Below are 50,486 nucleotides of genomic sequence, written 5' to 3'. Positions count from 1 at the left end.
CCACATAGCTGGATCTATAGTTCTATGATGGAATCTCAACTCTTCTTTGGAATCTATTCCTTCTAGAAATAATCTATCAAACCCACTAAAGTTCTTCCCTGCTGCTAGGAAAGGAAACTCCATACCTAGTCCATAAGCAAACTCATTAAGAGCAGGTATTACTTCATTAGGAGTCATATATAAATAGCCAGGTTCTCTATCAGCTATCCTTTGGAAAGCTTTACTATTCATAGCTAGGGCTTTAGCTTCACCTATATATCTTTCTCTAACTACATAACATTGGAACTTAGGTAGACTAACTATGTAATCTTCTAACTCTTCTGGAGGTACTAGAACTTGTAAGTTATCAGCTATAAAAGCTACTTCTATTAAAGAATCTCTATAAGAGATAAGTCCACCCGTTTCTGTATCACCTGCAAGAAAGTTATATGTCTGCATTTTCTTCCCTAAAATATATACCTAATCTCTGCATAAGGAAGATACTTATTAAGTAGTTCCTTAAATTTAACTATCGCCGCCTTCTTAATAGTTAGGGCTTTATACCTAACTACTTGACTATCTCCTCTTTCGTTAGTCTTAGTCTCTTGAATAGGCGGCACCCATAATAACGCTTCGGCTTCTTGTTTATATTCCATATTCATTTCATGCATCTTAGGATGATGTGTTAGGAATATACACTCTAGTTTTAATTGCTCCTTAACTTCTTTATCTAGTTCTTTATTCACTAAGGAGAATAGTTCTATATAGTCTTCTACCCAATTAGGATATAGAACTATAGGGCTAAAGTTAATGTGACACTCGTAGCCCAACTGATAAGATAGATTCAATCCTCTTAATCTATCTATTACTCTACTAGTACCTACTTCTAACTTGTCTATTAGAGATTGAGGAGATAAAGAAGCCCTTATCCTAACTCTTCTCTCTTTAGAAGTTCCTACTATATTAGATAGTAGTTTTACTCTACTAGGACAAGTAACTTTACTAGCAAATGAAACTTTTACATTCTCTAATCTAGTTAACCTATCTATTACTATCTGAGTACGATCTATTAAACTGGGCCCTAAGCAATCATATGCTTCACCTATATCTATAGTCCAATATTTGCGATCGCATTGGTTAGGTATCTTCTTTTCTCCTAGTTCTCCTAGATACCTAATGGCTTCAGTAGTAATTGCATCTAGATTAGTATAGATAGTAATAGGATTACCAAGAGATCTATGCCTACTAGTTGCACAATAACTACAGTAATAATCACAGCCTCCTGCTATATTACTGAGAATGAAGTCAGCAGATCTACCATTAGGTTTAACAGATACATCCTGCTTCTTCCTAAAGGATTTACCTTCTCTCTTTAGAAGAAAGTATTCTCTATCTGTTAGTGTCATTTAACTTCTCATTGAGTGCCTCTATTAAATCTTTATCTTCTATATAGAAGATGTCATTAGATATGTATCCCTTTTGAAGATGGTAGGTAAGGTTATATAGAAGCTGACAGAATCTCTGATCTGGATTAGCTTCTATTAATTCTGCTAGTAGTTGAAGTATCTTTTGCTTATCTTCTTTCATTTATTTAACTGCTCTTTCAACTTATCAACCTTCTTATCTAACCATTCTTCTCCTTCCCATATACCTATATAAGCAGAAAAGAGTCTATCTATAACTATCTTTACATCAGCAGCTTCTTCAGCCACCTGTTCTATAGTTACTCCCTTATTATTTCTCTTAAGATGCTGTAACTTTACTGTTAACTCAGCCATCTCTTCTATTACTTGATCTATTAGAGAAACTATTCCCCATTTCTCTAAACCCTTTCTATATAATTCCTGTACTTCTTCAGGGATATCTACCTTGTAGTTATATGTCATTCTCTTAATCCCTTAATTAATTTGCTTACACTAGCGTAGTAACTTTCATAGACCTGTTCTCTAGAAGTAAAGCTACATAAGCCTCTATCTATAGCTACTCTCAAGTCAGCTAACTCTTCTATAACTAAGTCCATATCTGAACCTTTATCAGTTCTTTGGTATACCTTTACTGCTTTTATAACTTCTGCACATTCTTCTACTATTTGCTCTAGAGTACTATCTAATCCCCATTTCTCTAAAGCTTCTAAAGATAATGCTTCTATTTCATCTGATACTATATATCCCATTTACCTCTGACTAAATTGACTGTATTGTGTCCAGTAAAAGGTAATAGGTTCACCTTCTATTCTGTTAGTAGCAAAGTTACCGCCATAATTTAATAGAACATTAACTAATTCCTCATCAGTTAGTTCTATAGGTAAAGACCAGGGATTATCGCCATCATAACCCCCAGTTAAATCTAATAATTCTTTGCTAAGACGATTATGATATGCCTGAAATCTATATAGGCGCTTCACAAGTCTCCTATCATTACTTTTAAAGCAATAGGAAATTCTTCTTCCTGAGTTCTCTTACCTAAACTCTCCATAATCATCCTATCTTTATTCTCCCATTTGAAAGTTAGGTTGTAACATCCTATCTCAATTTCAATAGCAGCTCTATAGTAAGGAATCTTACTTTCCTTTACTAACTTTCTCATGTAAACAATACTAGATAGATTACCTGATAGACAAATAAAATCCCCTCTTTCTACTAGAACTTTATACAGATTATCTTCTACAAGACACTCTTTTATTGGCTCTATAGTATCTTTAAAGATTAACTTCTTAGTAAGAGGTTTCTGTAGATTGTTATGTAAATCCTCTTTCTTTATCCAATAGAATTCAGAAGGGCTATCCCAACTAATAATATAAGGACTTCCTCCTAGATCAGTTAATTTAACTATCTCTCCGTCTTTATAGATAACTCTTCTAAAGACTCCACTATTAGGTCTACTAAGATAGTCACCTACTTCTAACTGGTTCTTTATTTCTGATAGAAGAAAACTATTATCCATAATTTAAGCCATCCAAACTGTTCCATGATTTAGTATTAGGTTCAATAGATTATCCTTAGCTAATACACCTTTACCATTGTTATAAGCAATATCTTTATTAAACGAAATAGTATTCTTAGCTTTCCATCTAACTACTATAGTAGGACTACTAACTATTTCTAATTGCGCTCTTTCATAAGGAACTAACCCATCACTTACCATCTCTTTAAAGTATTCGATAGCTGATAGATTACCTGTTCTATATTTAACTTGTGGAGAAGTACTGAAGTGGTCTAGTAATGTAGACTTAACATTAACCTCTTTTATTGGTAGTACTGCACTGTCATAAATAAGTGTCCATACATCAGGAATCTTAAGAGAACATTCCATTGCTCTCTTAACTACCCAATGGAATTGAACATCAGTAATATTCCAACTATAGGTTATATTACCGTGGTCGCCACACTTCAGTTTAATTTGACTATCATACTTACCTATTACTTTTCTAAAGATGCCGCTATCAGCCTTACTTAAGTAGTCTCCTTCTTGAATATAAGACTTTAGCTCTTTCAAGTAAAATAACTTATCTCCATTCATATTTCATATCTCCTATTCAACATACATACCTTCTATTAGTATTTGATTCAGTAGAGGATTCTTAGCTAAGATACCGTTATGAGAATCATAAGCAAGACACTTACTGAAACTAATCTTATTCTTGGCTATCCATTTAACTAGGAATCCAAAGCTGCCTGTTATCTCTAACTCAGCTCTTTCATATGGAATAACTCCTTCAAGAATCATTTTCTTAAAGTAATATATAGCTGATAGATTACCTGTCAGATATCTTTGAAATCTATTTCTACTAAAGTGCATATTCATTTGTTCTTGAATATTCATTTCAGCTACAGGAATAACGTTTGCATTATATACAAGGGTTATATTTCTAGGTAGTTCAATATTATCTTCTATGTACCTACCTTTTATCCATAAGAAATAATGAATACTATTCCATCCATAGGCTACATAGTCTTCATCATAATCCTTTACTCTTATTGCATCACTTTGCTTCTCTATTACTTTTCTAAAGGTGCCGCTTCCTTGTTTACAAACGTAATCACCTACTTCTATTAGGTCTTTAATCTCTGATAGAAATACATATTTATTAGTCATAGTCTAGCTTTATTACAAGAATTTCCTGTTTAATAAAAAAGACTGGAAGCTATACACCTCCAGTCTTATTAACGAACGTCTAACTAATCTATCCTATCTCTTGTAGAGTTAATCCTTCATAAGCAGCAATATAATCTATGAACTTAGGACTCCATCCATTTATCTCAGCAGTCCACACCCCTTCATAGTTAATCCCATTCTTATGACTCTCTACATCTACTATGTAATTATTCTTACCGAATGGTTCAGGAAGAATATTCTTGTCATATCTATAGTCCACATCCTGACTATCACAGAAGACCATGATTCTATCTGGAGTAGATTGTTCTTTCTTTCTAATATAGTCTAGACACTGTTTAGTAAAGATGCCGCCACCTCCCATCATATCTATACTAGAAACTATAGTTTCTAATAGACAAAAGCCTCTCATACTAATAGCCTGGATACCATCTTCTACCTTAGTATCTAGAACTATCTTTCTAGTCTTATGCTTTCTATTACCATCATTACCAGCAGTTACATAGATATCTACTTTCTCACATCTTTCTACTGCAAACATAGCCATAGTAGCAGCTACATCTAGTCTCCTCATATCACTTTTATCAGAGATCTTAGCGTAAGACATAGAACCAGATACATCTACTATGAAGATAGAATGTCCTTTTAACTTAGCTATATCTTTATAACATCTATACATCATGTCTTCTATCTCTCTAGAGAATTGAGGACATACTTTATAGGCTCGTACAAAGTCAATAGGCAGTAGCATACTAGACTTAATAGTCTCGAATCCTTTCCTAATAACTGAGTAATCTACCCCACTCTGTACCATATTCCTTAAGTTTCTAAGGAATGCCATAGCCCCTAACTTATTCTCTTCTATTAACCTAGTAAAGGTTTCTTTCTTATCTTTACCTGCTGATAGTTGAGTCTCCCATGTATCAGGAATAGCTAAAGTTCTACTAAGAATCTTATTATGTAACTCCTGTCTACCTTGTTCTGCTTTAGGTCTTACAAGATGCATTACATCTCTAAATTTAATAGCGCCTCTACTACTATCATACTTACCGAAAGAGTATTCATTAAACTTAGGATTCTTAAGACACGCTTTTAATCCTATAGCTACCTGTTTAGAGATAGTTTTTCTAATAGACTGACCCTTCTTATATCTAACTTCACCTTTCTTATATCTAATATCACCTTTCTTATGAATTACTTGTTGGGTCTTTCTATTTATTACATCCTTCCTCCATAAGACATCTTTATCCCATAGAACTTCTTTAGGAGAATAATTATCAGCCCAATAAAGAGCTAGGAAATCTAGAATCATGTCAGCTCTAGTAATAATTCTAGGTAATAGTTTACCTACTAGATGCTTATGAGTATTTAATCTAGCCATTTCTCTAGCTATCAGAAGGGGTACATGTCTAAGCCCTTGTTTTTCTCTAGCTTCTACAGCAATATCAAATACCTTCTGAGGTGCAACTTTAGGAATGAGATCTTTAATGTTATTTGTATTATCTTCTGCTGACTCATAGGCTAAATCCCATAATACACATGTTAATACAGCTCTTCTTAAGAGGGCTTCACTATCTTGAATAGCAGCAGGCGCACCATGTCCACCAGCTAATCTAGTCTGTTTATCTACTACAGAAGTCGTGGCTTTACTCTTAGCTTTCTTATTAAATCTACTCATAAGTCACCTTTAACTATTACTATATAAAGTATTAATCTCCCCTAGTAAATACTAGAGGAGATATATTAGGGCAGTATGTAATCTAGTATGGTACATATTATGTTAGCTGTATGAAGTAACTAGATTAGTCAGCACCTACTAAAAGGACAGTAGATGATAGAGAGGGTTTGTTTACCATGTTTCCATTTGCGGTAGAAGTATCTCTATCTATTCAGTACCTTTCATATCTAGAAGGCAGTAGTCAGTAGAGAAATGGTATGTGATGTCTCTACTCTTTAAGAATAGATGCTTTTAGCCACTCAGCCATATTACTAGTTACCTAATAATAGTAGGATTTGAACCTACGGACATCTAATTTATTGATGTATCTCTACTTATCAGCACTTCTATTCTAACTAACCCTTATAAGCTAAAGAGAAGTAATCTACATGATTACATCACTTTAGTACTAGTTAGTTAAATCCAGTCTACTGGAATTGAACCAGTTACCCGACCTTCCCAAAAGGCCTATTCTACCGATGAACTAAGACTGGATTAAATGGGACGGTAAGCGTTAAGGTATTGTCTCTGTTTGTTGGCTTTAATAGAAGTAACCTTAACTAGCAGTACCCATTTCCTAAGAGGGCAGTGGGTTAGATAGTTTTATCTTTTCATTTGCTCTACCATTGAGCTATATTACCCTTGGGTAATAGTTAGACTTGAACTAACAACCGAACGATTTTACTGAAGTAACTATCTAGAGCAGCACCTCTAATTTATTTAGATCTTAAAAGGTAATCTAAATCCTAATTCAAATACAGGTCTTGAATCAGTTTTACCTAATACTCCTTGATACTTAGGATCTACATCATAGATTTCTTTTATTGAAAAGTAAAACCATTCACCTTTCTCTATTGATATCTCTATCCATTTATCAAAGAGTAAATCTATCTCCTTATTCCATTCCATATTGAGAAGATTAAAAATGGGGCAGTGAGCATTAGAGTCTTACTGTGTCTTTACCCTAAAAGAAGTAACTCTTAATTAGCAGCACCCATCTATATTTAAATGCTTATTTATATAAGGACGGTGGACTAGATAGTACATACTCTCAATGAGAGTTTAAGGAGTTGAACCTTGATTTAACCGAAGTAACTATCTATGGCTTCTATCTCATTCTTCGACAGAAGAGGGAGCAGTACCTTATATAAATCACAGTAGGGTATTAGTTGATATTTGTCAACTAATTTATCCTAATTGATCCTTAAGGGTAGGAGGATTATCCAGCCCCCATTGATGTTTTAATAGCTCTTGATAGGTGGCTTCTCTAACTATCATTTGTCTATATAAGTCCACTAAGAAATCCTTAGCTTGTTCATGTGACATTCCTTCTACTTGAGTAGCAAAGGAACGAATACTAAACTGTTGCTCTAGAGATAATTCTATAGGTGCCATATTATTTCTCATAGTTTTATCTAACTAATATAGTACCCATTAAAGAAATTAGTACTCAGTTTCATTAGGAGGAAGAAAAGAAATTCCTTTTAGATAATTATTAATAGCCACCTCAATAGTCTCCCAAGTAATAGGCTTATACCCATCATGATCTTCACCTATATCTAGAATAATCTTAGCTGCTTCCTCTTTAGTTAAACTTACACCCATGCTATTAGCCCTAGTCAATACATCATTACCTGTCCAATAGCAACAGAAGCCATGTGTAATTACATATCTATGTAGGGCGGCTTCTGCTTTTAATTGATTGACTTCTGATATTACACCTTCATCTATTAGAAATCTAATTAAATTTTCCACTATACTACCTCTCTTACTTTCTTAGATTCTTCTGCATACATCTTATAAGTCTTGTCTATTAATTTCCTATCCTGCATATTCAATTTCTCAGCTATATTCCAAGCTGTTTCTATATAAGGCGCTTTAATCTCTAGAAACCATGCACTACTTAATAGACACACTATACCTATCTCACATCCTAGATAGAAATCAGATTGATATACTTCAGTAAACTTAATTACTTCTACATCTAGTCGCCAACCTATATTCTCAAATATCTTTCTAGCTGTAGCTACATGATCAATAGAGATACTATTCTCTTCAAACTCATAATTCTCTGGTAGAGATTGTTGTATTAACCTACCTTGATTATTGTCCTCTCTAATAATCAGTCGAGTATCTATACTATCTGTATAAGTAGGTAGATAATAATATTCTCTATTGTCTCTAACAAATCTACCTGAGAAACCCATTTTACTAATATGGCTTCTTAAATCTCCTACTTCTGTATTCTCTAGTTCAAATGTTATCTGTGATTTCTTTACCATGTTTATATTCCCCCTAAATAAAATAGGCGGCTTAACTAGCCGCCTAAGTATTTACACTGTTATCATTAGCACTCGATTTAGGTTATCAAAGAATCAAGTAGTTTCTTATTGATTGCTATGTCTTCACCTTCTGGAGAGAAGCTGCCTCTTTGGCTGACTTTATTTTTTATTCTTGTTATCTGGGTTGTGGGTATTATTATTGTGGATTCTGTAGGAGATAATGTCCCCTTAAGAAGAGCAATAGGAGCTAGTCTGGTTGGTCTTACTCTGGGTTTGCTTAATGCATCAGGTTCTTAATCTTCATCTAAGGCAATCAGAACTGAATCTTTTATATGGCAATCCTCTACTACTATCTTGCCAACAATATTACCGTGATGAGTTTCTCTTAATTTATGAAACACATATTTAATAGTAGGTAAGCATCCATAAGCACTTATTAAATCTGAAGGAGTTAAGTAACTACATTCTTCAATACTAACTATCTCTCCTACACAAGGTAATCTAGATACTTCTAATAGACCTATTCGATTACCTTGTAGATCATATACTTCTACTAGTACATTATTATTCTCTTCCATCTCTTTTCATGAATTGTTTGTAAGAAGTTAACGCGCTATCACCATTAGATACTAATAAATCCTTTACTAAATCTAAATGAAAATAGTCTTCTAATTTATTTGAGTACAAGTTTCCATAGATAACTAGAAACCAGCCCGCATCTTTTACATTATCTAGATATAAATTCTCTATGTTAATGTAGCTTGGATGCTCGTATATATCTCTATTCTCTATTACTACTTCTCCCCTACTCTCACACCCTAACGCTTCTAAAAACTTCTTTCCATCCTCAAAACTTTCTAGATATATAACTTCTTTTCTCTTATCTAAATTCTCATCATAAGAAAGAAGGATATAAGTATGATGACCATAGTAATTAGCTAGTACTATCTTCTTATTTTCTAAAGAATAATATATCTTTCTTACAGATATACCTTCAGTTAGAACAAAGCCCAACTTATTTATTCTTTTTCTTATCTCTTGAGAATTTATTACAGGGAATATAAGTTCTTCCATCTACACTTCCATTACTAAGAATGAATTTTTCTCTTCTAATCTAGGTTTAGTACCTTTCAATTGATGCCGCACCATTCCATTCTCTATTAGAGTTAGATGATATTTCTCTTTGCTATTCATAAATAACTTAGCAGGAAACATTGTTTCTTCTAATAGAGATACATACACCTTACTATCTCTATAGTCCCATTTAGATATAGGAACTATAGGAATACCATCTACCAGTAACTCAAACTTCTCTTCTTCATCGGCTTTAGTTAATTCTCTATAAATATCTACCAACTCATCTTTCTTATCACTACGTAGAATATCTATTAGCTTGATAGTGTTCTCTAAAGTACCACTTTGTTTAAGTACACTAATCATCATCTCTCTTTTAGCAGAAGGATAACTAAATACTTTATACTGAGGATCTCTAATAGACTTAATTGCATCTATATATAGATCTCTTAGAACAGTATTGTTATCAGTAGTAAATGTTTCTATTAGGAGAAAGGTATCTTCAATCCCTACTGATTTAATTAGGTCTAAATACTCTTGGTTCATTCAGCAATATCCTCTCTCTTAACGTAGATTTCTTCATCATTCATCTCATCATAGACTCGGTAATAACCAGTCTCACTTATCTCTGACTTGATAGTAATAGGTAAGCCATTCTTTAGAGCAGTTCTTTTCTCATTGGGAATTGCATTAATTCTTCTAGAAGAACTTTTACCGCTCATTAATATACCAAAGTATATTCCTATTAAACACGCGGCTATTAATTCCAACATTTATCTACTCCTTACATAAAATTAAAATCATCACCAATTCTAATATTACTAACACTACCTAAATTAATATTGTATTTACTTGATTGGCTAGTACTCTTTATCTCTATTGCTTTAGAGAACATAATCCTCTCTTTATCAACATAACTATATTTGTTGTAGAAATAGTTATGAGCATGTGATAAAGCTTCTTCTGAATTAGCGGCTAGGAATTCCTTATAGGGAGTTAATACTAATCTCCCATTAGTATCTTCATAGCAAATATTAATCTCGTAAGTCTTTAGTTCTGACATAATCTGCTATTACCTAAATAATACAATCATTTACTTTAGTACCAGATCTAGTATCTAATTGACTCTCTAGATAGAATACTAAATCTAGTAGTGCCGCCGCCTTAGTCTCTAATGTATCTAAAGCATAGTCCTCACTCCTAGCTTTAATAAACTTCTCATCATCATAGACTTTCCATACCCATTCATCTTTCTCTTGTTGAATAGATATATGAGATGATAGTTTATTAATGCTGTCTACTAATTCGTCTATTGTTTCTATTTGCAGCATAGTTTATTTGTATTTAGAATTAGAAGGGCGGCTAGTTAGGCCGCCTAAATCAAGTTACTTTTATATTTAAGTAATATACTATGTAAATTTTTACTCTTTACCCATTTTTTATCTCCTTTAACTCTCCATTTATTTGTGGTTAGTGCATAGTAAATAATTAAATTATTAGGAAAACTTAAAGTAGCTATTAAATTACTTTCTGATACTTCTAAACCTACAGAGTATTTATTACATAGTTCTTCTGTCCTAGCTAATAATCTTTCTTTGTCTATATTTATGATTTCTCTAGGAAGGAAGGGATTTCTTCTAAAAGAAGGATAGTCACTACTTTCATTACTGTCACTCCAAGTCTTAACCTTCTGAGCAAACTCAGGATCACTATTTAACTTAGCGTGAAACTCTTCCATTTCTTGGTCATATCTTTTCTTATCTTCCTCTAGAGATTTCTCTGCTAATTTAAGTTTCTCTATATAGTTCATGCTATTTCTTCTATTTAATAGATTAAGCGGCTTAACTAACTGCCTCAACTATCTTTACTCTAAACTTACCTATCTTTTCATTCTCTTCTGCTCTATCAGTTGATATCACTTTACATATCAAACTTATAGCTTTTCCTTTAGAGTTAGTTAAGTCTAGTTTTACTTCCATACCTAACCTTAACTCTAAGATAAGAGGTTTATAGTATATAACTGTTATCTCTTTATTTCTATTAGAGTAAGAGAAGCTATAGTAACTAAACTCCCCCTCATTTATTCTCCCTTTACCTTCTTTGCCGCCTATCTTTCTTCTATAAAAGATACTATCTATCAAACGATATAATAATGACTTCCTCTTTTCTATTTCAGATAAAGAGGAAATTAATCTATTCTTTTCTTCTGGAGGAAGTAAAGGGTCTTGTAACTTCCTATGCAATAGCTGTTTATATTTCTCTACTGAAGGCGACTTACCTATACTTAAAGGAACTTGTTCTGGGTAATCTTTATTCATTATTTTTCTTCCTCTTCATAGATTTCTTTCCATTCTTCATAAGACATATGAATATATTCTTGATGACATATATCATCTTTATTATCATATTCTCTATATTCATACATCTTAGATACTCTATTATATTTGCCTTTATCTAACCACTCCTGAGCAGCATCAATACATTCATCAGGATAATCAAATAGCTCGCTTCTTTCTCCTTCTTTATCTTTAGTAGGATGATTCCAAAAGAAGAATATATATCTTACTGGATTAAGATAGCTAGCTAATAGAAATAGATTTCTTAAACCTCTCATTTAAATACCTCTTTTAATAAGTAAGGCGGCTAGTTAGGCCGCCTTATTCTACTTATTTAACTGGACATCCTTGTAGACAATCACTATCTAACTCGTAGTCTTCATAATCAGTCTCATACTTGGTAAGTAAATCTAACAACTCTAACTCATCTAACTCTGGTGTCTTACTCTTAAGCTCTAAATATTCTTCTTCAGTACAAGGTTCATTAGGCATGTTAGGATAAGCTGCTTGACCCCCTTCTCTAGGATCAAATCTACTGAGGAAAGCTATACCAATTACATCATCCCAATTATCATATAACCATTGAGCTACTTCATCATATTCTCTAGGTTCAATGGTTACTGTAATAGAAATGTTATGTCCCCGATCAGCATAATACTTCTGAGCTACTTTATATCTCTCTAATTGTGCGATCGCACTTTCATCAATAGCTCTAATAGAAGCATTAGTCTTCATAGGGAATGTAAATATCCAAGTATTACATTCTTCTGCATAGAGATCATCACCCTGTCCATTCTCTGGAACTGGTACCATTCCTACATCTAGGAGTACTTTAGTTAATGGGTCAGTCTTACTAAATCTAACTCTTCTATAGAAATAAGGTGCATATGCTCTATGAATACCACTACTTACTGTAGGTAATAGAGATAAGGTTCCTTCTGGTTTAAGTAATGTTACTCTAGTACTTCTATTAATACCTAGATAATCGTGATATCTATTAGCTTCTTCAATAGATACTTTCTTAGCCCACTTGAAGAATTCCTCAAGCTCCTTAAGACCCCAACCTAATATATCAGCCGCATCCATAATCCCAGTCATGGATACACCTAATAATCTATCTCTTTTCTGAGTCTTATCCCATTCAGGATGCCATTGATTAGCTAGAGTTTGTCTACAACCAATACGAGTAATTAACTCTATAGTTCTCTCGCTAGCTTCGTAGTCATACTGATAACTATCTATTAGCCAATCATGATACACATGATTCACTACAACTTGAGTTGTCAAGTTACAAGACTGTTTATCATCTAGTGCTGCTTCCGCACATGGATTTGTTCCAGCTACAGGACTCTCAGCCAGCTTTAAACTATTACCTATAATCCAAACACCAGGATCTCCATTCTGGGTATAGTCTAGGTTTCTTCTAATCTCTTCTACTCCTGGATTCTCATAATAAAGAATAGAATTATTAGACATAGTCCTAATAACTTTCCATTCTTCTTTCTTAGGATCAGACCATAGATTCTCTTTAGCAGTAATAAAAGCTTTATCTAATCTACTACCTAGACCTATCTCTGCTGTTCTTCTAGTACCTCCACTCTTAACATTTAACCCTACTGCATTCAATATATCTAATACACCTACTGAATCTAGAACAAACTCTAGTAACTCACTACCTTCAGTAAACCTGTTAAATATCTTTAATATATTATCTATAAGTTCTTTTAAAGCACGAGGCCCACTACTTCTACCACCAAAGGTTCTAATTCTAGTACCTTCTGGTCTAATTAAATCATAGTTAAATGTAATCCTTCTAATAGACTCAATAGTAAATATAGTTAGTAGAGTTCTAAGAGTTAAACACCACGCTTCTTTAGAATCTCCAATATCTATATGAACTACACTACCTAAACCAGATAACTTATCTCTAAACTCTTCGTCGTTTAGATAGAGATATTCTTTACCTAGTCTTATTTCTTTATCAGCACTAATAATAGATAAATCATCTGACTTCACATAAGGATATAGACAATTATATTCCTCATGGTCTATTTGCTTATTGTTATAGAACTTAGGTAGTTTAGTAATGTATTTCTCTTCTACTGAAAATCCAGTGCCCGCCCCAATTAATAACCAATAATAAATTTCACTAAAAGATGATAGAGAATCCATTACCCTAAAGGTACAGTTCCAATTAGAACTAGAATCTCTTCTACTTTGTGCAGAGCCAGCAGTCCATAAAGATCTACCTGAAGGTAATCCCTTAAGATAGAACATCATCTCGAATAGTTCTTTAGCCTCTTCTTGCTTCTCTTCAAAAGGTGTTACTGTATCTAAGCTTAGAGAATATTCTATTACTCTACTGATGGTCTCAATCCATCTCTCTCTTCTACGTAACTCTTCAATAAACCTACTATAAGTTCTGATATATATAACTGCACCTAATTGACCAAAGGGTGGCTTCTTATTCTCATAACTCTTAATGAATTCTCTACTAAGATACTGAGGCTGTAATAGATCCAAGTACTGATCTAATTTAGACATAGAATTAACAATAATAATAGGGTTGACAATTAAAACCTAGTCTAGAAACAGACTAGGTTATTAGGTAATTAAATATAATAATTAAATTAAGCAATCAATAATTCTGGCGGCGAGACTAACTTACTAATACTAACTACTTTACTATCTTCTTCTACTGGTGGATTCCATTCTTCCATAGAAGCCTGCCAATACTTTTCTACTAGAGGAATACCTTTATCTCTCATAATAGCTGCTTCTTTTCTAGTTGCTTCAAATAGATAAGCACTTAATCTATTTAATATAGCAGCATATATTCTTACTCCTTTAATTAAATCTTCTCTCTCCATTAGAAATCTACTAATCTTACTACTATACCACCAAGCTACATAATCTCTTTCTAACGCCCTAACCTCAATTCTAATAGCATCTAGATATGCTAATGTCACATGAGTCTGATAAATAAAGTCAGGTACACTTCCTAACTCTTTCTTTAATTTTTCTATCTCTTTATCCATGAAATAGATAATGTCAGTACTCATTAGATGTCTACTACTATCCCCTTTCATATAACAGAAAGAAGCTAGAGAGAATATATTTCTGTTTAGATATCCTAATAAGTAATTTAATTCTGGTTGTAGTAATTCACTAGTGCTTAATAATTTCTCTATTGAATTACGTACTCTTTCAATAGACCCTTGTATCTCACATGCTGGGTCACTCTTAAGAATAGGCGGCAATCCATATAGGATTTTACTATGCCCCAGATCTCCATTGCCTGGAACATAATTGTCAGTTAGACGATCCATAGTAGTAATAGTAATTAGTCATTAAATCACTATAGTAATCTAATTCATCAAAATATATGCACTAGTATCTTCATTTCTTTCCTATAAAAACTTCTATAAGATTGCTTATATAAACCTTACTATCTAAATACTCATCTATGATAATAGATTAGGCGGCTAGTTATGCCGCCTATCTTGTTTAGATATTCTTTACAAAACTACAACTTTCTTGTAGGTCTGGATGCGCTTCTAGAATATTGCTGCCTGTCTTAGATACAGCGTTAGAAATAGCACTAAAGCCACCTATTAATATTAAGACAGCTACGAAATGTAATAGATATCTTCTTACCTTAATAGCTTTTCCATTAGGTAGATATATAATATCCATCTTCATCCATTCACCAGAATGACAAGACCATCCATCATTTCTACGTCTACAAGACATTATTAAACTCCTATCGATTACTTACAACTTTTCTACAGGGATAATAGATTAGATGTAGTAATCAATAGGATGATTTGATATGACTTATGAATCTATTGGCTTTGATCATTTGTTATCTCCCTTCCTCTAGGATATCCTTGCTCTAAATGAAGAGCCTTCACTAGTTTTTACCTTCCAATTCATTCCTACTGTTATCACTACTAGAAATATATAACTAAATTTCATCTCCTTCTTCTGTCTCTCCTAAATCTAGGATAATCTCATCTTCATCATTAAGATAATTTTCTATCTCTAAAGGAAATACCCTAAAGCTATCCTTCTTTATAATTTGATAGTCTGTTTCTTTGTATCCTACTGTTTCATACCATATTTCTTCTCCATACTTCTCTATAGTTTCCTTCTTCTCTTGTTCATTATTCTTTATAAACTTCTCTTCTGCTTTTCTTTTTGCCTCATCATATATCCAATCATCTACTGTACATTCTTCTTCTGATTCAACCTTTACTAAGTAAGCTCTTTTAAACTTTGCCTTTCTTTTATCTGACTCATCTTTTACTTTCCATATAGCTACTATAGTTAGTACTATTAGATATACATGGATATATTTCATTTCTCATCCTCTTTCTTTTCTTCAACCTTTTTCTCTGTAGGCTTATTAACTTTGCCTGTTACATAATTTATTAAAGCGCTACATAAATCCCAATTGTCCTTTAATCTGTTCTCAGTTTTCTTACTCTCTTTCAACGCTTTCTTAAGATCATCCCACTTCTTATTTCGCTTTTCCTTGAGTTCCTTTTCTGTAAACTCTTTCTGTCTTCTACCTGTATATAGCTCATCCTCCTCAAAGTCACCTCTTAGATATCTCTCACGAGCTATCTTTAAACTATAATCCCAGAATTCCTTTTGAATAGAAAAGCTCCTATCTTTTCCTTTGATACATAAAGTAGACAACATCCTAAGATTTATCTTTCTATCACAGTTGCCTTCTCTTACACAGTTATTAGCTATTGATCTAATCTGATTGATGTCACTAGTACCAATAAAGAAGTCAGCACTCTCTTCTACTGTCTCTCTTATCTTAGTTACAGTACCCACTGTAACTAAACCTACCAGAAGAATAGCTAACCATTTAAATCTTCCTTTATAAAAGAAACCGTTGAAAACCCTTAGCCTTTAGGCAAGGGATGAAAACGATTTAAGGCGTTTACGCCTCAGTATTCCTTTGTTTCCTTGGTATGTTTATGTGTTTTATGGTAACATAAAGATGTGGTTAATTGGTCGATACCCATGATTGTTTACGAGTTTAAAGTCAAGGGGAAAGATAAGCAATATCAAGCAATAGATGAGGCTATCCGCACATCACAATTCATCCAAAACAAATGCTTGCGCTATTGGATGGATAACAAAGATGTTGGTAGGTACGACCTTAATAAATACTGCGCGGTATTAGCTGCTGAGTTTCCCTTTGCCGATGAACTCAACTCAATGGCTAGACAATCTGCGGCTGAACGTTCTTGGAGCGCAATAGCTCGGTTTTACGATAACTGCAAGAAAAAAGTCAAGGGTAAAAAGGGTTTTCCAAAGTTTAAGAAAAACTGCCGTTCGGTTGAGTACAAATCAACTGGGTGGAAGCTTTCAGAAACTAGAAAGGCGATAACTTTCTCCGATAAAAAAGGTATTGGAACCCTGAAGCTAAAAGGAACCTACGACCTCAATTACTACGGCATCAAGCAAATTAAACGAGTGCGTTTAGTGCGTCGTGCAGATGGGTATTATGCCCAATTTGCAATTGATATTGATGTCAGGATAGAAACTCAACCGACTAATCAAATAGTGGGTATTGATCTGGGATTGAAGTACTTCATCGCTGACAACAAAGGTAATGTTGAACCTTCACCCCAGTTCTACCGTAAATCGGAAAAACAGCTAAACCGAGCCAACCGCAAGAAGTCTAAGAAATTCAGTCAACAGAGGAAAAAAGCCAAGCAGCGACAATCAATCAATTACCACAAGGCTAGAAATAGATATGCCCGTAAACATTTAAAAGTAAGTAGGCAACGAAAAGAGTACTGCAAGAGACTAGCGTACTCCGTTATCCAATCTCACGATTTGGTAGCCTATGAAGATTTAAATGTCAAAGGGCTGGTACGAAATCGACATTTAGCTAAATCAATATCTGATGCTGGTTGGTACACTTTCCGTAGTTGGTTAGAGTATTTTGGTCATAAATATGGGAAAGTGACTGTTGCAGTTCCGCCCCATAACACAAGTCAAAATTGCTCTAACTGTGGCTTGAAGGTGAAAAAATCTCTGTCCAGCAGGACTCATATCTGCCCTCATTGCGGATATACCGAAGATAGGGACATCAACGCAGCAATCAACATTTTGAGATTAGGACTCAGTACCGTGGGGCACACGGGAACTTACGCTACAGGAGATTTGCCCTCTTGGGCAGTTGGCGCAAGCCTGCTGTCTAACGGCGAGTCTGTGAATGTAGAATCCCCTCGCCTTTAGGCAGGGGAGTGTCAATAGATACATTCCTTTCTAAACTATCTAGATTAATAGATCTTCTTGGAGAATCATCATTACCTTCTGTATTTGATATAGGAATAATCCTCATATCTATAGGCTGATTCAGTATCCAATCTATATCTTCTTCCTGTTCTATATCTTTATTATTCTCACTCTTATTTGATTCATTATTACTCATCTATTAATCTCCTAAATAAAATGAGCAGTTAGTTAAGCCGCCCATCTACTTAATTAAGCATCTTTACTATTAGCTGTCCTATATATCTATCTTCTTCCTGAAATTCCATCTTAGATAATACAATAGCCTTACCTACAAACCCTTCAGTATTTCTTACAAGACTTACATTTATTTCATCTGTTACTTTAATATCTTCTGAAAGTGGTTGTCTATAAGAGATTACAAATATCTTACCTACACTATTAAGGTATTCAGTAATGAAATACCATCTAGTACAATTAATTTCACTATCGTTTATATAGGCTGAATGTGTATAGCTTTCTTCTCTTCCTTTTACTTCCTTTAGAGCCTCTATTAGTTCCTCATTATCTCTTTTAATAGTAAAGATAATTGTATCTAGATAGCCTCTATCTAATAGAAGATTAGCTATAGCTTTATAGTCTCTTCTATAGCTATCCATAGGGTCAATCGCAATCTTCTTGATGTCCATCTTTATTACTTCCTAACTGTAAATCTTCTTCGTATGTTCTAAGAACATACTCTTCATAAGAGTCCTTTGAATAAGGATATAATTTAGACGCATAATGTTCATCGTCTTCTATCATATATTCTTCCCATTCTTCTTTTGTTTCATCAATTTCTTTAGGCTCGCTAGCTTGTCCTGCTGGGTCTAGATAAGACCTCCACTTGAAAAAGTACCATAACCCATTAGCTATATGAGCTATCCAATTAGCCATTCTCATCTATTAATCTCCTAATTAAATAACATAGGCGGCTAAACATGCCGCCTAACTATCTAGTAATTATTTATCTTTGGTAAAACACATTCTTGATTTCCCCAAGGATAATATGGGCACTCTAATGCTTTTATCTCCCCGTTACTACTTTTAATAGTACAGCGAACATAGTCATCACCATCACTATCTCTTCCAGAACAAGATACTACTGACCATTTATTCTCTTCTGTACTAATAGAAGAAACTAATCTCTTTGCATTATTACTAGCACTCTCACTTATCTCAGGAGCCCTACTATTTAAGTATGCTGATCCTCCTACAAAACAGACAATAACTAAACCTATCCCTATTAACTTATTACGTCTTTCATAAAATCTGTAATTTCTCATCTTAAGCTGCCTCCATTTCCTTTTCTCTATCTCTTTCTACTTCTTCTACTAAACCTTCTGTTAACTCTATTAACAGTCCCTCTTTCTCCTCAGCAATATCTATTATTAGATTTAATAGATCCTTGCTATCCATCTCCATCATTTGTTTTCTTAGGGAATAACCCCCTGCTCTATCCTTTGTCATTTATTACTCCTCCTTACAAAAGAATAGACAAGGATAAATTACTTATCCTTGTCTATTAGTTAACTTAATTAGATTTTTAGCTAGCTAGGCTACCTTTGTCTTCTATTATCTTTAGATAATGTTTGTATACTTCCTCTGATAAAGCTGAAGAATATCCCTCTTCACTAGGAGGATACTTTTCATTTAATTTATAGAGAGAGTTAATACATCCTGGTTTACTAGAATATTTACATACTCTATGAAGTAGTCTTTCTTTATTTCCAGGTTTCCCGTAAGAGAATCTAACTACAGCGTCATCTTCTATAACTACTTCACATACCGGGCATGTTTCACAAACCATTAATAATCTCCCTTATTAAATAATTGCACTATGTATGCAAGTACTAAATTAAACAACATACCAACAACTATCTCCTCTACTTTTCCATTAGGCCATCTAAATACTGCATCTAGCAAAGTAAACATTCCTAACCATAATAGATATGAATCCCAATTAAACTTCTTCATACTGCCCTCAACCCTGTCTTAATAAATAGTGAACCCTTCCTACTAATTAAATATCTCTTTTTAAGAGAGCCGCCTCTTATAAAGAGTTGGTTATTCTCATATATCATCTCTGAGTTAATGTATCCTTCTCTCTCTAGACTTTTCAGTTTACTAATCAAAGTAAATATATCTATTCCATTTAATTTATTCTGAAGCCCACTAATAGATATACCTTCTTCCTTTTCTAGCACTAAGAGAATTTCTGTACTAAGGTGTTCTTCTTTCTTCCTCTTTAAACCCTTAATAAACTCAGATGCTTTTATATATATATGATTCAGCATCATAATCCAACTCATTAACATTACTAGCTCTCTAAGATAATCAGTTAAATTAAGAATTAGCTCCTCATTAATTCTTCTGAAGGAGCCCTCCATATTATCTCTGGATATACAATATCCACCTTACCATTTCTAGCATATACTTTTGACTCCTCTCCATCTTCTCCTTTAATAGAACATGTTATAAGACAATCTTTTAAATCTATTAGACTAGATATTTTGATAAGGTCTTCTTCATGTTCATACCATTTAATAGATTCTTCTATGTAGATATACTCTGAATCTATAGGTGATTTATAAGAAAGCCAATCTATATTATCTGTAATACATTTGAGGGCTTCTAAAAGAAAAGTCGTCTTATCTTCTGGTTCTATTCTTAGAACATAATCTGAATAATATCCCATAGTTTACTATCTTAATACATTAATTATCTTTTCTATTAGTATTGTTAAAGCTACTAATAATACTACCCAATGAAAAGTAGGTAGTTGATAGGGCGGCACTTGAGCAATTAAATTAATCATTCCTCTTGAGATTTCCAGTAGTTATTATTGATGCGTTTATATTTAATAATCTCTTGTATAGAAGGGTGTACTCTAGCCTTACTCTTACCTCTTATCTCTAAGTAGGCTAGCCAGAATTTATTATCAGTTCCCCCTAATACCCTTTTCTCTAAACTTCTTATAGGATTTATTATTTCTATACTTCCATCAATACATTTTCTTGTAGTGTCATATTCAAGTAAATATGACTCTGGTAAAGGTTTAAAATCTTGCATATTAATACCTTTCTATAATATATAATTTATATTATATATACTTGTACCTATAATTAATGTCTTCTACTTTTATTCATAGCTATTTAATTGAAAAGATTGGGGCACCTCTTAAATTGTGGTACCTAGTTAGAGCTATGGATAAGAATGGTTCAGGTAAATCTATTTTAGACTCTAAATATATTCAAAAGACATTAGATATAAGTAAAACTACTTTATGGAGATATACCAAATCTAATTTATTCTTTAAGATAATTAGAAGAGGTGAGTTATATACTTTTTACTACAAAAGTCTAGTTAGAATTTGTCTAGAGAATGAAGTAGATAATTGGGGCGCTTCATGTGAGATAGAAATAGAAGATATTAAAGATTTAAAATATTACTCTACTTTGGCTACTCAATTATCTCTCCAAGGACAATCTAGATATTTAGCTAACAAGTCTTTAACTAAGAATTCTAATAGGAATAAACCTTTATCAGATAAAGATATAGCTTCACTTTTTAATAATGGGACTAATCCTATCTCTGACATATCCACGGGGATAATATTATTAAGAAGTGGAGTTTTATTTGTTAATGATAAATGGTCTTCTTTTGGAGGCTCCCAATTAACTGTAGCTAATAGATTGGGAGTCTCTATTAGAACAGTTAACTCTAGACTAAGAAGGGCTCAGAAAATTAGAGTAGCTCAATACTCCCCAGATAATAGATTCTTTCTTAGAGAAGCATTATTTAATGATGAGGAGAACTGGACTAATACTTCTAGTAAATTCTTCACTACTACTCTTCTATATGATTCTGCTGCTGTAGTAGTTAAGAGACCTAGTATCTATTATCCTCAACTAGCCTTATCTAGTAAGCGTTATAGACGAGCTGCCTTGAATAGAGCTTGGGCTAAGAAGGGCGTGGATATTATATAAGAAGAAAATGAAATGGCTAAGTGAATTAATCATAATGTAAATTGAATTCTCTTTTCTCCTTCAATGTCATTTCTCTTTGATCAATAACTTCCCACTCTATAGGAACATTAGTAATACCTAAATAGAAATCATACTTAGCTTGGAAGGGACATTTAACTGTTAATACTCTTCCATCTTCTAGATAATGTATTTCTACTTGCCAGTACTCATCACATTCATTAAGAAGTGGTGTTGCTTTTAAACATCTTATCTTTGTATTACTCATATATCTCCTTAATAAAATAGGCGGCTAATAATGCCGCCTATTTCTAGATTGTTAACTAGGAGGATTACTATTAAAAGCTATCCTCACTTGATTGTATGTAAAGTTCTCTAGATTAAATACTAATTGTCCTTTCTTTTGACCATACTTAGTTCCATACCACTCTAAGATGAATATATTAGAGTAGATTTTCTCAAACCATTTAGTTACTATCTTTCTACTGGTTACTAAACTCTCTTTCCTATTTAAATATGTTTCATTATATTCTTTTTTCTCCTCTAGAAAAGAATATATATTCTCCCCTTTTATTAATAAAGAATATTCTGGTCTTTTATCTAACTCTCTTTCTGATATAAGATTAGGAAGTTCTAATTTAAACAGTAACTTACTATCATTTATATAGTCACTAACTAACTTCAGAAATTCTTCTCGTTCTTTATTCTCTATAAGAGGTTTAGGAATTAACTCGCCCCATAAGTATCTAACTAATCTAGATTCTATAAATGTAGGAAGTACACCAGAAAAGTTATCTTCTTCTACTAATAAAAACTTATTAGTACCTGGTTCTACTCTTAAAATATACTCATCTATAGTAAATCTATTAGCCAATAACTTTATAATTTTCTTTCCCCCTAAAGAGATGAAATCTTCATCTACATAAGCTATCTGCTCACATTTAGGTTGACTATCATAGACTACTGAATCTAGTTGATATGATCTGATTAAATTAATCTTCTCTGTTATCTTATAGCTATCTTTATTAGAAGAAAGAAATGATTCCATATTGAATGCAATAGTATTTATTGCTTCTAATAATTCTTGTTTAGTAATCGTCATATATATCCTCCTCTTGATACTCACTAGAGTCGTAGAAATATTCTTCAGGGAAATCAGTATCCTCTATATACTCTGCAATTGATTCACCATTTAATATTTTCTCTACTAGCTCGTAAGTGTTGGGGTCATCTTCTATTTCTCCTCCATCTGAAATAATATCGTAGTAATCTAGTGCATCCCCTTCTATTGGGGAATTCTTACCAAAGGTTTGTAATGCCCAGTCCCACCACTTTCTTTTAAATATTCTATCTTTCTTCTTCTGTACTATCTCTTCTGAAGATGGTTTCTCACTTAAGGGGACATCTAGATATTCTAAACAAGCCTCTTCTCCTTCTCCGGCAGTACTATATTCATAAGTAATATTCTTATAGCTAATTCCAAACCCGAAGACATATCTAACTATTCTTATGAATAAAGAAGCACTACGTTTGTTATAATCCTCATCATTACTATAATAAGTAGTATGTTCTACTAACTTTCCATCTTTATCGTAGCTACAAGTAGTCCAGCTACTTTCATTAGGATCATATTCGTAATCATAATCAGAACTCTTTTGGCTCCATCTTCCTTTTCTATGTGGTGGTCTTATATCACTCATCTCTTCTTACATGTCCTTTAAATTAATGAGGCGGCATAAATAGCCGCCTCATTTTACTACTCTGGTTTATTCTTATCTTTCAACTCTTCTAGCTCAAGAATAATAGAACTTAGTTTCTCTATCTGTTCTGCTTCTTGCTTAGATATTATTCCTTGTTCTACTTTCTCTTCTAGATATTCCTCAGGTCTAGGTACTAAACCTTCCCATCTACAATTTATTAATCTTCTATTTTTTCCTTCCATATCACATACCCCATACTTTATTAATATCTAACACTCTCTTCATAGCCTTACTAAATTGTTCTGGACTATAGTTGGGTCTATCTATCTCTTGTATCCATTCCAGAACACCAGCTCCAGCAAACTTATATAATCCTTCTACTATATCTGCATCTATTCCATCTCTGGGAGTATCTATTCCTGTACCTTCTTTTCTAATAAATGAGAATAGATATTTAATCATTAACTTATATTTATCTATATCAGTAATAAATTTAAGCGGGCATCCATCTTCCCTCCATACTATATTCCTGATAATCATTACAGGCTGCTCATCATAGTACACACTAGCTAATACCCATTGATCTACTGACTGAGATCTCTGAAAGCTATTATGTGTTCTATTAAATAGAATGTTAACTACTACTTTATCTTGTCTCTGAAATTCTATTAGGGAGTTAACATTAACTACTGTCCAATTACCTAACTCTTCTAAATAGTTAGTAGTATTGTTTATTAACAGTAAAAGGACTTGTTCTTTAGTTATTACTTTTCTAATAGGTAGATTATAAATATCTTCTTCTGTATAATTCATTTAATAAATTCTTCTGTTCATTTAATAGTAGATCTTTTTCTCTAAGATGTCTTATCACCCTAGCTATCTTTAAACTACTATAAGTAACTTTAGTACCTCCATGTGTGACAATTAATATTCCATTATCAATCATTCTCTTAGTTATTTCTTTAGATACCTGTCCTTTTATATCTATCCAGTCTTTATAGCACTTCTCTAAAGTTTTTATGTTTATATAAATTCTACGATTCTTCTTATATATCCTCTTTAGAACATGATTATAAAACCTTAATTCACTTATAGGTAAATTCATCTTATACCTATCTGCGTGGTATATAACCATAGCTCTATGACTTTTATTACCATATTCTGAAGTGCTAGCTATATTCTCTATGTAATAACAAGATACAGCTAGTATAAAAAAATCATTTATTATAGAATTACTTATTCTATAACCGCCCTCTATTCTTTTTATAAGAAGATTCTTTCTATTCATCATAGTTTCATAAAGTATAGAATCCTCTTTATAAATAGAGAACCATTTATCTATAAAGTTTCTATAATCTTCTTTAGATAAAGTTTCACTATTAATATGGATATAATCTTTATAGTTATTATTTATATCTTTCTCTTCAATTCCTAAGCAGTCATATATTCTACTGACAAATGTTGGGTATTCCATATATCTATTAGTTAAAGGTTATTTCCTATTATCTAATAGATATATGAAAAGTTAACTATTATCAACCGCCAAATACTTATTTATATAGTTTCTATCTTGAGTAAAGATAGGTATTTCTTCGTCTACTACCCATTTACTTCTTATAGTCTCTACTCCACCTTCTGATACAAAGTTGTGGTACTTTTTAACTATGCATCTACCTCTCTTATGACTAGTAGGTAAATCATTCCAGTTATGTCCTTTATCATGACATATATCTTGAATTATAGAACAGTTCAATCCTTGTAACTGTTTGTGTGAAAAGAGACTTTGACCTAAAGAAAGAATAGAGTTTCTAGTTGCATCATTCTGTCTCCAGATAAAGTAATTACATACTTCCGCTTCTGGGATAGTAAATACTCTACTATCAAAGTATGCTTCTTTGGTTATAGGTATAGAGGAGCCGTCATCTAGTTCTTTAAATCCCCAAATGATAGGACTATTCTTAGTAAACTCTACTGAAGCTATAGCTGCACTAATACTAACCATCTTCTGAATATTATTCTTCATCCATGCTTCAGATGTTAGTTTCTTATAATCATGTAGAAGAATACTAATCTCATCACTCTGCACAAAAGCAAGCTGGGCTCCCTGTATCTCCCCCATTAATCTAATAGCAGTTAGATCCATACATCTCATGAATCCTTTATTAAACCTATCCTTCAGAGATTTACAGTAAGTATGGAAGGACTTACCATCTAGTCTTAGAATTACAGGAGTTCTTCTAGTTAAATGAATTCTATAAACATTCTCATAGAATTCCTTCATTCTATCTCCCAATGCGTCTTTCATTTCTAATTCTCCAAGAAGTTATTAAATACTTCTATTATTCTGTCCCTACTTATTAACTCATTACTATCAAAACAAGCAGAGATCCATAAGGGATCCTCTTTACTCTTTAATCTCTTATCCCAAGTAACATGATGATACTTCCAGCTATCGATTACTAATATAGTTCCTGGTAACTGAGGTGCTATATTTCTTCTATTCTGTCCATACCCCTTAGCTATTAACCTACTATTTCTTAACACTAGATGATAAGAATAATTAGGGAATTCTTTATCTGTATGATTCCCTAACATCTTAACCCCTAAGAAAGTTATATTCTCATCTTCACTTTCAGCATCCTTTACTTCATCCCAATCTAAATAAGTAAAAGGAAAAAAGTCCTCAGTATAACCTTTCAAGTAGATATACTGAGGACTATATTGAATCCATTGATCTAATAACATGTTCTATCTTAGTAGGGATATTACTAAAGTCGCACCTGCTATTAATATTACATAGCTAAGTAAATCTATCCACCATCCAACTATAGAATATCCACCCCATCTAAGACGTAGATTAAGATTCTCTGGTTCTATCAGTTCTCCTTTATTATGGAAGCTATCTTTTATTTGGAGAAGTAGATTACTTGTAGCTAATGGATCATTCTTTTCTTTTATTTCTTCAAGCAGCTCAATAGATTTTACTATTCTAGTATGATAGAACTTACTTAAATCACAATAGGGATTATCTATATAGATACATGTACTCCCTTGAGTTATATAGTTATCTTCAAACCATTTCTTTACTTGTTGAAGTCCATCTATTGTATCTTGAGGATATGTACTACCTACAGCATAACTAAGCGGCTTCTTATACTGACTATCTATCACCACATTAGTTACTAGAATAGAGCTAATATTAATAGCACTTATACTAGTTAGTCCAACTATTAATGCAACTATCCGACTACTTTTCATTATCTACTCCGTAAATACTTAAATCTAATTTCAGATCCTCTTCGTTGTAGTAACTCTTAAAGGGAATATCTAATCCCCTCATAGGATAGGCTCTTACTCCATAGTAAGAAGGATAATTACCGTTTACCTTCTGGAAATAAGAAGTAAGCTCATTGAATTTATCTTCTTCAATTCCCACTGCTATGGGAATAGGCCCATTGATTTCTAAATCTTCTATAGTCTTCTGTAGAGAGTTAACTATATCTCTAGTAGATACATTAGGATTCCAATTAGAGTACGTCATTATACCAGCCCGCTTTGTTTCTCTTAGTCATAATGTCACTAACTATTTCTTCTAGCGCCTCACTAATAGTACTTTCTAATCTTCCTCCTCTTCTATAAATCGCATCGTCCCCATCATAGTAATCAGAGTCACTATCACCAGGCATAGGAATGCCACCTGGTTCTTTTATTTCTACATCATAGGTAAGATATTCTTCCTTAAAGAGTCCCCATCTTCTATATCTAGTATTCTTTTCTACTAGAAGACGAGCATTATAGTTACTCTCAGGTAAGTTTATTGCTATAGCAGTATCAAATACCTTACTTCTCTGGAATACTAAATTTCCTAGAAGAATATCTAACCATCTAATAGTCCACATTCTTTTACCATACTGACTATCTGGATGCCATAACTTAATCCAGAATAGTTCAGAGAAGAATTGGAATCCAGTTAGATATAACTCTTCATTCTTAAAGAACTTATTTAACTCTAGAGTTAGATATATATTAACTATCCACAGATAAATACCTATACCAATAGACTCTTCCATTCCTCCTATAGATAACTCAGTACCTAATTGGAAGTTATCAAAGGTAAGTTTCTTAGGAGCCGCCATACTAATCCTAAGATGATTATCCCAGAACCATTGACTATATCTCCAATAGAAACTAAGTCCCCCTTTCTCCTTATATTCAAAAGCATGATATACCTTATCTTTATTCCATGAGTAGAATATCTTCTCACACAATAAGATGGCACTAGTCATAACTCTTAACGGGAATGAACCTATTACCTTCTGAAACTTCTCCCAATCTTCTAAGCTATACCACTCTTGATTATCTCTAATAAGATTAATAAAACTTAGATTAGGATTATCTCTACCACATACTTCTTTAGCTAGCAAATAATAGTTTGTTTCTATTGCCTTACTAGTAAATAGATATAAGTTTCTAGAGAATTCATTCTCACCATTCTCTTCTAGAATTGCTTTAAGAGCGCTCTCTTTACTAGTTTCTATCCACCAATTAATTAGTCTAATGTCTACTGCATATCTGTAGACATTACCATCTCTATCTTCCCACCATTTGATAGGATAATCATCACATCTAATGTTTGCAAATCCATTATTACAATGGATTAATTCCCAATCTCTAATTGAAAGCATTATTTATCTCCAAAGTCTTCTGGATAGTAATAATTCCATGTCCAACTTAATACATTAATCAAAAGCCATAAGCTAATAGTAATCTCAACTCCATATTCTTTAGTGAAATATAGTAGAAGCATTAAATCTATTAGCCCCATAATAGGTTTCTCTATTCTTTTAGACAGACTTCTAACTACTATTTCTAATAAACTTGCTTGTTTTCTCATTTCTTTTTCCTAAATCCAATTACTAAACCTATTGAATAACTAATTGCAAATCCTATACCTGCTGCTACTTTATCCACTGAAGTAAATGTGCCTATTAATAAAAAGCAGACAGAGATAGCAAACCAGTACAATTCATTCCTAAATATCTTCTTGATACTTTTCATTTACCTTTCCTTAAGTTTTATTACAATTACTAGACCTGTTACCTGCTCTATGTAGACTGAGTAGTACGCCGTTATTAGTCAAGGAGTACGCATGTGTCTAGGGCAGGTAGAGTTGCTGGTAAAATCTCTGGAGAGATAATACAGGTACCTATTGATTTATTTTCTTTGAGACTTATCAATGGGGATTTCATAGGCCCAAAACTTTATGTAGGTGTAGATAATAAATTACATAGAGTAGAAGGTTCTGAAGGGGCTCCACTAGCTTATACCCCAGAAGTCTTATCTTTATTAGAGAAACATTCCTGGAATGTTAGGAAAGACTATGGTATTGAATCAGGTGAATTAGAAGATCTGAAACTTAAGATAAGAGCTAGAGGAGGAGTAACTGAACCTATCAAGGCAATTCTTGATGGAAATTATTTAGCTCCTAAAGATGGACATAGAAGACATCTAAGTGTATGGCAGCTCAATCAAGAAGGCTGTAATATACTTACTATTCCTACAATCATTACTACTATTGGTCATGGAACTTCTTGGGAAACAGAAGAACTTGACATGTGGGGTGATGGTAAAAAGAATCTTAACCCAGTAGAGAAGTCTTCATTAATACAACGGTTTATTAATCGAGGTTATTCTAAAGAACAATTCATGGAAGCTGTAGGTATTACTTCTAATGAATATGACACCTTAATGATGGTTGCAGGTCAACCATCAAATGTTCAAAACCTTTTGATTAAGGGAGATATAGCTGTAACTACTCTCAGAAATGCGATCGCAGAATCTAAGAGATTAGAGTGGACATCAGCTCAGTTTGCTGCTGGTATTATTCAGGCAGTAGAGCAAGCTAAGGGGGAAGGTTATGTTAAAGCTAGTGAAAGATATATTAAAGAATACTTTCATACTCTTAAAGAACCCCCTTCCTTAACTCTGCCACCTACTGAGGTAACTGAAGTTATAGTTAAACCTCAGCTACCTAATGAACAAACTACTTCTTCACCTTCTCCACCACCTAGAGCTAAACCTAAAACTGGTCTAAAAGTAAATGCCCTTAAGAAATTAATAGATCTTAAACCCCTCCCAGCTATGGAGGGGTTTGTAGAAATAACTGAAGAGTTGGAGGGGCATATTCTTTTACCTATCCCTGAAGATATGTGGGATGAGATACTTCAGCTCTATGAAGCTAGAAGAGAGAAGAAGAAATAAGTTATTGTTGTTTGGGGGCTGGTTGCTGTTTAAGGATTGTTAATCCATTACCACCATCTGGTAACCGCCCATCCCACTTCTTATCAATAATGTCTAACTCCTTATCTCTTAAGAGATTAGGAGTTAAGGAACCAGACTTAACTTTATTCTTTTGAGCTTCTATTTGCTCAATCTCTAATTCACCTTTAGCTTTCTTCTTCCTAGCTTCAGTCTGTTCAGCTTCAAGGGCAGCCTGCTGTTTATTCTCAATACTCTTCCTAATGCTATCTGATATAGGATCTACACCATCAGTAAAAGTAACAGATAGAATCTGTACCCCTTTAGTAATGAGTCTTTCATTAAGAACTTTTTCTATTTCCCCTTGAAAGTCAGCTAAGGATTTACCTGATGGGTCTGCTCCCATCATACTATCAATAGTGTATTTTACTGCTACCTCATTAATAGTCTTTCTTACTGCTTCAAAGAGAGCTCCTTGAGCAAAGTTATCATCATCTACTTTATAAGCAGCTAAGAATAACTTACCTCCATCTTTCTCTTGACCATCAATAGTTACCTTATCTGCAATCTGGTATGAGACGGCTACATTACCTGTAGCTTTGACCCCACCTTTAGCATTGAACTTAATGGATTGGTCAGCAGTACCACCTTCAGTAGCTTTAGCTGAGTACACTACATTCTTCAAAGCAGTAGAGATAAAGTATACCTTTTCTCCAATACCTTCATGTGCTCTGCCATCAGTAATCTCTACTGCTTTATCAAAGCCTCTACTCTCTCCACTTAAATAGACTTTATATGCTTTCTCTCCAGGGTTAATAATAGTTCCACAACCAACTAGAGAAAGTACTAAACTACCAAGCAATACTTTACGTAAATCCATTTTCTTTTCCTTAATCAATTAAACCACTTGAGAAAATTAAAGCCTCTGTTGTAGTTAAGTACTTATCTAAATGAGATATAGTAACCCAACTATAGTCTGAGTAGATAGATTTATCTAAGACCACTTCACTATCCTTGCAATAAACGAGATAATTGTACTGGATCTTATTAAACCCTCTTATTGATACCTCCTTTGTATCTCCTAACCGACTTTCAATCTTATTGATTTCTAAGCCAGTACTTATATTCAATATCTCCTTAAGAGCTATAGAAATGTCTAGATTAGGGTCTACTACTCCACTAGGTACTTCCCATTTTCCAGGTAGACATACTTCTTCACTTCTTTTGAGAAGTAATATCTTTCCTTTCTCATTTGGAATAACTGCACCTACTAGAAGATTTCTAGGGCGGGTGTTTAGTATTAGTCTTCTTTTTGCTTTAGTTAAGGGTTTAAAATTAGTCTTCATAAGTTGCCTTATTTATCCAGAAATAAACAGTAGCTACATTGCAAGCAATTATTACTACGATCCCAAAGTAACCCCACATATAGAAGCTGCTTGCGCTATTGATTATAGCCACACAACTATGTATTCCCCATACACTTAATAATCCTTGCAACATAAAACCAGTAAGGATTATTGCTGTTTTTACCATCTGTTTCCGTCCTCTTTTAAATTGAATTCACTTAAGGGAACCTCTTCTAGGTCTCCTTTCTTGTAAACCTTTACTACATCCCATTCATTACCATCTATTGAATATCTATCAGAGTACTCACTTCTTTTAAGAACTCTTTGTTCTATATCATACTTACTACCCTCAAACTTAAGGTCATTTAGACCTCCTCTAGGATAGTAAAAATCATATCCAAATACTAAATACCAGTCACCCATTAGTCTCCTTCTATATCAATAGGAAAACCCCAATCATCTCCTTCTAAATACTCAGGATAATCATGAGGTAAAGTATTTGATTTAAAAGTCCTTTTCATTATTAATAAAGGACTTAGTAACAATCTAATAAACCTATCTACCACTGGCTCTTCCTTTGCTTCCTTTTACAACTAAGTTTTCTTTGGCTCTCTTTCTGCCTTTTACTATTCCTATAACTAAGCTAGCTACTACTGCTCCTATTACAAAAGAATAAAAGTCTGGCATTATTCATCCTCTAGTTCTGGATAATAGAAATGTTTAGACTGAGCATTATTAAATATGCTATTGCTATATAGCACTTTAACCATGTCTGCATATTCTGGATGAACTGGCATTTCTTTATAGCAATATCTCCATTCTTTAAAGGAGTTATAGTATATAGTCTGATTAGAGCCTATATACTTGCTTAATTCCCCACCATTAGAAAAGTATTCTTCTACTCTTCTAATTAGCTCATCCCATTCTGGTACAGTGAATAATCTAGTACCTGTTACTGTAATCTCGTCAGCCCAGTCACCTTCATAAGTAACTATTACTAACCGCTCTTCTATCCTTTCAATAGAGGGAATACAACCTTCTATGAAGGATACAAGATCACCATCTTTAGATAAAGCAAATGCTAGTGACATATATTACTCCATTACTATCTCGTAAATCACATTTAATTCATTCATCATCTTAGCCGCCTGTCTAATATCACTATCTCTCTCTTCAATAGGTAGTTCTTTATAAGAACTATTCATCTGCCTAGTCCATCTTTCTACTAACTCTTCTGGAATAGTTCTACTACCATCTGGATTAATAGAGCACTTAGTCCACATATAATTCATCCAATGGCTCCAGATATCATGCTGAACAGAAGCTAACCTATCTCTTCTCTCTAGATATATGCAGTAATGAGTTAACAGCCAATCAGCTATCTGATTAAAGTCCCACTTCTCATTGTCATTTAAATAGGCTAAGTAGTTAGCTACTGTATAGCTGTGTAGATAAACATCTTCTTTAAGGATGTCTTTATATTCACAGTCCCTCATCCATAGCTGAATATGACTATCTAAACTTAGCTCTTCAGCTATTTCTTTTGGAGGGAAGCATAGACTACTATATTCATCTTTTTCTAAGGCATTAGATAGTCTCTCTATATTAGAAGCAACTATACATAAGATACCTAAACAGCAATAAGCATCTTCTTCCTCTTCTCCTAAAATATCATTTATTTGCTTATGGCCTCCTTCTCTTAACTCTTTAATCCATTTATCAAACAGTTCTTGATTCCAGTTCATGGCAGATATCCTTGATTATCAAATGGTTCTACTTCTATTTCCATTTCTTCTAAATAGAATTCTTGCGGCTCACCTTTTCCATCAAACACTACATATTTCCCCTTTCCTATAGGAATAGCTTCACTTTCTGATAGTGCTTTACTTAGATCTCTATTTGAATTATTAGTCTTAGTTATAGAGAAGATAGATAAGGCACTATCAATTACTGATACCAAACTGATTATCGTTCTCTTAATCATCTTCTACCTTAGGATATAATCCACCCTGTCTCACCATAGTCTATGGTCTCAAAGCCATCATATTCTCTTACTCTAAAGGGTAATCCTTTAGGTATCCATTCAATAGTTAAATCTACACACCCTCCTAGATATATTGAATTATCTATATCTACTTCATCTACATAGACAAACTTACTATCACTTTCATTCTCATAGCGATAGTATGTATATCTTCCTGTATTTATTAAAGTAGTACCTATTATTTCTTTCTTTCTACTTTCAGAAAGTTTCTTGTAACCAATAATTGAACTCTCTAATATCTCTACTAACTCAGGTAGAAATAATAGTTCTTCTTTCTTATGCCAACTATACCAGCCCGCCCCATATTCTGGTGAATATAAGACGGCTACTTTACCATCTCTAATTACTTTCTTCACTCTCCTCTATATTCTCTTCTTCTAAATCTGGATACCATTTATCAGGTCTTAACCAGTGGAAATACAATGGAAATATAGTAGCTATTATTGCTGTAGCTATTATTGAAGCTGCACTTATCTCTACTATCATTCTTCTTCTCCTAAATCACTACTATTACTAGTCATCATTTCTTCTTCTATTTTTTCTCTAATAGATAGAAGAATAGAATATAGATATAAACAACTAGCTATCCCTACAATTCCTACTACTGCTGTCAGCATTACTAAACTCCTAATTCAAAAAATTACCGCCGCTAACTTTTCCAGATTAAGTTATTTTTCTCTGAGTAAAAAATATTTAATCATCTGGATCTTCTGTATTCTTTAATTGATTATCTACTTGTAGTAGATAACCTACTAAGAAACTTAAGGAGAAGCTAATTACTCCTCCTAGTATTGTTGTTAACATAATATATTCCTATTACTAAACCCATGAGGAGATAGTATTTAAGTAGGGCAGCTATAATACTACCTCCTCATGGAATTAGTTAATATAGGCGGCCTAACTAGCCGCCTATATTATTAATCTTCTAATTCTTCATCTTCACTATTAGATGGATATATATCAGACATAAAATCTGTATCTATCCATAGATCTGAAAGATCAGATTCTCCACTAAGAAACTTCTTGATATCTGTTATTTCATTTAGAATACCCCCTTCATGAAGAGGACTAACATAGATTCTTTCTATCTTTTCATCTATCTCTTCTTTGAAACTTTCTCTACTTTCTTCCCATACTCGTCTTGCTTCTTCTTCTGCTGTATTGCAGCACTTCTCTGCTCCGGCATTCTCTAGTTCTGTTTCTATCTTTATCAAATGGATATGGTTAATTTTCTGATTACTTTCTTTCTGGGTTCCTTTGTAAAGAGTTATGCCGCACGTTATTATTGCTAGATAATAGAAAGTATTCTTCATATTGTGTTCTTATTTATCAATCTTCTAAGTCATTCTCTTCTTCAGGTGGATACACATCTGTCATATAATCTGTATCTATCCAAACAAAACCAGACCCTTTTGCCTTTCCATTAAGGAAATCAGTTATATCTCTTACTTGGTCTACATCTCCTTTATAAATAGGAAATAATTTAATCCTATCTATGGTTTCATCTACTTCTTTGTTTGGCTCTCCTCTAAAAGAGGTGTGAACTCTTTTAGCTTCCTCTTTACCTAATTCATATACTTCATCTTCTTCTCTATCTTCTATTTCTGTTTCTACTTTTATGAGATACAGATGATTAGTTTTCTTTTGTCTTTGCTTTTCAGTATTCTTATATAAAAGAAATACACAAGTAACTAAGGCAAAGAAATAAAATACATTCTTCATCATAGTCTCCTATTTAATACGTATGTTTGGAAACATCTTAATCCCTCTGCATATTATCTTTCCTTTCATATCTCTTTTCTTACTTTCGTTTTCCTTAAAAGTTTTGATTAAAGCCTTCAACTCTGCCCATCTTCTTTCTTGTTCGTTTGTTTTCTTATTAATCCTAGATAAGTCATTATACTCCTCTTCTATTTCTCCCACTATCTTATCTCTGTCTGGGGATTTACTTAGAAACTCTTTACTTGTTTCCCCAAGCATACAATATGTAGCATAATGTCCTAATGTCAATTGACTAATTGCAGATTCTCCCCTGAGAACTTTATTTACACTGTCTTTAGCCTTTCTGTAATTCTCATTATCTCTACCACTCTTTATATTTACTCTTGTAGTAGACCATATACTTATACCCATTAGAACAATACATGTTATCATCCAGCCCCAATGTATTCTTCTACCATCCCCATCACTATAATCTGCATTCTTTAGAGACTCTCTATATTCTCTAACTACCTCCTCATATATCTCATTATCATCTCTTTTAGGTATCTCATATCTCTCATCTTCTGGATTATCACTAGGACTATTATTTCTTTTACCCCATCCTCTGACCATCTTTGCTGTCCTCATTAAATAAATAAGGCGGCTAGTTAAGCCGCCCAATCTAATCTATTTATTATTAATAATTGGAATAGGTTCTTTATTATAAGTACAATCTTCAATAACTTTATTAGAAATAATTGCTATAGGGATAAGACTAGTAACCAATACTATTAATGTTTTAATTAAAGGCCCCTTTCCTTTATCCTTTCTATAATTCCACTCTTTACCTTCTTTTATATAAAGGTCTCTATGAACTCTTAGATAATCAATAGGGTTCAAGTCAAACCACTCTTCACTATTTAATAGATTCACTCGACAATAATTATATTTATTATGTAAATATTTCTCTATCTTATAAGCATCAGGATGATATATAGAATGTAGTTCTAGAATATTACAAGGTGGCTGACTCTTATTTAACGATGCCATTCTCTTGTCTACATTACCTGATACTCCTATCTTACATCTCTTAAGAAAAGGACTTAATATACCATGATATCCTTCTGCTTCTGCTAGATATACATGATCTATTACAACTTTAGGTTTAGTATTTACCATATATTACTTAATATAATTTATATATATAATAGGCGGCTTAACTAACCGCCTATTATTGCGATCGCATATTTTATCTACCCGTTAATAGCAGCTTCTAATACACCCTTATCCTCTGCATTATACAGGGCAGTAATCCATGCCTCTTTTTCACTCGCACCAGCCCCTAATATCCAGCCCCACCCACCATTTCTTTCTTCTATTCCTTCCCACTGAACACTAATACTGTACGTTCTCTTAAGTATGGATAGTATTCTCTTTTTACTAGAATGTACTATCACATATCTGTAATCACTACCATCAATACTAGTCTCATCATTGGTACTCCCAATCTCATGCCCAGTTCTACACTCGAAACCTAGTTTAATTAACTTTTCTTTATTTATCTCTAACTGCGCCGTCTCCTCTCTCTTAATACTAGCTTTTATATCTTCTAGAATATCTACTTCTTGTAGATACCTTTTATATTCATTAGTATTGTAAATCTCTCCTAAGGCTCTAGCTACTCTTAATTCTTGCTCTTTTAAATAGCTATTTAATCTTTCAATATTAGTACTCATTTACCTTATACTCCTTACTTATTTATTCCATTTCTTGTATATGCTCTCTAACACTCTCATTACTTAACTTAATTTCGCCGCCTCTACTACCTTTAAATATATAAGAAGCCTTTCCTCTAATATTATTTAAGTAACTCTCCTTAATATATTTAACTTCCTTTTTTCTCTTATAGAGATAATACTTTCCTTCAATTAGAAAGTTACTTTCCATATCTAATTTCTATCCTCTCTTGATAAATCGCGCCCCTTCTAATATTCTCCCTATCTCCTATATACTCAATAATCCATAAACTACTTATTAATCCAATACCTACTATTCCTCCTACTATTCCCCCTTTTAATATATTATTTCTAACCTCTTTTATCTTCTTTTTATTACTCTTTTCTACTGTATAATCCCAATTCTCTACTGTTTCTATTATTAATCTTCCTTGCTCTTTATATTCCTTATCTATCTCTAATAGAAACCTAATCTTTTCCTTTCTTTCTTTAAGAGAAGCTTTATTCATATAGACAATATTATCTCTATGTCTATTACTTCTGTTTCTAATATCGAAATCTAAATTTCTTAGCTTTTCTCTATCTTCCATAGTTTTCTTGCTGTCTATGTAAAAATAAACAAATTTGTATAGCTTTATTGTTTGTTTTGCTGTCAGTTTATTTAAAACCTTAAAATTTAACTATTATTTAGTAAATTAAATAAAATAGAGTTATTTATAGTTAAACTAAATATGTTAACTATAAATAACTCTATTTTATTTAGGTTTTTATTTATTTGTAGTGAGCAAGAAAGGGATCGAACCTTCATGTTTCCAGTTACTCTTTCTACTCCTTAGAAGGGAGAGGAGATACTTGCCCGTGTATATTAAACTTAAACTAAATTTAGTAAAGGTATGCTAGCTATTCCACATATAGCTAATTCACTAGGAGCTTTACTAGATTTTAGTATTCTTTTAACTAACAAGCCGCTAATTATCATTAGTATTCCTATATATATACCACAGATATATATAACAGAACATACTAATATGAATAGACTAAACCATAAATAACTTTTCTTGGGCGGCACATATTCTTTATCCTTAACTAAATAATAAGTCATTACACTTATTACTATACTAAGAATTATTAATCCTATCTTCTGATAGATACTAAACTCATCTACATAGCTATCTATCATACTACTAACATTGCTACGCGCCCCTGCATTACTTAGCACCATTATTAAACTAAGCCCGCTACTGATACCTTCACTACTATTATTTAGAACACTTATGTAATGCTTATCTTTAGTATCTCTTATTACTTTATTTAGTGCTTTAGTAGGAAGTCCCCAGAATAATGCACTTATTATTCCTACTACATATCCCTTTTTAGCAATACTATCATCATCTTTTATCTCATCATCTACATCATCTTCATCTTTATTTCCTTTTATTTCTTCTAGAATCCTTCCTATACCTAACATACAGATTAACAGAGGCAATATAGGCGTTATATTACTATTTATCTCTACTTTCATAAAGATTTGAGTAATTAGAATAGACGCTCCACATCCAATCCAACCACCTAACTTAATACCACTATTATTGATTAACTTTCCCCATATATACATACTTAATAATATACCTATATATTGTCCTTCTCTAGGTAATTTAAGATTATTACCTAGATCTCCACATATAACTAATAAGCCCGCCCCTAATACTATTCCTTTATTAAATACATAACTAAATCTATTACTACTAGTAATTCCTTCTATTATTATTAATCTCACTACATCTCCTATTCCTCCACCATAGCTAATCCACATTAATAAGCCGCTTATTCCTTTCATTCTTCTTATTAGAAGACTTATTAATATACCACTTACTATTCCCCATATAACTTCACTCATCTTTTCTCATCCTTTTATTTATTATTCTTTTTATGTACCTGCTAGTTAAATAGCAGGCACATAATTTACTCTATTACTTGCACTACTTCATTACTATATCTCTCTATAAGAAATGTGTAGTTTTTACCAATAGAAATCTTTGAATACATATCTCTATTGAAATAGATAGAGATATATTGGGGCTCATTATTAATGTTACTCTTATTAGCTTTATCTTTTACTTTTGTATATAGGTTTACTCTAACGAACTTGTCATTAGGGTGTTCCCATAAAGGTTTGTAGGATAAGGTAACATTAACTTCTAATAGCGGGCTAATTCTACCACTATTATCAGTAGCATCCCAACTATATTCAACATTTCTAATTCTAGAAACGCGCCCATTACTTAACACACCATAGAATTTAACAGGATTACCTACTTTAGTAAGGATACCTTCAGTAACAGATATATGGGTGTCAATATAGGCTGGGCAATTACCAGACCCATTTAAAGTAATTCTTCTGGAGCCGCCTATACTTTCATCTACATTGGTAACTACTCCTTTAATTAACCCCTCTTGAGGTTTCTCACTGCATAAATTAACATTTATTTTCTTAATTGGTTCATTACTTTTACTAGATAAGAACGGCAATATAAAGGCTAATAGTATACTAGATACTATTACAGGAAATAGTTTCTTCTTTGACATTTAAACTGTTGTCCATCATAAGAGTGATAAGAGAACCACTACCAATATTATTAGGAGTAACACCTTTAGGTATATTGGTAGATTTAATCTCTTGTACTAGACTTATATTATCTTTGTGACCTAATACTTTAATATATAGGCTTAATACCCGTCTAGTAGTATCAATACTTCTGATATGTTTAGGTGAGGTATAGAGGCCGCCTATCAAACTAATCTCATACCTTTTACCTATACTCATGTCACTAACTAACCAATAGTCTTCCTTTTCTACCCTATAACTGATTTCTAGAATAGGTCTTACTTTATCTATTCCTTTATCAATATCTCTTCCTATAGAGAAGTTAGGACAATACCAACTGCCACTTAATTTAATTACGTCTATTGCAAACCATATACTTCCATATCTAGGTTTATCTCTTTTATTTAGCTCTTGTTCATGCTTGCAATGTATATTAGTTAGAACTTTTCCTCTAATGAGCATAAGTACCTCAGGTAGATGTATATATTTACTATTAGTTAGCTCTTCTAATAGAGAATAGATAACTAACTAATAGTTTTATCTTTAAATTAAAAGAGATTCTTGAAAGTCTCAATATATGGCTCTAACTCTGGAAATAGCCCAGGTGCCATAGTCCAGTTGCACTTAATTACCTTTATTTTTGGGTGTTTAACAGCATAACTATAGTAGTTTAGCCAGCTATTATAATGGCTTGGTCTCTCATCTTTAACCCATTTTTCTTTAGATTTCTTACTGTTACTTTTAGGATCTTCTTTTACTAAATTAAACTTTTCACAGAAGGTAGATACACAGGGAATGAAGTATGCTACTCCTTCAGGGCTAATCATTCTTTTAGCCTTGTAGTTAACTTTATGTAAACCTTGAAAGTCTTTAAAAGTTACAGGTTCGATTATATTTATAATCCTTCCTTTATACTCTTGTTCACCCCAGACCCAATTAGGTTTTTGTTTTTTAACTGTATTCTCATTAGAGACAGTTCTATCATTACTAGTACTATTATCTATTCCATTACTAGACTTGGCGGCTGGACTATCCTCTTCAACTTGTGTCGAAGATGCAAGCGCCTTATTAGATAACCAGCTATCTACTATTTGAGTAAGGATATCATTAGTATCCAATTGATTATTAAGGGTGGCTTTTTGTTGTTCTAGTACCTTTCTTAGTAGATGTAGATTATTTTTATCAGTAGATGGCACTGATACTTCTTCTTGATTAGGTAGTATTACTTTCTTAAGAGAATCTACTTTACCTAGACCGTTCTTTAATAGCATTCTATTGCTCCTTATAGGATAGAGAAAAGAGAAAGAGACCGCCTTGTTTATATAAAGCGGTCTCCTATTGACTATGTCAATTTAAATAATAACTTACATACAGTAGACTAATAATTCTTCTCTAATAGCATCAAGAGCTACCTTATTAGCATTGTTATATAACCAATCAGGCAGAGTTCTTTCTATTTCACTATTACCATAAGCTAGAAACTTAATACATTCCATCCATTCATCTATATTGTCATTAATGAATTCAGGTAGAGTATATTTACCTTCTAGACTTGAAGCTATTAGATCATAATAATTAATATCTCTTATATTAGACTCATCTAAGATAACTTGAAATGATTCTTTAGCTGCTATATCATTTCCACTTCTTATTCTCCATAGGAGTGGAAAGATATAAAACCTTCTATATATCTCTAACTTATTTCCTACTTGTTGAACTGTTAACTGTCTTAAGGCATTAGCTAATTGCATAGCTATCTCTCCATTTACTTTATCTTTAAATTAAGTATCTATTATCCCTATTAGAGGAGAGTTCTAATAGGGATAATTATTATCTATTTAGTTTTCTCTTTCTTCTTCTTACCTAGGGCGGCACTAGTTAATTCACCAATATCAGTATTAGCCAACTGACTAATTCTATTAGCCATTCTTACAGGCCAGATATTAGCCCAATAATTATCCTTAGCTTTCTTAGTTAATTCAAATGCTCTATCTGTTTCCTCCTTAAGGGATTCAGCAGTACGAATAATATCACCATAGGTAATACCTACATAGTTATCCTCTCCTACAAGAAAGATAACATTCTTACTAGCCATACTATCACTAGGATTGATAGATTCCATCTTAGTAGGGTTAGGAATAAATGGCACCTTAAACTCAATACCGATTAATGGATTATAGTCACCATCATTTCTGGCGGTCTGATACCACTCTCTAGCTTCCTTTTCTATTCTTTCCTTAAGAGTCTTAGGCATACGTACTACTGCTCTTAGTCCATAGAAGCTGCTGCCAATATTCATTCTATTTACACCTCTTACTTCTACCTCTTCATTAACTTGAGAGAGTTCACCAGTAATGGTATATATATCTTCTTCTTGCCCTTCTGCATTCTTCATCTTCACAGCACCAATACCAAAGGTACTAGTATCCTTCTCATTATTCTTTATTAAGTTAATCTTGAATGAAGCATTTAAAGGGCGGCTTTTATAGTTAGACATGTTATCTTTCTCCTTGTTTATAGTTACTAAGAAAAGTATCTAATCTCTTTTTATATAATCTACATTAAATCAATCGGGATTATGTAGTATGGTGCCCTTGCTTAAACTACTAAATCCCGACCTATTAACCGTAGATTACTAAGAGATTAGATACATGGGTTGCGTGGTTGGGGATACTGCTCACCTTAGAAGGTGAATAGGAGAGTTGCCAACCCCTCACTTCTAATCTAGATACTAGATTAAGGCAAGTTAAGGTAAACCTTTAGACCAATCTTCTAATTCTTCATAAAGGACTACTACTTCTTCACCTTTATATTCAATAATGCCAGCCATATCATCAATAGATAAATCATCTCTATTAAGTATCTCTTTAGAGACTTCATTTATATGATCTATGGCATCCCAAATATGGAACCCGGCATCCTTCATCTTTAGAGTAGCTTCATCTATAGCCTTCTCTATCTTTCCAGGTTCCATACTTATTAATCACCTAGTATTAATCCCAATAGGGAATCTAATATCCCTACCCTCGTTAGCGGTACTTGTTTCTTCTTCTTCCAATACTTCTGACTGGACTGCTGAGTTAGCTGATATGCTTCCTCCGTCTCCTTCTGTAGTTGAAGGAACTGTTCCTCGCTTAGTTGTCTCATCTAACTTTCCCTTCACTTGCAGATATACGTCTTTAGCAAAAGATGTAATTAATATCCCTACTAGTATTACAGCTAATAGGACTCTTACTAGAAGTCTAGTAGCCGCAGCAATATCTTCCCATAATTCGCTAGAGAATATCTCCTGCATCAGAGTCTCTTTCCATTCTGTCGCATCCATGTTCTATATCTCCTGGTAGTTCAATATCTTGTGATAAGGCGGCTATCTTATTAGCTACCTTCTTACTATTAGGTATAGTTCTTCTCTTATGGAGATTATATATACCTAATAGGAACCATAGACCCACTATAGTTAATATCCCATTTACTACGTGGGTAAGAATATTATCTAAGAATCTTTCCATTCTCTATCCTATGTTGAGGAACTGGAGTGCCCCATTTAACCCAGTTATATACTCCTACTAGAGCTAGTATTAAGAACATAGTAAGGAATACTCTATTAACCCCGTCTCTATTCCTTTGTATTTTCTTTATGTAAGCTATTTGTTGGGGGGTGAGTTTATTCATTGACAGTACCTCCTAAGGTTCTATTCCATTTAGTAAGAGCTTCATTCTGCTTCTTACATTCATCACTCATTGGAATACTTTTCTGTTGAATTACTTCTGTGACGCATTCTTGAGATAATACAGGCATAGGTTCTACCTTCTTTGCATTCTTATCTATAGGGCCCTTAACTACTACAACAGCAATAGCTATACCTAGAATGCCAATGATATAGGGATGTAGTTTCTTTTCTTGAGGGCTAGGTTCTGTAATAGCTTTAACGATATCTTTACCTTCAATCATCTACTTATCTCCTCTCATCTGTTGGTTCCGTCTTCTTTCTTCTCTTAGCAAGAGAAGATCACATTCATTACTTCTTTCACCTCTAGACTTAATTAGGGCACAATCACCGTGAGTTAGTCTATTGCCAGCTTTAACTCTAAAGACGGCTCTACTTATTTGTAGAGGTTGGTACATTACGTGTCCCCTAGGAAGACTAATATTACTATTAGCTACCCATAAGTTGCCGCATGTAAATATCACCCCAAAATAAATGAGAGGCTTCCAAGGAACCTCTCTACTACCACTACTCTTAGGTTTAGGAACTACTACTACTCTCTGTTGAGTCATACTTCTCCTTACTCATCTATATTCACCATCACCCTTTTCTCTATAAGGGAATTAGTATTACTAGTAACTAGACTAGTAAATGAACTACCAATAGTCCAATAGACTATTAGAGGAATAGCTATATAAAGTAGATATCTCATTGTTTCTTTCCTTAAGGAATTAATATTAACCCTGATATTAAACTAATCTACTATCTATTTACTATTCATCTTCCCCATCTTCTATTTCCCACTCCCAGATAATACCTGGGGGTGGGTCTCCTTCTTCTATCTTTCTAGATACCTCTTTTTCTATCTCCTTCTTTATATTTCTCTTAGGAGATATTAGATACATAACTAGGAATAGAGGAAAGAAGGCAAACTTAATTAGTTTCATCACCTTCCTTAAATTAATTAGATTATCCTTCTATTAGATATTCATTAATCTCTAATGAGTTCCCTTCTCATCTTCAATTATCTTTCTCTAATAGAAGAATGTAACTTATAGTTACCTTTCCTAGATTCTACTCACCTTTATTAAATAGGTATTAATAAAGGCACAGTTAATTCCTATCCGACTATCCTACTAATTAACAACCTTAGATAGAAGATGGTTTCTCACTAAAACCTATAAAACTCAACCCCTTTGAACTTGACCACTACTTATAAAGGATGAAGTCATGTAATGGTATGGTAGTTTCTCATTAACTTCCAGTTATAAAAGCCTATTACAGTGCTACTAATACTAGGTATCAATAGGGAAGAGTCCTAGTATAGTTAATAAATCCTTCTATTGGGATATAGCTATCATTATTAATGGTAGTAGTAAGAGTTGAACTTACTTCTCCTAATTCACCCTAAAGGCTAGCCCATATTAATAGGATAATTAATGAATAGAAGGCGGCCTTAAACCGACTACCTATCTTATATAATCTACCCATTCCTAATAGATTATATAAGAATACTCCTTATAGGAATTGCCATCTAGTTCTTCTCTATCTAGATGGGTCGATAGAGAATAGACTCATTACTTTATATTTACTTCCTCTTATTGAGTCAGAGGAGCGGATAGGTATCCACCTCCAATTGCTAGTCTTATTCTTCATTATTACTCTTATTTGGATTGAGGATTAACCATGACGCTGGTAAGAATCGTTACTAGAGAAGACCTAGAAGCCAGCTCTTATACTCCTATCTAGGTTATACATTAGGGAACGTCTAATGAAGCCCGCCCTAGATTACAGGTAGACTAGGAACATACTTATGGATTTCAACAGAGAATCTAATCTCTAAATATTTTCTCCTATTCATATGTTCTACTTTCCATCTATGTTTAAAGTTCCTAGTCTTATATCTAAAGTAATTAATAGAAAGATAATCTAGAACTTTAAAGTAGCCCTTTCCATCATCTTCATAATTAACTACCCAGTTAATCTCTACCTTTCTCCATTTACTTTTTAGCCTAGTTCTCTTCACTTCATAGTGAACAGTAATATCCCGAAAGCCTTTAGGTATCTGCTCTTTAGGATATTTCCTAATGAATAGATATCTACTTCCATAAGGCTTCTCTATTAACTTAACTGGTCTCTCATCTTTAAACAAACATTCCTTTAACTCCCCTCTCTCCTTTATTCCTAAAGAACAGAAGTAACCAGCATTATAGATACATTTATTACAAATGCTCATCCCACATTAATAGAGACATTAGCACTACTACCAACCTTGCCACCTACAGTAGCTTCTTCTATTCCTAGTTGGGCATATATCTGACAGATACGATTAAATATCTGCTCTAGAGAATTACCTTCTCTCTCTCCATTAGATAATGCTCTACAGCTATTTGCTAACCCACTCCAATCACCAACTACTTGGTAGACTCCCTCCTCTGGAACCCAATCGAATCCCATATCATAGATACTATCTACGATATTTAGAACGATATCAGCAGGTCTAACCTGCCCATTGTAACCTCTAATTAACCCATCTTGTGAGATAACAGGGCCCGCCCCTACCTTCTCACAAGCCTTGATCAATCTTTCCTTATTCTTTAGTTGAGTAATAACTGCATGGAAATGGCTCATGTTAATCTACCTATATTTAAGAAAGGGGTGTTCTGTAATCGCTGGGTCACATACACCATTTGGTAACTATAGGAATTACACCTATGTCTATTAGATAACACCCGTAAAACTCTAATAGGTTTTATTAACTAAACTAAGCTACCATTCTTTGTTGAAGTATGAGGCAAAGCTACCAAGAAAGTACCTTTATTCACTAGGAGATTGACATATCTATTAGATAAAGGTACTAAACCCTAATAGATAAACTTTATATTTCTACTTGTTAGGTAACTCTATCTTAATAGGTTTTTCCATTCTTCTATTAGCCTCTTGTAATCCCCATAAGGGAAATAGTATAAGTAATAGACCTATACCTACTGCTAAAACATTTCCAAAATTGCTTCTAATAGGGTGATGTTTCTCTTGTGCCCTATTATATTGATCTTCTGATTTCATATCTTGTATCCCTCCTTAGTTATTAGAATCTCCATTTGTAAGAAGTTCCTTCTATTACTATCCTCATGATGATAGAGTCTTACCCTCCTACCATCATGTTTAATAAACGCATTCTTATATAAGGTAAAGGCTCTCTTACTGATAAGAGTATAATTAATATCTTCCCATCTCCCTTCACACATAAGGGTTTCTAGGGAAGTATCATATTCCTTATTTAACTCAGCTAAGAACTTTCTATACTCACTATTTCTAGTAATTCCTAATTGAGCCATAATTAGCTTTCTAGCCCTTTGAAATCTTTTACCCTCTCTAGGGGCCCATTTAATAGCTAACCTATCCTTCCTGACTCTTAGAACTGTCGCATAGAACAATGCTGCATAGATAGCTAACTCTTCATTATCTATCTCATCAATTAACTTAACTACCTCACCCCAGTTAATTAGGTAAGGTATCTTTCTTATGATAGCTTTAGCTACTTCTAGATCCCTTTCTGCTATGAAGCAGAACATTGATCTGAATATATTCTTGCTGCCAACAAATCTTTTATCCCCCGCATAACAAGTAAGAGCTATGAACTGCTCTTTGTTATCTCTCCAACTTAGTTCCATAACTGATCGAGATATCTCTGATCTCAGATCAATCATGGCTTTAAGACCAAATAAACTAGGCATAATAGACTCCTTTGTTCATAACAAAGGTATTCAATAGGGGCTATCTTAATCCCTAATAGCTGTATATCTACTAGGGATATTAAGGGCTGATAGCCGATACCCTTCTCTTTTATATATTTCTTTGAACTTAGCCTTTACAGACTAAGAAGCCGACTCTGCACATGGCAGACAATAGCAATATATACTCTACTCACCTCTCTCCTTGCTATTAACAGGAGTTCATATAGGCGGCTTTAATACCCGCCTAGCACTTGTTCTATACCCTATAGATTATATAGAAGAGCCACTAGACTAAATATTAGAGGAACCTATATTAGAGGACTAGTTACCAACTACCTACTTAGGATAGGTTAGCTACTCCTACCTGAGCTTTAGTTTCAACAGGAATAGGTAACTTGAACCTGCATAACTAAGGAGTTAATCCTCCTCATTAGAAGGTAATACTATTACTAGTAACTACCCTCTAAAGAAGATTTATCTATTCACTAGAATAGGTTTACTATCTAATGGATAAGGTAGATAACCCTTAACCTTCTTTCTCCTCCTACTAAAAGAAACAGTAGGTGATTCCTTCCACTTGAATGTAATTCTTCTGAAGGGTGGATAGATCTCTTCCTCTATCCTAGAGTCTAGAAAATTAAACCTTTCCCTTACTTTACTAATAAGTGGTGCAGAACTAGCAGTTTCTACTATTAGAGTTACTAATCTCTCTCTCCCTATTTTCTTCTTACTCATCTCCCAATGGATAATGCTATATAGTTCTTTCCACCCCTTGGGGATTTGAGATTGTCTTCCTTCATTCCTATAGAGATTACATTGAGTAACTCGTACATTGACAGCCTGAATAGTCAATGAGGGCGGCTTACCTTCTTCTTTACTAGGACACTCCTTCTCATTCTTCATCTCCTTTGGAAGATAACCTTTACCACAGTAACCTTCACCAGAAGGATTATAGTACTTACATCCATTACAAATCATATCCCCCTCCATTTAAATAAATAATTTATCCCTAATAGAAGATTCCTACTAGGGATTAATTAATCTAACTAACACTAACTGAGATATGACTACCCTCTAGGGCTCTACCTTTACTACCTAGCTCAAATGCAGATAGTCTTAGATACTCTTTAATAATGGCGGCATTTAGTTCACTCAAAGAACTACTAACTTCTCCATTACCTCCACAGTTACCCATAGATAAATCGGCGGTCATTATATACTTATCTCCTTGAGCAATATAACCGATATCATATTGACCCTCCATAAGCCCCGCAATATCCACAGGCAATACTACACTTTGGTAATATCCTCTAATGTGATGCCGCTCTTTCACCTCTTTAATCTGAGGCTGGTTACTGATTGCTTGAATCAGTAATCTTTTATCTGACACTTTAATATCTGTTTGAACTGGTTGGAAGTGACTCATTATTATTCTCCTTATTAAGATATTCGACGGCACATCTAGACGCAATCTCTACATTACTACACTTACCTAAAGTAAATACAGTAATCCCATTACTACTTTTAGTAGTCATTACTCTAGAACCTTTTTTCGATACTTCTTTAGAGATATTACCTATCTCCCTAATAGAAAGAACTTTCTCTACTAGAAAGGCTCTTAGATTAACTACCTTAACTTCTACCCTATCAATAGTAGTCATTACTTACTAACCTCTTGAGAAGGTGTACAGTTATTAGTATTAGGGATTACTTTACCTCCGTAGGTAACCACAGTTATAACTAGGATTGTTACTATGGCTACTCTTGTGAATAAAATCATATTCCTCCTTATTAAATAAATGCCCACTTTCTTCAACCTTCCCTATAGTTATATAGGGTATATAGAAAGCTTAATTAAATAATCCATCTCAAACTAAGTTAGTGAGCCATGAGGCGTGTATATTCGGCCTAGAGCCCATAATCTACTACATTAATAGTCCTGGAGAAATGAGCAAGACCTCAACTAGTAGAGAGATAAGATTATTAAATAAACCTTCTAAACACCATATAGATGAGTTAATGGGATCGGGAGATGAGTGGTCTGGGGTGTAGACTGACGAGAAAGCTAACATTAATAAACATTTCATTTATATTTATCGTTGAATAAATATAAAATTATATTTTATTGTTTTATAACTTCTACTCGTAGTAGGAGTATCTTATAAATATTGTTTTAAATACTCTCTTCACCCATCTCTATTGATTTCTTTAGAGATATTGTTGTGTACTACCTATTAGATTTACTTAATAGGTAGTATTGTCATATTTACTTTTAGAATCTTACTGTATACCCTTTGAAGCCACTACCTTTACAAATAGAACCTTCTATCTGTTTTTCATTAACAACAGCAGTAAAATTCTTCCCCCATTCACCATAAGCACAGGTTGTAAAACCTTCTACTAACGAAGCATTAGAATAACCAGCTTTATCTAAAGCCTCTAGGTAGTTATCATCATTAGGTAGTCCCAATGATATTAAATAGATAATAGCTAATATACCTAATCCTAATAGACCAAACTTAGATAGTACTTTAATATATTCCCAAACTACTTTCATATCCCCTCCATTAAATTAAAAGAAATACCCCCTAGTATTTCTACTAAGGGATATAAGAAATATGCAAACCATAGGAAGAATGACTTCCTACTACTATCTAGTAAGTTACTAGATAGTTTCGTCTCTAGTCAGGAGACTCATCAGGTAGGTTTTATCTATGCATCCATAATTGATGGAGGCAAACTATTAATGTTCCTAATAGGAAAGCTTCTACTGGATTGAGGGGAACTATCATTAGTCCAGTCTTAATAAGGATATTGTTCCATAAGAAGAATACTATCCCTCCTACAATACTAAATGCGCCACCCCAAACTACTATATAACCTAACATAGTAGTTAACCATCCCCATCTATTAGGGTCTTTTATCTTAGCCAATTAAATGTCTCCTTAAATTAGATTCATTAGAAGAAGTTCTATACTTTAATAGATTAATTAAATAGACCCCTTTCTATTCTATTAACTAGTCTAGTTAGGGGTCTATTTAATTAATAACTATTATCTAATGAGAATAAGCTAACCTACTGAGAGACCTAGACAGCCACATGGACGCATATCTTCTTCACTAGCATAGACAGTGCCGAAGACAGTAGCGAGGCGGCTAGTATCCCCGCCTAATTCTTTTACTGCACTTCTAAAGAGATTAGATACGATATAGATATCATATCCTTCAGGTAAGGGGTCATGACTTGTAAAAGTGACCCCACCATAGAGGGGAATATCAGTATCTAATGAGGGGGCTGGTAGATTACCAGTTTGAGCATTTAAGTTAGTACCAGCTAGTATTATTTTAATAGGTACTGCTTCTTCTTTAAGAATTAACTTGCGCCCTCCTTGTACTGCTATAGTATCTTCCTTAGAAAATATGTTAATTGTATGTTGGGTGCCGTTATAGATATTAATACTCATCTCACTAACTCCTTACTAATGTGTAACTGTAAATCCAATAGGAAGAATACTATATTTAACTAGTAATCATTCCTAATGAAGGCGGCTTTATATCCGCCTATTCTATTTAACTAATACTAGATAGATATTACATCTTTCTAATGAAGATAATACAGACATAATATCTACCTAGTAATTAACCAATTACTTAACTTTGAAGTTCTCAGCTAGTTCTCCTAACCGTTCACTCCATAAGCTATTAGCTTTATCAAGCCCTTTCTGATACACTTCCCATACTTTAATAGCTTCTTCAATAGAAGAAGCTTCTACTAAAGAAGATACTATTTCACCAGTTGGGGTCTCACCTTCTTCTAGTACAGTAAAGGTGGTTGGTTTATCTACCCCTTCCTTTAATCTAA

At 33.3% G+C, this 50,486-nt stretch carries 90 protein-coding genes and 1 tRNA gene (2 of these 91 cut by a window edge); 4 read left to right on the top strand and 87 right to left on the bottom strand.

Annotated elements, in window-relative coordinates; all coding sequences use genetic code 11:
• From AACW45_RS11815 to AACW45_RS11745, 15 genes are all read right to left on the bottom strand, one after another.
• Positions 1–438 carry the 5' portion of a hypothetical protein gene (locus AACW45_RS11815; protein WP_190627930.1) on the bottom strand. Its footprint begins 174 nt before the window's first position, so only the first 438 of its 612 coding nucleotides appear in the window; its start codon is at positions 436–438; the stop codon falls past the left edge of the window.
• 8 nt (positions 439–446) lie between these two features.
• Positions 447–1,385: a spore photoproduct lyase family protein gene (locus AACW45_RS11810; protein WP_190627928.1), complete on the bottom strand. Its 939-nt coding sequence runs from the start codon at positions 1,383–1,385 to the stop codon at positions 447–449.
• A complete protein-coding gene (locus AACW45_RS11805) occupies positions 1,369–1,566 on the bottom strand; it encodes a hypothetical protein (protein ID WP_339381974.1) in 198 nt (65 codons plus the stop codon). Before AACW45_RS11805 ends, AACW45_RS11810 begins: the two co-directional genes overlap by 17 nt.
• Positions 1,563–1,865: a hypothetical protein gene (locus tag AACW45_RS11800; RefSeq protein WP_190627926.1), complete on the bottom strand. Its 303-nt coding sequence runs from the start codon at positions 1,863–1,865 to the stop codon at positions 1,563–1,565. Before AACW45_RS11800 ends, AACW45_RS11805 begins: the two co-directional genes overlap by 4 nt.
• Positions 1,862–2,152, bottom strand: coding sequence for an antitoxin (locus AACW45_RS11795; protein WP_190627923.1), 291 nt, complete (start codon positions 2,150–2,152; stop codon positions 1,862–1,864). Before AACW45_RS11795 ends, AACW45_RS11800 begins: the two co-directional genes overlap by 4 nt.
• On the bottom strand, positions 2,153–2,383 hold the full coding sequence (locus tag AACW45_RS11790) for a hypothetical protein (RefSeq protein ID WP_190627921.1): 231 nt from the start codon (positions 2,381–2,383) through the stop codon (positions 2,153–2,155). It abuts the gene before it with no gap.
• Positions 2,380–2,922, bottom strand: coding sequence for a hypothetical protein (locus AACW45_RS11785; RefSeq protein ID WP_190627918.1), 543 nt, complete (start codon positions 2,920–2,922; stop codon positions 2,380–2,382). Before AACW45_RS11785 ends, AACW45_RS11790 begins: the two co-directional genes overlap by 4 nt.
• Positions 2,923–2,925: 3 nt before the next feature.
• Entirely contained in the window at positions 2,926–3,498 is a 573-nt protein-coding gene (locus AACW45_RS11780) for a hypothetical protein (protein WP_190627915.1), read from the bottom strand.
• A gap of 12 nt (positions 3,499–3,510) precedes the next feature.
• Positions 3,511–4,074: a hypothetical protein gene (locus AACW45_RS11775; RefSeq protein WP_190627913.1), complete on the bottom strand. Its 564-nt coding sequence runs from the start codon at positions 4,072–4,074 to the stop codon at positions 3,511–3,513.
• Between the two features lie 88 nt (positions 4,075–4,162).
• Positions 4,163–5,770 (bottom strand): TROVE domain-containing protein, encoded by a 1,608-nt coding sequence (locus AACW45_RS11770; RefSeq protein ID WP_190627910.1) that lies wholly within the window; start codon positions 5,768–5,770, stop codon positions 4,163–4,165.
• A gap of 461 nt (positions 5,771–6,231) precedes the next feature.
• Positions 6,232–6,303 (bottom strand) — tRNA-Pro (locus AACW45_RS11765).
• Positions 6,304–6,529: 226 nt separating this feature from the next.
• Positions 6,530–6,718, bottom strand: coding sequence for a hypothetical protein (locus AACW45_RS11760; RefSeq protein WP_190627908.1), 189 nt, complete (start codon positions 6,716–6,718; stop codon positions 6,530–6,532).
• 279 nt (positions 6,719–6,997) lie between these two features.
• Positions 6,998–7,216, bottom strand: coding sequence for an NblA/ycf18 family protein (locus AACW45_RS11755; RefSeq protein ID WP_242045521.1), 219 nt, complete (start codon positions 7,214–7,216; stop codon positions 6,998–7,000).
• 36 nt (positions 7,217–7,252) lie between these two features.
• On the bottom strand, positions 7,253–7,564 hold the full coding sequence (locus AACW45_RS11750) for a hypothetical protein (protein WP_190627906.1): 312 nt from the start codon (positions 7,562–7,564) through the stop codon (positions 7,253–7,255).
• Complete coding sequence (locus AACW45_RS11745; RefSeq protein WP_190627904.1) at positions 7,564–8,091, bottom strand: hypothetical protein; 528 nt, start codon at positions 8,089–8,091, stop codon at positions 7,564–7,566. Before AACW45_RS11745 ends, AACW45_RS11750 begins: the two co-directional genes overlap by 1 nt.
• 117 nt (positions 8,092–8,208) lie before the next feature.
• Between AACW45_RS11745 and AACW45_RS11740 the strand changes: the two genes are divergently transcribed.
• The gene (locus tag AACW45_RS11740; protein WP_190627902.1) at positions 8,209–8,388 is read left to right on the top strand and encodes a hypothetical protein; all 180 of its coding nucleotides are present in this window, start codon (positions 8,209–8,211) and stop codon (positions 8,386–8,388) included.
• Here the strand turns inward: AACW45_RS11740 and AACW45_RS11735 are convergent.
• The 13 genes from AACW45_RS11735 to AACW45_RS11675 all read right to left on the bottom strand — a co-directional run bounded on the left by AACW45_RS11735 (position 8,385) and on the right by AACW45_RS11675 (position 16,349).
• The gene (locus tag AACW45_RS11735; RefSeq protein WP_190627900.1) at positions 8,385–8,669 is read right to left on the bottom strand and encodes a hypothetical protein; all 285 of its coding nucleotides are present in this window, start codon (positions 8,667–8,669) and stop codon (positions 8,385–8,387) included. The two genes, AACW45_RS11740 and AACW45_RS11735, sit on opposite strands and share 4 nt — an antisense overlap.
• On the bottom strand, positions 8,656–9,165 hold the full coding sequence (locus tag AACW45_RS11730) for a hypothetical protein (RefSeq protein WP_190627898.1): 510 nt from the start codon (positions 9,163–9,165) through the stop codon (positions 8,656–8,658). Before AACW45_RS11730 ends, AACW45_RS11735 begins: the two co-directional genes overlap by 14 nt.
• Positions 9,166–9,711, bottom strand: coding sequence for a hypothetical protein (locus AACW45_RS11725; RefSeq protein ID WP_190627896.1), 546 nt, complete (start codon positions 9,709–9,711; stop codon positions 9,166–9,168).
• Complete coding sequence (locus AACW45_RS11720; RefSeq protein WP_190627894.1) at positions 9,708–9,938, bottom strand: hypothetical protein; 231 nt, start codon at positions 9,936–9,938, stop codon at positions 9,708–9,710. Before AACW45_RS11720 ends, AACW45_RS11725 begins: the two co-directional genes overlap by 4 nt.
• Positions 9,939–9,949: 11 nt before the next feature.
• On the bottom strand, positions 9,950–10,228 hold the full coding sequence (locus AACW45_RS11715; RefSeq protein WP_190627892.1) for a hypothetical protein: 279 nt from the start codon (positions 10,226–10,228) through the stop codon (positions 9,950–9,952).
• Between the two features lie 13 nt (positions 10,229–10,241).
• On the bottom strand, positions 10,242–10,496 hold the full coding sequence (locus tag AACW45_RS11710; protein ID WP_190627890.1) for a hypothetical protein: 255 nt from the start codon (positions 10,494–10,496) through the stop codon (positions 10,242–10,244).
• 44 nt (positions 10,497–10,540) lie between these two features.
• Complete coding sequence (locus AACW45_RS11705) at positions 10,541–10,975, bottom strand: hypothetical protein (protein WP_190627888.1); 435 nt, start codon at positions 10,973–10,975, stop codon at positions 10,541–10,543.
• A gap of 31 nt (positions 10,976–11,006) precedes the next feature.
• Positions 11,007–11,483, bottom strand: coding sequence for a hypothetical protein (locus AACW45_RS11700; protein ID WP_190627886.1), 477 nt, complete (start codon positions 11,481–11,483; stop codon positions 11,007–11,009).
• Complete coding sequence (locus tag AACW45_RS11695; protein WP_190627884.1) at positions 11,483–11,779, bottom strand: hypothetical protein; 297 nt, start codon at positions 11,777–11,779, stop codon at positions 11,483–11,485. Before AACW45_RS11695 ends, AACW45_RS11700 begins: the two co-directional genes overlap by 1 nt.
• Positions 11,780–11,831: 52 nt before the next feature.
• The gene (locus AACW45_RS11690) at positions 11,832–14,045 is read right to left on the bottom strand and encodes a hypothetical protein (RefSeq protein WP_190627882.1); all 2,214 of its coding nucleotides are present in this window, start codon (positions 14,043–14,045) and stop codon (positions 11,832–11,834) included.
• A gap of 86 nt (positions 14,046–14,131) precedes the next feature.
• Positions 14,132–14,830, bottom strand: coding sequence for a hypothetical protein (locus AACW45_RS11685; RefSeq protein WP_190627880.1), 699 nt, complete (start codon positions 14,828–14,830; stop codon positions 14,132–14,134).
• Between the two features lie 638 nt (positions 14,831–15,468).
• Positions 15,469–15,864, bottom strand: a complete 396-nt coding sequence (locus AACW45_RS11680; RefSeq protein ID WP_190627878.1) for a hypothetical protein — start codon at positions 15,862–15,864, stop codon at positions 15,469–15,471.
• Positions 15,861–16,349: a hypothetical protein gene (locus tag AACW45_RS11675; RefSeq protein WP_190627877.1), complete on the bottom strand. Its 489-nt coding sequence runs from the start codon at positions 16,347–16,349 to the stop codon at positions 15,861–15,863. The genes AACW45_RS11680 and AACW45_RS11675 overlap by 4 nt, the downstream gene beginning before the upstream one ends.
• A gap of 192 nt (positions 16,350–16,541) precedes the next feature.
• Here AACW45_RS11675 and AACW45_RS11670 point away from each other — a divergent pair, with 192 nt between their 5' ends.
• Positions 16,542–17,768, top strand: a complete 1,227-nt coding sequence (locus tag AACW45_RS11670; RefSeq protein ID WP_190627876.1) for an RNA-guided endonuclease InsQ/TnpB family protein — start codon at positions 16,542–16,544, stop codon at positions 17,766–17,768.
• Here the strand turns inward: AACW45_RS11670 and AACW45_RS11665 are convergent.
• The 9 genes from AACW45_RS11665 to AACW45_RS11625 form a co-directional block, all read right to left on the bottom strand.
• Positions 17,728–17,964, bottom strand: coding sequence for a hypothetical protein (locus AACW45_RS11665; RefSeq protein WP_190627875.1), 237 nt, complete (start codon positions 17,962–17,964; stop codon positions 17,728–17,730). The genes AACW45_RS11670 and AACW45_RS11665 overlap by 41 nt on opposite strands.
• 49 nt (positions 17,965–18,013) lie before the next feature.
• The gene (locus tag AACW45_RS11660; protein WP_190627874.1) at positions 18,014–18,454 is read right to left on the bottom strand and encodes a hypothetical protein; all 441 of its coding nucleotides are present in this window, start codon (positions 18,452–18,454) and stop codon (positions 18,014–18,016) included.
• Positions 18,429–18,707 (bottom strand): hypothetical protein, encoded by a 279-nt coding sequence (locus AACW45_RS11655; protein ID WP_206758471.1) that lies wholly within the window; start codon positions 18,705–18,707, stop codon positions 18,429–18,431. Before AACW45_RS11655 ends, AACW45_RS11660 begins: the two co-directional genes overlap by 26 nt.
• 53 nt (positions 18,708–18,760) lie before the next feature.
• On the bottom strand, positions 18,761–19,090 hold the full coding sequence (locus AACW45_RS11650) for a hypothetical protein (RefSeq protein ID WP_190627869.1): 330 nt from the start codon (positions 19,088–19,090) through the stop codon (positions 18,761–18,763).
• Position 19,091: 1 nt separating this feature from the next.
• Entirely contained in the window at positions 19,092–19,274 is a 183-nt protein-coding gene (locus AACW45_RS11645) for a hypothetical protein (protein ID WP_190627867.1), read from the bottom strand.
• Positions 19,275–19,350: 76 nt separating this feature from the next.
• The gene (locus AACW45_RS11640; protein ID WP_190627865.1) at positions 19,351–19,614 is read right to left on the bottom strand and encodes a hypothetical protein; all 264 of its coding nucleotides are present in this window, start codon (positions 19,612–19,614) and stop codon (positions 19,351–19,353) included.
• 163 nt (positions 19,615–19,777) lie between these two features.
• A complete protein-coding gene (locus AACW45_RS11635; protein WP_190627863.1) occupies positions 19,778–20,122 on the bottom strand; it encodes a hypothetical protein in 345 nt (114 codons plus the stop codon).
• Positions 20,123–20,157: 35 nt separating this feature from the next.
• A complete protein-coding gene (locus tag AACW45_RS11630) occupies positions 20,158–20,502 on the bottom strand; it encodes a hypothetical protein (protein ID WP_190627861.1) in 345 nt (114 codons plus the stop codon).
• 116 nt (positions 20,503–20,618) lie between these two features.
• Positions 20,619–20,876 (bottom strand): hypothetical protein, encoded by a 258-nt coding sequence (locus tag AACW45_RS11625; protein WP_190627859.1) that lies wholly within the window; start codon positions 20,874–20,876, stop codon positions 20,619–20,621.
• 56 nt (positions 20,877–20,932) lie between these two features.
• Here AACW45_RS11625 and AACW45_RS11620 point away from each other — a divergent pair, with 56 nt between their 5' ends.
• Positions 20,933–21,793 carry a hypothetical protein gene (locus AACW45_RS11620; protein ID WP_190627858.1) on the top strand — a complete coding sequence of 287 codons (861 nt, stop codon included), beginning with the start codon at positions 20,933–20,935 and terminating at the stop codon, positions 21,791–21,793.
• Between the two features lie 25 nt (positions 21,794–21,818).
• On the opposite strand, the gene AACW45_RS11615 is transcribed toward AACW45_RS11620, so the two are convergent.
• From AACW45_RS11615 to AACW45_RS11560, 12 genes are read right to left on the bottom strand one after another with little or no spacing between them, the layout of a single operon-like run.
• On the bottom strand, positions 21,819–22,058 hold the full coding sequence (locus tag AACW45_RS11615; protein ID WP_190627856.1) for a hypothetical protein: 240 nt from the start codon (positions 22,056–22,058) through the stop codon (positions 21,819–21,821).
• Positions 22,059–22,109: 51 nt separating this feature from the next.
• A complete protein-coding gene (locus AACW45_RS11610) occupies positions 22,110–22,892 on the bottom strand; it encodes a hypothetical protein (protein ID WP_190627854.1) in 783 nt (260 codons plus the stop codon).
• The gene (locus tag AACW45_RS11605; protein ID WP_190627851.1) at positions 22,879–23,490 is read right to left on the bottom strand and encodes a hypothetical protein; all 612 of its coding nucleotides are present in this window, start codon (positions 23,488–23,490) and stop codon (positions 22,879–22,881) included. The genes AACW45_RS11610 and AACW45_RS11605 overlap by 14 nt, the downstream gene beginning before the upstream one ends.
• A 56-nt stretch (positions 23,491–23,546) precedes the next feature.
• Positions 23,547–23,732 (bottom strand): hypothetical protein, encoded by a 186-nt coding sequence (locus AACW45_RS11600; RefSeq protein WP_190627849.1) that lies wholly within the window; start codon positions 23,730–23,732, stop codon positions 23,547–23,549.
• A gap of 1 nt (position 23,733) precedes the next feature.
• Positions 23,734–24,303, bottom strand: a complete 570-nt coding sequence (locus AACW45_RS11595) for a hypothetical protein (protein ID WP_190627848.1) — start codon at positions 24,301–24,303, stop codon at positions 23,734–23,736.
• A complete protein-coding gene (locus tag AACW45_RS11590; protein ID WP_190627846.1) occupies positions 24,275–24,964 on the bottom strand; it encodes a hypothetical protein in 690 nt (229 codons plus the stop codon). Before AACW45_RS11590 ends, AACW45_RS11595 begins: the two co-directional genes overlap by 29 nt.
• 51 nt (positions 24,965–25,015) lie before the next feature.
• Positions 25,016–25,795: a tRNA(His) guanylyltransferase Thg1 family protein gene (locus AACW45_RS11585; RefSeq protein WP_190627843.1), complete on the bottom strand. Its 780-nt coding sequence runs from the start codon at positions 25,793–25,795 to the stop codon at positions 25,016–25,018.
• Between the two features lie 2 nt (positions 25,796–25,797).
• Positions 25,798–26,235 (bottom strand): hypothetical protein, encoded by a 438-nt coding sequence (locus tag AACW45_RS11580; protein WP_190627841.1) that lies wholly within the window; start codon positions 26,233–26,235, stop codon positions 25,798–25,800.
• A 3-nt stretch (positions 26,236–26,238) separates the two neighbouring features.
• Positions 26,239–26,748: a hypothetical protein gene (locus AACW45_RS11575; protein WP_190627839.1), complete on the bottom strand. Its 510-nt coding sequence runs from the start codon at positions 26,746–26,748 to the stop codon at positions 26,239–26,241.
• Complete coding sequence (locus AACW45_RS11570) at positions 26,738–27,031, bottom strand: hypothetical protein (RefSeq protein WP_190627837.1); 294 nt, start codon at positions 27,029–27,031, stop codon at positions 26,738–26,740. Before AACW45_RS11570 ends, AACW45_RS11575 begins: the two co-directional genes overlap by 11 nt.
• Complete coding sequence (locus tag AACW45_RS11565) at positions 27,018–28,175, bottom strand: hypothetical protein (RefSeq protein WP_190627835.1); 1,158 nt, start codon at positions 28,173–28,175, stop codon at positions 27,018–27,020. Before AACW45_RS11565 ends, AACW45_RS11570 begins: the two co-directional genes overlap by 14 nt.
• On the bottom strand, positions 28,175–28,384 hold the full coding sequence (locus AACW45_RS11560; RefSeq protein WP_190627833.1) for a hypothetical protein: 210 nt from the start codon (positions 28,382–28,384) through the stop codon (positions 28,175–28,177). Before AACW45_RS11560 ends, AACW45_RS11565 begins: the two co-directional genes overlap by 1 nt.
• A gap of 257 nt (positions 28,385–28,641) precedes the next feature.
• Here AACW45_RS11560 and AACW45_RS11555 point away from each other — a divergent pair, with 257 nt between their 5' ends.
• Positions 28,642–29,751, top strand: coding sequence for a hypothetical protein (locus AACW45_RS11555; RefSeq protein ID WP_190627831.1), 1,110 nt, complete (start codon positions 28,642–28,644; stop codon positions 29,749–29,751).
• A 1-nt stretch (position 29,752) separates the two neighbouring features.
• Here the strand turns inward: AACW45_RS11555 and AACW45_RS11550 are convergent, their stop codons facing one another.
• The 38 genes from AACW45_RS11550 to AACW45_RS11365 all read right to left on the bottom strand — a co-directional run.
• The gene (locus AACW45_RS11550) at positions 29,753–30,628 is read right to left on the bottom strand and encodes an SPFH domain-containing protein (RefSeq protein WP_190627828.1); all 876 of its coding nucleotides are present in this window, start codon (positions 30,626–30,628) and stop codon (positions 29,753–29,755) included.
• A 10-nt stretch (positions 30,629–30,638) separates the two neighbouring features.
• Entirely contained in the window at positions 30,639–31,094 is a 456-nt protein-coding gene (locus AACW45_RS11545) for an NUDIX hydrolase (protein ID WP_190627825.1), read from the bottom strand.
• 180 nt (positions 31,095–31,274) lie between these two features.
• Positions 31,275–31,517, bottom strand: a complete 243-nt coding sequence (locus AACW45_RS11540; protein ID WP_190627823.1) for a hypothetical protein — start codon at positions 31,515–31,517, stop codon at positions 31,275–31,277.
• A 132-nt stretch (positions 31,518–31,649) separates the two neighbouring features.
• On the bottom strand, positions 31,650–31,781 hold the full coding sequence (locus tag AACW45_RS11535) for a hypothetical protein (protein ID WP_277880187.1): 132 nt from the start codon (positions 31,779–31,781) through the stop codon (positions 31,650–31,652).
• Positions 31,781–32,185, bottom strand: coding sequence for a hypothetical protein (locus AACW45_RS11530; protein WP_190627821.1), 405 nt, complete (start codon positions 32,183–32,185; stop codon positions 31,781–31,783). Before AACW45_RS11530 ends, AACW45_RS11535 begins: the two co-directional genes overlap by 1 nt.
• Positions 32,186–32,188: 3 nt before the next feature.
• Positions 32,189–32,839: a hypothetical protein gene (locus tag AACW45_RS11525; RefSeq protein WP_199330921.1), complete on the bottom strand. Its 651-nt coding sequence runs from the start codon at positions 32,837–32,839 to the stop codon at positions 32,189–32,191.
• Entirely contained in the window at positions 32,836–33,078 is a 243-nt protein-coding gene (locus tag AACW45_RS11520; protein WP_190627819.1) for a hypothetical protein, read from the bottom strand. Before AACW45_RS11520 ends, AACW45_RS11525 begins: the two co-directional genes overlap by 4 nt.
• A gap of 8 nt (positions 33,079–33,086) precedes the next feature.
• The gene (locus AACW45_RS11515; RefSeq protein ID WP_190627817.1) at positions 33,087–33,494 is read right to left on the bottom strand and encodes a hypothetical protein; all 408 of its coding nucleotides are present in this window, start codon (positions 33,492–33,494) and stop codon (positions 33,087–33,089) included.
• Positions 33,478–33,624, bottom strand: coding sequence for a hypothetical protein (locus AACW45_RS11510; protein WP_190627815.1), 147 nt, complete (start codon positions 33,622–33,624; stop codon positions 33,478–33,480). Before AACW45_RS11510 ends, AACW45_RS11515 begins: the two co-directional genes overlap by 17 nt.
• The gene (locus tag AACW45_RS11505; RefSeq protein WP_277880186.1) at positions 33,621–33,755 is read right to left on the bottom strand and encodes a hypothetical protein; all 135 of its coding nucleotides are present in this window, start codon (positions 33,753–33,755) and stop codon (positions 33,621–33,623) included. Before AACW45_RS11505 ends, AACW45_RS11510 begins: the two co-directional genes overlap by 4 nt.
• A gap of 300 nt (positions 33,756–34,055) precedes the next feature.
• Positions 34,056–34,451 carry a hypothetical protein gene (locus tag AACW45_RS11500; protein WP_190627813.1) on the bottom strand — a complete coding sequence of 132 codons (396 nt, stop codon included), beginning with the start codon at positions 34,449–34,451 and terminating at the stop codon, positions 34,056–34,058.
• A 16-nt stretch (positions 34,452–34,467) separates the two neighbouring features.
• Complete coding sequence (locus AACW45_RS11495) at positions 34,468–34,863, bottom strand: hypothetical protein (RefSeq protein WP_190627810.1); 396 nt, start codon at positions 34,861–34,863, stop codon at positions 34,468–34,470.
• Between the two features lie 6 nt (positions 34,864–34,869).
• The gene (locus tag AACW45_RS11490; protein WP_190627808.1) at positions 34,870–35,472 is read right to left on the bottom strand and encodes a hypothetical protein; all 603 of its coding nucleotides are present in this window, start codon (positions 35,470–35,472) and stop codon (positions 34,870–34,872) included.
• 54 nt (positions 35,473–35,526) lie between these two features.
• Positions 35,527–36,018, bottom strand: a complete 492-nt coding sequence (locus AACW45_RS11485; RefSeq protein ID WP_190627806.1) for a GIY-YIG nuclease family protein — start codon at positions 36,016–36,018, stop codon at positions 35,527–35,529.
• A 74-nt stretch (positions 36,019–36,092) separates the two neighbouring features.
• Complete coding sequence (locus AACW45_RS11480) at positions 36,093–36,575, bottom strand: hypothetical protein (RefSeq protein WP_190627804.1); 483 nt, start codon at positions 36,573–36,575, stop codon at positions 36,093–36,095.
• A 22-nt stretch (positions 36,576–36,597) separates the two neighbouring features.
• Positions 36,598–36,786: a hypothetical protein gene (locus AACW45_RS11475; RefSeq protein ID WP_190627803.1), complete on the bottom strand. Its 189-nt coding sequence runs from the start codon at positions 36,784–36,786 to the stop codon at positions 36,598–36,600.
• Positions 36,776–37,165, bottom strand: coding sequence for a hypothetical protein (locus tag AACW45_RS11470; RefSeq protein WP_190627802.1), 390 nt, complete (start codon positions 37,163–37,165; stop codon positions 36,776–36,778). The genes AACW45_RS11475 and AACW45_RS11470 overlap by 11 nt, the downstream gene beginning before the upstream one ends.
• 281 nt (positions 37,166–37,446) lie before the next feature.
• A complete protein-coding gene (locus tag AACW45_RS11465) occupies positions 37,447–38,472 on the bottom strand; it encodes a hypothetical protein (RefSeq protein WP_190627801.1) in 1,026 nt (341 codons plus the stop codon).
• 65 nt (positions 38,473–38,537) lie between these two features.
• On the bottom strand, positions 38,538–39,161 hold the full coding sequence (locus AACW45_RS11460; RefSeq protein WP_190627800.1) for a hypothetical protein: 624 nt from the start codon (positions 39,159–39,161) through the stop codon (positions 38,538–38,540).
• Entirely contained in the window at positions 39,124–39,642 is a 519-nt protein-coding gene (locus tag AACW45_RS11455) for a hypothetical protein (protein ID WP_190627799.1), read from the bottom strand. The genes AACW45_RS11460 and AACW45_RS11455 overlap by 38 nt, the downstream gene beginning before the upstream one ends.
• A gap of 86 nt (positions 39,643–39,728) precedes the next feature.
• A complete protein-coding gene (locus AACW45_RS11450) occupies positions 39,729–40,451 on the bottom strand; it encodes a hypothetical protein (RefSeq protein ID WP_190627798.1) in 723 nt (240 codons plus the stop codon).
• A 93-nt stretch (positions 40,452–40,544) separates the two neighbouring features.
• Positions 40,545–40,931, bottom strand: coding sequence for a hypothetical protein (locus AACW45_RS11445; protein ID WP_190627797.1), 387 nt, complete (start codon positions 40,929–40,931; stop codon positions 40,545–40,547).
• A gap of 83 nt (positions 40,932–41,014) precedes the next feature.
• The gene (locus tag AACW45_RS11440; RefSeq protein WP_190627796.1) at positions 41,015–41,677 is read right to left on the bottom strand and encodes a hypothetical protein; all 663 of its coding nucleotides are present in this window, start codon (positions 41,675–41,677) and stop codon (positions 41,015–41,017) included.
• Positions 41,678–41,926: 249 nt separating this feature from the next.
• Positions 41,927–42,154 (bottom strand): hypothetical protein, encoded by a 228-nt coding sequence (locus AACW45_RS11435; protein ID WP_190627794.1) that lies wholly within the window; start codon positions 42,152–42,154, stop codon positions 41,927–41,929.
• A 9-nt stretch (positions 42,155–42,163) separates the two neighbouring features.
• On the bottom strand, positions 42,164–42,505 hold the full coding sequence (locus tag AACW45_RS11430; protein ID WP_190627792.1) for a hypothetical protein: 342 nt from the start codon (positions 42,503–42,505) through the stop codon (positions 42,164–42,166).
• Positions 42,456–42,689, bottom strand: coding sequence for a hypothetical protein (locus AACW45_RS11425; protein WP_190627789.1), 234 nt, complete (start codon positions 42,687–42,689; stop codon positions 42,456–42,458). The genes AACW45_RS11430 and AACW45_RS11425 overlap by 50 nt, the downstream gene beginning before the upstream one ends.
• A 155-nt stretch (positions 42,690–42,844) precedes the next feature.
• The gene (locus AACW45_RS11420; RefSeq protein WP_190627788.1) at positions 42,845–43,132 is read right to left on the bottom strand and encodes a hypothetical protein; all 288 of its coding nucleotides are present in this window, start codon (positions 43,130–43,132) and stop codon (positions 42,845–42,847) included.
• 335 nt (positions 43,133–43,467) lie between these two features.
• Positions 43,468–43,599 carry a hypothetical protein gene (locus AACW45_RS11415; RefSeq protein WP_339385080.1) on the bottom strand — a complete coding sequence of 44 codons (132 nt, stop codon included), beginning with the start codon at positions 43,597–43,599 and terminating at the stop codon, positions 43,468–43,470.
• Between the two features lie 61 nt (positions 43,600–43,660).
• Positions 43,661–43,834, bottom strand: a complete 174-nt coding sequence (locus AACW45_RS11410; RefSeq protein ID WP_190627786.1) for a hypothetical protein — start codon at positions 43,832–43,834, stop codon at positions 43,661–43,663.
• Positions 43,835–44,670: 836 nt separating this feature from the next.
• Positions 44,671–45,123: a hypothetical protein gene (locus tag AACW45_RS11405; protein ID WP_190627784.1), complete on the bottom strand. Its 453-nt coding sequence runs from the start codon at positions 45,121–45,123 to the stop codon at positions 44,671–44,673.
• Positions 45,120–45,518: a DUF1257 domain-containing protein gene (locus tag AACW45_RS11400; protein ID WP_190627781.1), complete on the bottom strand. Its 399-nt coding sequence runs from the start codon at positions 45,516–45,518 to the stop codon at positions 45,120–45,122. The genes AACW45_RS11405 and AACW45_RS11400 overlap by 4 nt, the downstream gene beginning before the upstream one ends.
• A 255-nt stretch (positions 45,519–45,773) precedes the next feature.
• Positions 45,774–45,953, bottom strand: a complete 180-nt coding sequence (locus tag AACW45_RS11395; RefSeq protein WP_190627779.1) for a hypothetical protein — start codon at positions 45,951–45,953, stop codon at positions 45,774–45,776.
• Positions 45,950–46,624, bottom strand: coding sequence for a hypothetical protein (locus AACW45_RS11390; protein WP_190627777.1), 675 nt, complete (start codon positions 46,622–46,624; stop codon positions 45,950–45,952). Before AACW45_RS11390 ends, AACW45_RS11395 begins: the two co-directional genes overlap by 4 nt.
• Before the next feature lie 474 nt (positions 46,625–47,098).
• Positions 47,099–47,602: a hypothetical protein gene (locus tag AACW45_RS11385; protein WP_190627774.1), complete on the bottom strand. Its 504-nt coding sequence runs from the start codon at positions 47,600–47,602 to the stop codon at positions 47,099–47,101.
• A gap of 64 nt (positions 47,603–47,666) precedes the next feature.
• Complete coding sequence (locus AACW45_RS11380) at positions 47,667–48,050, bottom strand: hypothetical protein (RefSeq protein ID WP_190627772.1); 384 nt, start codon at positions 48,048–48,050, stop codon at positions 47,667–47,669.
• A gap of 846 nt (positions 48,051–48,896) precedes the next feature.
• Complete coding sequence (locus tag AACW45_RS11375; protein WP_190627769.1) at positions 48,897–49,181, bottom strand: hypothetical protein; 285 nt, start codon at positions 49,179–49,181, stop codon at positions 48,897–48,899.
• Positions 49,182–49,695: 514 nt separating this feature from the next.
• Entirely contained in the window at positions 49,696–50,088 is a 393-nt protein-coding gene (locus tag AACW45_RS11370; protein ID WP_190627767.1) for a hypothetical protein, read from the bottom strand.
• A 183-nt stretch (positions 50,089–50,271) separates the two neighbouring features.
• Positions 50,272–50,486, bottom strand: partial view of a hypothetical protein gene (locus tag AACW45_RS11365; RefSeq protein ID WP_190627765.1) — the 3' end only. It continues 661 nt past the right edge of the window; only the last 215 of its 876 coding nucleotides appear in the window; its start codon lies beyond the right edge, outside the window; the stop codon is at positions 50,272–50,274.

This window comes from Calothrix sp. FACHB-168 (assembly GCF_963889195.1).
Classification (GTDB): Bacteria; Cyanobacteriota; Cyanobacteriia; order Cyanobacteriales; family Nostocaceae; genus Aulosira; species Aulosira anomala_A.
Note: the sequence above shows the minus strand (reverse complement) of the source record. Positions and strands in the feature narration are given on the sequence as shown.

Bases quoted from the DNA above. Each gene is read 5' to 3' on its own strand.
- AACW45_RS11640 (WP_190627865.1), bottom strand. From the start codon at position 19,614: ATGGTTTGTGAAACATGCCCGGTATGTGAAGTAGTTATAGAAGATGAC.
- AACW45_RS11500 (WP_190627813.1), bottom strand. From the start codon at position 34,451: ATGAAGAATACTTTCTATTATCTAGCAATAATAACGTGCGGCATAACT.
- AACW45_RS11370 (WP_190627767.1), bottom strand. From the start codon at position 50,088: ATGAGTATTAATATCTATAACGGCACCCAACATACAATTAACATATTT.
- AACW45_RS11420 (WP_190627788.1), bottom strand. From the start codon at position 43,132: ATGATTGAAGGTAAAGATATCGTTAAAGCTATTACAGAACCTAGCCCT.
- AACW45_RS11610 (WP_190627854.1), bottom strand. From the start codon at position 22,892: ATGACGATTACTAAACAAGAATTATTAGAAGCAATAAATACTATTGCA.
- AACW45_RS11385 (WP_190627774.1), bottom strand. From the start codon at position 47,602: ATGATTTGTAATGGATGTAAGTACTATAATCCTTCTGGTGAAGGTTAC.
- AACW45_RS11585 (WP_190627843.1), bottom strand. From the start codon at position 25,795: ATGAAAGACGCATTGGGAGATAGAATGAAGGAATTCTATGAGAATGTT.
- AACW45_RS11690 (WP_190627882.1), bottom strand. From the start codon at position 14,045: ATGTCTAAATTAGATCAGTACTTGGATCTATTACAGCCTCAGTATCTT.
- AACW45_RS11490 (WP_190627808.1), bottom strand. From the start codon at position 35,472: ATGGTCAGAGGATGGGGTAAAAGAAATAATAGTCCTAGTGATAATCCA.
- AACW45_RS11735 (WP_190627900.1), bottom strand. From the start codon at position 8,669: ATGGAAGAGAATAATAATGTACTAGTAGAAGTATATGATCTACAAGGT.
- AACW45_RS11800 (WP_190627926.1), bottom strand. From the start codon at position 1,865: ATGACATATAACTACAAGGTAGATATCCCTGAAGAAGTACAGGAATTA.
- AACW45_RS11475 (WP_190627803.1), bottom strand. From the start codon at position 36,786: ATGGAAAGTAACTTTCTAATTGAAGGAAAGTATTATCTCTATAAGAGA.
- AACW45_RS11770 (WP_190627910.1), bottom strand. From the start codon at position 5,770: ATGAGTAGATTTAATAAGAAAGCTAAGAGTAAAGCCACGACTTCTGTA.
- AACW45_RS11400 (WP_190627781.1), bottom strand. From the start codon at position 45,518: ATGAGCCATTTCCATGCAGTTATTACTCAACTAAAGAATAAGGAAAGA.
- AACW45_RS11535 (WP_277880187.1), bottom strand. From the start codon at position 31,781: ATGCCAGACTTTTATTCTTTTGTAATAGGAGCAGTAGTAGCTAGCTTA.
- AACW45_RS11775 (WP_190627913.1), bottom strand. From the start codon at position 4,074: ATGACTAATAAATATGTATTTCTATCAGAGATTAAAGACCTAATAGAA.
- AACW45_RS11520 (WP_190627819.1), bottom strand. From the start codon at position 33,078: ATGATTAAGAGAACGATAATCAGTTTGGTATCAGTAATTGATAGTGCC.
- AACW45_RS11510 (WP_190627815.1), bottom strand. From the start codon at position 33,624: ATGATAGTAGAGATAAGTGCAGCTTCAATAATAGCTACAGCAATAATA.
- AACW45_RS11660 (WP_190627874.1), bottom strand. From the start codon at position 18,454: ATGGACATCAAGAAGATTGCGATTGACCCTATGGATAGCTATAGAAGA.
- AACW45_RS11635 (WP_190627863.1), bottom strand. From the start codon at position 20,122: ATGTTAATGAGTTGGATTATGATGCTGAATCATATATATATAAAAGCA.
- AACW45_RS11550 (WP_190627828.1), bottom strand. From the start codon at position 30,628: ATGGATTTACGTAAAGTATTGCTTGGTAGTTTAGTACTTTCTCTAGTT.
- AACW45_RS11645 (WP_190627867.1), bottom strand. From the start codon at position 19,274: ATGACAAAGGATAGAGCAGGGGGTTATTCCCTAAGAAAACAAATGATG.
- AACW45_RS11410 (WP_190627786.1), bottom strand. From the start codon at position 43,834: ATGAAACTAATTAAGTTTGCCTTCTTTCCTCTATTCCTAGTTATGTAT.
- AACW45_RS11655 (WP_206758471.1), bottom strand. From the start codon at position 18,707: ATGAGAATGGCTAATTGGATAGCTCATATAGCTAATGGGTTATGGTAC.
- AACW45_RS11620 (WP_190627858.1), top strand. From the start codon at position 20,933: ATGTCTTCTACTTTTATTCATAGCTATTTAATTGAAAAGATTGGGGCA.
- AACW45_RS11600 (WP_190627849.1), bottom strand. From the start codon at position 23,732: ATGGAAGGAAAAAATAGAAGATTAATAAATTGTAGATGGGAAGGTTTA.
- AACW45_RS11570 (WP_190627837.1), bottom strand. From the start codon at position 27,031: ATGACGTACTCTAATTGGAATCCTAATGTATCTACTAGAGATATAGTT.
- AACW45_RS11740 (WP_190627902.1), top strand. From the start codon at position 8,209: ATGTCTTCACCTTCTGGAGAGAAGCTGCCTCTTTGGCTGACTTTATTT.
- AACW45_RS11530 (WP_190627821.1), bottom strand. From the start codon at position 32,185: ATGTCACTAGCATTTGCTTTATCTAAAGATGGTGATCTTGTATCCTTC.
- AACW45_RS11460 (WP_190627800.1), bottom strand. From the start codon at position 39,161: ATGTCAAAGAAGAAACTATTTCCTGTAATAGTATCTAGTATACTATTA.
- AACW45_RS11565 (WP_190627835.1), bottom strand. From the start codon at position 28,175: ATGCTTTCAATTAGAGATTGGGAATTAATCCATTGTAATAATGGATTT.
- AACW45_RS11545 (WP_190627825.1), bottom strand. From the start codon at position 31,094: ATGAAGACTAATTTTAAACCCTTAACTAAAGCAAAAAGAAGACTAATA.
- AACW45_RS11755 (WP_242045521.1), bottom strand. From the start codon at position 7,216: ATGAGAAATAATATGGCACCTATAGAATTATCTCTAGAGCAACAGTTT.
- AACW45_RS11630 (WP_190627861.1), bottom strand. From the start codon at position 20,502: ATGGGATATTATTCAGATTATGTTCTAAGAATAGAACCAGAAGATAAG.
- AACW45_RS11440 (WP_190627796.1), bottom strand. From the start codon at position 41,677: ATGTCTAACTATAAAAGCCGCCCTTTAAATGCTTCATTCAAGATTAAC.
- AACW45_RS11435 (WP_190627794.1), bottom strand. From the start codon at position 42,154: ATGGAACCTGGAAAGATAGAGAAGGCTATAGATGAAGCTACTCTAAAG.
- AACW45_RS11445 (WP_190627797.1), bottom strand. From the start codon at position 40,931: ATGCAATTAGCTAATGCCTTAAGACAGTTAACAGTTCAACAAGTAGGA.
- AACW45_RS11375 (WP_190627769.1), bottom strand. From the start codon at position 49,181: ATGAAAGTAGTTTGGGAATATATTAAAGTACTATCTAAGTTTGGTCTA.
- AACW45_RS11525 (WP_199330921.1), bottom strand. From the start codon at position 32,839: ATGAACTGGAATCAAGAACTGTTTGATAAATGGATTAAAGAGTTAAGA.
- AACW45_RS11805 (WP_339381974.1), bottom strand. From the start codon at position 1,566: ATGAAAGAAGATAAGCAAAAGATACTTCAACTACTAGCAGAATTAATA.
- AACW45_RS11575 (WP_190627839.1), bottom strand. From the start codon at position 26,748: ATGAAAAGTAGTCGGATAGTTGCATTAATAGTTGGACTAACTAGTATA.
- AACW45_RS11795 (WP_190627923.1), bottom strand. From the start codon at position 2,152: ATGGGATATATAGTATCAGATGAAATAGAAGCATTATCTTTAGAAGCT.
- AACW45_RS11680 (WP_190627878.1), bottom strand. From the start codon at position 15,864: ATGAAATATATCCATGTATATCTAATAGTACTAACTATAGTAGCTATA.
- AACW45_RS11590 (WP_190627846.1), bottom strand. From the start codon at position 24,964: ATGGAATACCCAACATTTGTCAGTAGAATATATGACTGCTTAGGAATT.
- AACW45_RS11595 (WP_190627848.1), bottom strand. From the start codon at position 24,303: ATGAATTATACAGAAGAAGATATTTATAATCTACCTATTAGAAAAGTA.
- AACW45_RS11665 (WP_190627875.1), bottom strand. From the start codon at position 17,964: ATGAGTAATAATGAATCAAATAAGAGTGAGAATAATAAAGATATAGAA.
- AACW45_RS11760 (WP_190627908.1), bottom strand. From the start codon at position 6,718: ATGGAATGGAATAAGGAGATAGATTTACTCTTTGATAAATGGATAGAG.
- AACW45_RS11395 (WP_190627779.1), bottom strand. From the start codon at position 45,953: ATGAAATCAGAAGATCAATATAATAGGGCACAAGAGAAACATCACCCT.
- AACW45_RS11715 (WP_190627892.1), bottom strand. From the start codon at position 10,228: ATGTCAGAACTAAAGACTTACGAGATTAATATTTGCTATGAAGATACT.
- AACW45_RS11380 (WP_190627772.1), bottom strand. From the start codon at position 48,050: ATGAGTCACTTCCAACCAGTTCAAACAGATATTAAAGTGTCAGATAAA.
- AACW45_RS11730 (WP_190627898.1), bottom strand. From the start codon at position 9,165: ATGGAAGAACTTATATTCCCTGTAATAAATTCTCAAGAGATAAGAAAA.
- AACW45_RS11670 (WP_190627876.1), top strand. From the start codon at position 16,542: ATGATTGTTTACGAGTTTAAAGTCAAGGGGAAAGATAAGCAATATCAA.
- AACW45_RS11725 (WP_190627896.1), bottom strand. From the start codon at position 9,711: ATGAACCAAGAGTATTTAGACCTAATTAAATCAGTAGGGATTGAAGAT.
- AACW45_RS11465 (WP_190627801.1), bottom strand. From the start codon at position 38,472: ATGAGTGAAGTTATATGGGGAATAGTAAGTGGTATATTAATAAGTCTT.
- AACW45_RS11615 (WP_190627856.1), bottom strand. From the start codon at position 22,058: ATGAGTAATACAAAGATAAGATGTTTAAAAGCAACACCACTTCTTAAT.
- AACW45_RS11430 (WP_190627792.1), bottom strand. From the start codon at position 42,505: ATGGATGCGACAGAATGGAAAGAGACTCTGATGCAGGAGATATTCTCT.
- AACW45_RS11505 (WP_277880186.1), bottom strand. From the start codon at position 33,755: ATGCTGACAGCAGTAGTAGGAATTGTAGGGATAGCTAGTTGTTTATAT.
- AACW45_RS11405 (WP_190627784.1), bottom strand. From the start codon at position 45,123: ATGAGCATTTGTAATAAATGTATCTATAATGCTGGTTACTTCTGTTCT.
- AACW45_RS11780 (WP_190627915.1), bottom strand. From the start codon at position 3,498: ATGAATGGAGATAAGTTATTTTACTTGAAAGAGCTAAAGTCTTATATT.
- AACW45_RS11700 (WP_190627886.1), bottom strand. From the start codon at position 11,483: ATGAATAAAGATTACCCAGAACAAGTTCCTTTAAGTATAGGTAAGTCG.
- AACW45_RS11605 (WP_190627851.1), bottom strand. From the start codon at position 23,490: ATGAGTGATATAAGACCACCACATAGAAAAGGAAGATGGAGCCAAAAG.
- AACW45_RS11810 (WP_190627928.1), bottom strand. From the start codon at position 1,385: ATGACACTAACAGATAGAGAATACTTTCTTCTAAAGAGAGAAGGTAAA.
- AACW45_RS11685 (WP_190627880.1), bottom strand. From the start codon at position 14,830: ATGGATCGTCTAACTGACAATTATGTTCCAGGCAATGGAGATCTGGGG.
- AACW45_RS11455 (WP_190627799.1), bottom strand. From the start codon at position 39,642: ATGCTCATTAGAGGAAAAGTTCTAACTAATATACATTGCAAGCATGAA.
- AACW45_RS11390 (WP_190627777.1), bottom strand. From the start codon at position 46,624: ATGCCTAGTTTATTTGGTCTTAAAGCCATGATTGATCTGAGATCAGAG.
- AACW45_RS11485 (WP_190627806.1), bottom strand. From the start codon at position 36,018: ATGGTAAATACTAAACCTAAAGTTGTAATAGATCATGTATATCTAGCA.
- AACW45_RS11720 (WP_190627894.1), bottom strand. From the start codon at position 9,938: ATGTTGGAATTAATAGCCGCGTGTTTAATAGGAATATACTTTGGTATA.
- AACW45_RS11625 (WP_190627859.1), bottom strand. From the start codon at position 20,876: ATGCAAGATTTTAAACCTTTACCAGAGTCATATTTACTTGAATATGAC.
- AACW45_RS11710 (WP_190627890.1), bottom strand. From the start codon at position 10,496: ATGCTGCAAATAGAAACAATAGACGAATTAGTAGACAGCATTAATAAA.
- AACW45_RS11495 (WP_190627810.1), bottom strand. From the start codon at position 34,863: ATGATGAAGAATGTATTTTATTTCTTTGCCTTAGTTACTTGTGTATTT.
- AACW45_RS11695 (WP_190627884.1), bottom strand. From the start codon at position 11,779: ATGAGAGGTTTAAGAAATCTATTTCTATTAGCTAGCTATCTTAATCCA.
- AACW45_RS11480 (WP_190627804.1), bottom strand. From the start codon at position 36,575: ATGAGTACTAATATTGAAAGATTAAATAGCTATTTAAAAGAGCAAGAA.
- AACW45_RS11425 (WP_190627789.1), bottom strand. From the start codon at position 42,689: ATGGAAAGATTCTTAGATAATATTCTTACCCACGTAGTAAATGGGATA.
- AACW45_RS11540 (WP_190627823.1), bottom strand. From the start codon at position 31,517: ATGGGTGACTGGTATTTAGTATTTGGATATGATTTTTACTATCCTAGA.
- AACW45_RS11580 (WP_190627841.1), bottom strand. From the start codon at position 26,235: ATGTTATTAGATCAATGGATTCAATATAGTCCTCAGTATATCTACTTG.
- AACW45_RS11415 (WP_339385080.1), bottom strand. From the start codon at position 43,599: ATGAGATATCTACTTTATATAGCTATTCCTCTAATAGTCTATTGGACT.
- AACW45_RS11560 (WP_190627833.1), bottom strand. From the start codon at position 28,384: ATGAGAAAACAAGCAAGTTTATTAGAAATAGTAGTTAGAAGTCTGTCT.
- AACW45_RS11470 (WP_190627802.1), bottom strand. From the start codon at position 37,165: ATGGAAGATAGAGAAAAGCTAAGAAATTTAGATTTCGATATTAGAAAC.
- AACW45_RS11785 (WP_190627918.1), bottom strand. From the start codon at position 2,922: ATGGATAATAGTTTTCTTCTATCAGAAATAAAGAACCAGTTAGAAGTA.
- AACW45_RS11650 (WP_190627869.1), bottom strand. From the start codon at position 19,090: ATGAGAAATTACAGATTTTATGAAAGACGTAATAAGTTAATAGGGATA.
- AACW45_RS11450 (WP_190627798.1), bottom strand. From the start codon at position 40,451: ATGCTATTAAAGAACGGTCTAGGTAAAGTAGATTCTCTTAAGAAAGTA.
- AACW45_RS11705 (WP_190627888.1), bottom strand. From the start codon at position 10,975: ATGAACTATATAGAGAAACTTAAATTAGCAGAGAAATCTCTAGAGGAA.
- AACW45_RS11745 (WP_190627904.1), bottom strand. From the start codon at position 8,091: ATGGTAAAGAAATCACAGATAACATTTGAACTAGAGAATACAGAAGTA.